The following is a 57,671-nucleotide window of genomic DNA, read 5'->3' on the forward strand; positions in this document are numbered from 1 at the left end:
GCGGCTCCGGATCGTCCGTCTCAGTACTATGCGACCCTTCGTCTTGCCCGTGGCTATCGCTCCTGTCGCTTCGACTCCGCTCACAAGTATGCGCTGGAGGCGGTGGAGCTGGGTCGCCTGTTGGGACCCAGTGAGCTGCGCGCTGCCTCGGTGGACCTGGCCTATTGCTACCTTGCGTCCGGGCTTTTCATGGAGGCGTCTGAGGTGATTCGGCAGATTGATCGCCACGGCCTTAGCACGGATGAGTGGGTGGAGCTGTACCGACTGGAGATGAAAAAAAACTTTGACCTGGCGCAGTACACCGGCCACACCTCCGACCTCTCGGAGCAGTATCGCCGTAGGGGGCTTGCCTATGCCGATTCGGCCCTCCGGCTTTTGCCCGATGGGTCGGCTATGCGACTCTATATACTGGCACACTACCAGCTGGAGCAGGGGCAGGTGGCTCCTGCACTTCGGACACTGGAGAGCTATATTGCGCTGGATGGACTTGCGGACAGCGATAGGGCCATCGCCTATTCCCTCATGGGTCAGGCCTATATGCGGCAGGCCGACCTGACATCAGCCATTGAGTGCTTTGCGGTGTCGGCTGAGTATGATATCCTGTCCGGCACACGTGAGACTACTTCGATCGGGCAGTTGGCCACTCTTTTGTACAAAAAAGGGGAGACGGTGCGAGCCATGCGGTACATAGATGTGGCACTGGAGGATGCCAACTACTACGATGCCAAGCACCGCAAGACGAGTGTGGGCGATATACGCCCTGTGATCGAGGAGAGTCGGTTGCGAGAGACAGAGTTGCGTCGCCGTCAGATGGTGATCTATAGTGTCTCCCTCTCGGTGCTGTGCCTTTTGTTGGGTATCGCTGTTGTGGTGATCGTCGTGCAGATGCGTCGGTTGCGCCAGGCGACCCGTACGATCCTCCTCAAAAATCGGGATCTGAGCCGGACCAATGAGCGTCTCTTGGAGGCCAATACGATCAAGGACGAGTACATTGGTCTTTCCTTTAGCCGCCAAGCGGAGTATATGCGTGAGCAGGAGGAGCTTAGCCTATTTGTTCTTCAAAAGTTGGAGTCTGGTCAGTACGATGCGTTGCGCAAGAGCTTTCGTCGGAGCCATATCGTCCGGGGGCGCAAGGAGATGTATTTGGACTTTGACGAGACTTTTACCCGCCTTTTCCCAACCTTTGTCACGGAGTACAATCAGCTCTTTCCGCCTGAGGAACGTGAGGAGATGCCTGCCGGTAGTGCCATGACCCCCGAGATGAGGATCTTTGCCCTGATACGTGTGGGTATCATAGATACGGAGCAGATTGCACGCTTCCTCAACTACTCCACCAATACGATCAACACCTACAAGACACGTGCCAAAAACCGCTCCTTGGTGGACAACAAGGATTTTGAGAGCACGGTGATGAATATTGGCCGATTGAGGTGAAATTTTTGCCTCCAAAAAGAGCTCTTCTCAACTCATTGGTTGTGAGTGGATTGTAGATGACTGTTTCCTTCACGGATAGAAGCGATCTGTTTCACGGATAGAAGCAAAAGTTTTCACGGATAGAAGCGATCGATTTCACGGATAGAAGCAAAAGCGTCTTCGTATTTATGTCTTTTGGGGCAATAAAACTTCGGTGCGTTTTTCACTCGCTTGCAGGGATCAATTTGCGTCCTATTGGTGTGCGTGTTTTGCTTTTTCTCCCCTCCAAGAGGGATATATTGATTATATTTTTGTGGTGGTCCTATTTTATTAAGTGGCTATGAATTAGGGATATATAATTTTATTTGTCCTTGATTCGTTATATTATTTTAGGGTTATTTGATTAAGTGGATCTTTGGACGCAATTTTGTCCTAAATCCGTATTTGATAGGAGTCGTACAGAGATGCTTTTTGGGCTGTACCTCCGACGACAGAGAGTAAACAAATCACAAAACCACTAAAGTAGTAGTCATGAAACCACGTACACTTCTTTGCCTAATTTTTTCATCGCTCATGGCCTTCGTGTCGGCCGGTGCACAGGAGACGCTTGTGTCGCCCAATGGAAAGTTGAGCATGACTTTTGCCCTAACCTCCGCCGGAGAGCCGACCTACCGGCTCAGCTATGGTGACAAGCCGGTTACGGCGGTCAGCAAGCTTGGTTTTTACCTCCACAACAACCCTGATGGCGATTTGGTCGAGGGCTTTGAGGAGGTGGAGGCTGTTCGCTCCACTTTCGACGAGACTTGGCAGCCCGTTTGGGGTGAGGAGCTGGAGATCCGCAACCACTACAATGAGCTACTGGTATGCCTCAAGCAGACCTCCAATGGTCGGCTGATGAATGTCCGCTTTCACCTCTTTGACGATGGCTTGGGCTTTCGGTACGAGTTTCCGGATCAGGAGCGTCTGACCTACTTTACGGTACGTGAGGAGGCGACGGAGTTTGCGATGGTGGGTGACCCCACAGCGTGGTGGATCACGGGTGACTACGATAGCCAGGAGTACAACTACACCGAGAGCCGTATCTCCCAGATCCGGAGCCTGTACGACCGGGCGAGGATGTACAATGCTTCGCAGCAGGATTTTTCCAAGACGGGCGTCCAGACCCCTCTGCAGCTGAAGGACGACCGTGGCCTCTATATCAATATCCATGAGGCGGCGTTGATCGACTTCCCGGCGATGAATCTCGAGCTGGACGATCGTCGTATGGTCTTTCATGTCCACCTGACTCCGGATGCGATCGGGAACAAGGGGTATGTCCAGACCGAGTTTAATACCCCGTGGCGTACTCTGATCGTGAGCGACGATGCCCGTGACATCCTGGCGAGTCGACTGGTCTACAACCTCAATGAGCCTTGCAAGCTGGAGGATACCTCCTGGATCAAGCCGATGAAGTACATGGGTGTATGGTGGGAGATGATCACCGGTAAGAGCACTTGGGCCTATACGGATGACCTGAGGAGTGTGCACCTAGGTGTGACGGACTACTCCAAGGTGAAGCCCAACGGCAAGCATGCGGCCAACACCAAGCGAGTGAAAGAGTACATCGACTTTGCAAGCAAGCACGGTATCACCGGTATGCTGGTGGAGGGATGGAACGAAGGCTGGGAGGATTGGTTTGGCAAGCAAAAGGACTATGTCTTTGACTTTGTCACGCCGTACCCGGACTTTGATGTCAATGAGATCCAGCGGTATGCCAAGTCCAAGGGTGTGAAGATGATCATGCACCATGAGTCATCCAGCTCTGTGCGCAACTATGAGCGTCATCTGGATCGTGCCTACCAGTTCATGGTCGACCACGGCTATGGTGCGGTGAAGAGTGGCTATGTGGGAGACATCATCCCTCGTGGCGAGTACCACTATGGCCAGTGGATGGTGAACCACTACCTTTTTGCCATCAAGCGTGCCGCCGAGTACCGCATCACGGTCAATGCGCATGAGAGTGTGCACATGACCGGTCTCAGCCGTACGTACCCCAACCTTTTGTCGCAAGAGTCCGCCAAGGGCCAAGAGTTTCAGACGGGAGGCAATCCCTCCAACCACCTGACCATCCTGCCCTTTAGTCGCCTCGTGGGTGGTCCCATGGACTATACGCCGGGTATCCTCAATATGGACCTGAGCCGTCTCAACCCGGACAACCACAACGTAGTGCACTCGACTGTGTGCAACCAGCTCGGTAGCTACCTCACCATGTACACACCGCTGCAGATGGCGGCCGACCTACCCGAGTACTACGAGGAGCGGATGGATGCTTTTGCCTTCATCAAGGCTGTGCCTGTGGAGTGGAGCCAAAGTGTCTACGTGGAGGCCGAGCCCGGACGGTACGTGACTGTGGCTCGCAAAGACAAGTCGAGTGAGGACTGGTACCTGGGAAGTGTCAGCGGTGTCGATCGCAAGACAGTGATCAAGCTGGACTTCCTGACCCCCGGCAAACGCTATACCGCCAAGATCTGGCAGGATGCCGAGGACGCACACTACCTCACGAACCAATATGCCTATACGATAACCGAAAGGACAGTGACTTCAGCGGATACACTCAGCCTCAATGAGGTGGAGGGCGGAGGCTTTGCGGTGATCCTTTCGGCCGAAAAATAATCCTTTTTTCCTAAAAACCACATTTAGCTTATGAGCAAAAATATCTCAAGGTATTTGTTTCTCTCGGCAGCCCTGATCCTGGGACTGTGCGGGATGCCCCTAGCCTCGTTGGCACAATCGGTGCTTGCCACCGGGACCGTCGCAGACGCTCAGGGCGACCCAATGCCCGGCGTGACCGTGCGTGTGACGACCAAGAGTGGCGTGGGTACAATCACCAATATCAATGGCGAATTCAAACTAAAAGTAGACAAGAGCGACAAACTGTTGTTTTCGTACGTCGGCTATGTAGACCAAGAAATAGAGGTGGCTGGCCGGACTTTTCCGCTGCATGTGATCCTCAAGGACGACTCCGAGCTCCTCGATGAGGTGGTAGTGATCGGCTACGGATCGGTGCAGAAAAAGGACCTCACCGGCTCCATCACGACAATCTCCAGCAAGGACTTCCAGAAAGGGGCTATCGCCACTCCGGACCAGCTCATCACCGGTAAGATCGCCGGTGTGCAGATCGTACCAGGCGGTGGAGCTCCCGGCTCCGGTGCTATGATCCGTATCCGTGGCGGTGCCTCACTCAATGCCTCCAACAACCCCCTCATCGTGATTGACGGGGTGCCGATGGAGGGTAGCACACTGCCCGGTGCACCTAGTCCGCTTAGCTCCATCAACCCCGCAGACATTGAGTCGATGAACGTCCTCAAGGACGCATCCGCCACTGCGATCTATGGATCTCGTGCCTCCAATGGTGTGATCATCATCACCACCAAAAAAGGTAGCCTAGGACAGCCGATACGCGTGCAGGCCTCTACTCGATTCTCCGTCTCTACTCCGCGTAAGTATGTCGACGTCTATACAGGCGACGAGATCCGCGCAATCGTGAAGAAGAGTGGCGAGCAAAAGTATATCGACATGCTGGGCAAGGAAAATACCGACTGGCAAAAGGCAATCTACCAGACCGCCCTCGGTACGGACAACAACGTCAGCATCAGCGGGGCCACCTCTTGGCTCCCCTACCGTGTCTCCGTAGGCTACTACGACGAGAAGGGTATCCTCAAGACCGACCACATGCAACGCGTCACCGGTGACCTGAGCCTGACCCCTCACTTCCTCAACGAGGACCTCACCGTGACCCTAAACGTGAAAGGCTCCTACACCCGCAATCGCTACGCTGACAAGGGTGCCATCGATGGCGCTGTCCGGATGGATCCGACTCAGCCTATCATGTCCAAGGAGGCGATCTACAAGCCTTTTGGCGGCTACTGGTTCCTCACCGGCGAAAATGACAAGGGCCAGGTGATCCCCCGAGCCCTAGCCCCTCGCAATCCACTTGCCCTCCTGATGGAGAAGGATGACCGAGGCACCACAGGACGGATCATTGCCAACTCAATGATCACCTACAAGCTCCCTTTCGTCAAGGGACTGAGCATGAACCTCAACCTAGCCTATGACTACGGAGTGGGACAAGGACGAACCTATATCCCCGTGAATGCTCCGCTCAATGAGTACACCAACCAAAATGTCATCGGCAAGGGCGGACTAGACAAAAAGTACCGTCAGGAGAAGACCAATAAACTCCTCGACTTTTATGTCAACTACAAGAAAGAGTCCAAGGCCATCCTGGGCAGCCTCGATCTGATGGCGGGATACTCCTACCAGGACTGGATGACCAAGGACTACAAGTACTCCGAAAAGACAGCCGCAGGCACGGAGTACAACAAGCCGGTCTTCCCCTACGATCTGCCACGGAATACCCTTGTCTCTTTCTATGGTCGTGTCAATTATTCACTGCTCGATCGCTACCTTTTCACCGCCACTGTGCGTACCGATGGCTCCTCTCGCTTTGCGCCCAAGTATCGCTGGGGTGTATTCCCCTCATTGGCACTGGCGTGGAAGGTCAAGGAAGAGTCCTTCCTCAAGGAGGTAGACGCAATCAGCGACCTAAAGCTCCGCCTTGGCTACGGTCTGACCGGACAACAGGACGGTATCGCCAACTATAGCTACCAGTCTGTCTATGCCCTCAGTGGCAACCAGAAGAGGTACCTTTTTGGCGACAAGTGGTACAACATGTACAAGCCGGCCGCCTACGATGCGGAGATCAAGTGGGAGCAGACTGCCACCACCAACATAGGTCTCGACTATGGCTTCCTCAAGGGACGCCTCTACGGCTCTCTCGACCTCTACGTCAAGCACACCAAGGACCTGCTCAATACGATTCCGGTACCGGCGGGAGCCAACTTCTCCAACAAGCTCCTCACCAACATCGGCTCCATGACCAACAAGGGTGCCGAGCTGTCTGTGAACTACATTCCGATCGAGACCAAGGACTGGAACTGGGTGCTCAACTTCAATGCCACCTACAACCAGACCAAGATCACTCAGCTGACTCAGGTCGAGGATCCTACCTATCTAGGTGCAGAAGTGGGCGGTATCAATGGTGCTGTCAGCAACAATGCCCAGATCCACTCCGTGGGCTACGAACCCTATTCCTTCTTTGTCTACAAGCAGGTCTATGATGCGAAAGGAAAGCCCATAGAGGGCGTATTTGCTGACCTCAATGGCGATGGCAAGATCGACAACTACGACAAGTATCACTGTGGCAAGCCGGCACCGGACTTCCTATTCGGCTTTGGCACTTCCCTGCGGTACAAAGGGCTCACCATGTCGACCTCGTTGCGTGCCAATGTCGGCAATAAGATCTACGACAACGTCTCCAGCGACAATGCTACCCTCACATCGATCAAAGATCCTCTGGGATGGATCCGCAATGCGACACACGACTACAGCGCATCCGGGTTTGTCAACAACCACTATCTCTCCGACTACTACGTACGCGATGCATCATTCCTCAAGATGGACAACCTGACCCTGAGCTACGACTTTGGTCGGGTGTTCAACAACACGGTAGGTATCAACCTTGGAGCAACGGTACAGAATGTCTTTACCCTCACTTCGTACAAGGGCATTGACCCCGAGGTGGCAAAGAATGACAACGACCCCGGAAAGGTCTCCACAGGTATAGACTATCAGTTTTACCCCATTCCTCGTACCTACTCCATCAGTCTGGGACTCACCTTTTAAGCCATGCAAAAGATTATGAGAAAAACTACCATACTCGCTTCAGCCCTACTGACCGGGCTTCTCTTTTCGTCCTGCGTCCGTGACCTCAACCGGGTGCCTACCAATGATGTCACCGGACCCAAAGTCTTCACCACAGAACTGGGTACTCGACAGGCTTTGGCCAAGGTCTATGGCGCCTGGTCGCTCACGGAGGATGATGTCGTGGGCATCGATGACGGATTTACAGGCTTTACCAGAGCATTTTTCAACCTACAGGAGCTTCCGACGGACGAGGTCAAGTGTGCCTGGAACGATGAGGCAGTAAAGGGATTGAGTGACTGTACCTGGGATGCCAGTACCGGGTTTGTCGCCGGAGCCTACTATCACTCCATCATTCAGATCAAGTACGCCAATGAGTTTTTGTCCAATGTGGACAAATCCCCCATCAAGTCTGAGGAAAAGGAGCAGATGAAAGCGGAGGCTCGCTTCATCCGTGCCTATCAGTACTGGGTGCTGATGGACCTCTTTGGGGATGTTCCATTTGTCACGGAGAAGACACCGACCGGAAAGACGGCGCCCGAGAAGATCGCCCGCAAGGAGCTCTACGACTACATTGTCTCGGAGCTAAAGGCCATAGAGCCACTACTCAAGCCCGCACGCCGGCAGGAGTACGGTCGTGCCGACCAAGCCGCAGCACAGGCGCTCCTCGCTCGTGTTTACCTCAATGCAGAGGTCTACACCGGCACCAAACACTATGCCGAGGCGGCAGAGTATGCTGAGAAAGTCATTGCCGCAGGATACAAACTGCATGGGAAATACAGCGAGCTTTTTGGGGCGGACAACCACAAGTACACCGATGAGATCATCCTCTCCATCGTGTCTGATGGGCAAAACGCTCAGAGCTACGGTTCTGCCACCTTCCTTGTCGGCGCCTCCTACAACGATGATATGTGCAAACTGCTGAAGGAGAAAGGTCTCCTCCCCATTCTCGGTACCAATAGCAAGTGGGGTGGCAATCGCGCCACACCGACCTTTGCCAAGCTCTTCGGCACGGCAGATAGTCGCAATCTGCTCCTCAAGTCAACCGACACCATCGAGAAGCTCTCCGACTTTGACCAAGGTGTCTATGTCTATAAGTACACCAACGTCACCAGCGATGGCAAGCCCGGCAGTCACGCCGACTTTTGCGATCTGGACTTCCCCCTCTTCCGTCTCGCCGAGATGTACCTCATCTATGCTGAGTGTGCCGCTAGAGGAGAGGCTGACAAGGGCAAGGGGCTAAACTACCTCAACCTCGTCCGCACCCGTGCAGGTGTCGCACCGGAAAACAACCTCGTCCTCGCCAAGATCATCGACGAGCGTGGGCGAGAGCTCTACTGGGAGGGACATCGTCGTACCGACCTAATCCGCTTTGGACTCTTCACCTCCGGTAGCTACCTATGGGAGTGGAAGGGTGGAAGGCCCGGCGGAGCAGCACTGACTGCCGACAGAGTACTCTACCCCATCCCTGCCGCAGATGCGCTTGCCAATCCTAATCTTCGTCCCAAAAGCAAATGACTCAGACTATGAATAAAATACACTACCTGGCATCCGCCACTCTGATCATACTCATCCTCTCCCTCGCAGCAGGATGCAGCAGCAAAGATCCTATGGAGAGCTTTGACGCTGTCCTCTCCACCAAGGTACCTGCCACGCTGGACAAGCCTGCCTCCACTGTGCTGACGATTACGCCGGAGAGTACCGGTACCCTTGACCTCCACTGGAGTGCCGCCAAGTACGGAGACAAGATCTCCGCCACCTACACTCTCGTCCTCACCCGAGCAGGGAGCAAGAAGCGGATTGAGCTCCCGATAGCCACGGGTGTTCGCCGGATCTCTCTGCCCCTCACCGAGCTCAACAAAAAGCTTGTCACCGAGCTGGAAATGGAGTGCGACAAACCCGGAAAGGTCGCTGTCACCGTAGAGGCACTGCCCTTGGCTATCAAAGGCAACCCCGCTACGCTTGAGAGCTACAAGACCACTTCGGCACCACTGGAGCTGACTGTCACCCCCTTCTTTGTCGCTGTTCGCCCCGATCTTTACTTCCTTGTAGGAAACCTCAGTGGTAGAGACGGCGCACCTGTGTGGCAGGAGAAAAACAACGATCACCTCCTCTTTGCCGACGACAACAACGCCTTGAAATACCACTACTACGGCTACCTCAAGGCGGATGCCGCCTTCAAGATCTTCCCCGAAGCCAGCATCGGCGCATGGAATAATATCCTGGGGCTAAAGGACGGCAAGCTCGATATGAGCGGTGGCGATATCAAGCTACCAGCAGGGTCAGCAGCCGGGTACTACCACATTACCTTCACGGTCAATAGGGGTACGCTCGATCCCTCCAAGGCGACCATTGTGTTTGAGCCCTATGATGCATCCGCCAAGGATACATACGACAAGATCGGTATTATCGGTACCGCCGGTATCGACTGGGATCACGACCTCTCCCTCGAGCAGTCCAAGACCGAGCCACACCTCTGGATCGGTAGAGAGATCACGCTCAAGGAGGGTGAGTTCAAGCTACGTGCCAATGCCGCTTGGTCCAAAAGCTGGGGTGGCGAAAAGAAGGATCAGTTCCCCACCGACTTTAGCATTGCCGCCGGGGGTCAAAACTGGAAGGTCACGGCCAAAGAAGCCGGGATCTACACGGTGTACTTCAATGACCTGACCGGCAACCTCTTCTTTCATAAGCACAAAAAGTAAAGTTGCCCCGACTTAGTTAATACACAACAAAAACAACAGGCTTCCGCAGGAGGAGTGGATCGTGATTCACTCCCCTGTCGGAGGCCTTTTTCTTTTTCCCCTTATTATTATGCCCCACCGTTCCGGGCTACTTGCCCTTTTACTCTTTTGAGACTGTTGCACGAAGGCGATCTGCGGCGTTGCTTTCGGAATTCGGCCTAGGTCACGAACGTGAGTACGCTCCCTTCGGCCAGGTAGGCCTTGGTGCCCTACGTGCACCTTGCCCTCATCCTCAGGCCTTGCATCTCATCCTTCGTGCAAAGTCTCAGCACATTTGCTTCAAATGTGCGAGAATGGCACTTCGTGCAACATTCTCTTTTTTTGTGCCAGCCTAAATGTGTCGATAGCGTCTGCACGTCCCACCATACAGCTACACCTCTGGTGGGTCGGTATGCAGGACCCCAAGCTCCAGCTCCTACTGTACGGCAAGGAGGTGAGCGTACTTGCGCAGGTGACCAAGCCCGTGGCCCGAAAAAAACTAAGCCGATCGCCTTCGTGCAACAGCCCTTTTTTTGACCAAAATAGGGGGCAAAAGACTCCGGAGGAGTGGGGTGTCAATTTTTCTTCTATCCGTCTAAGCGATTTCTTCTATCCGTCTAAGCGATTTCTTCTATCCGTGAAACGTTTTGCTTCTATCCGTGAAACGTTTTGCTTCTATCCGTGAAACGTTTTGCTTCTATCCGTGAAACTCGACGTTCACTGTAAGTGTCTGATTGCCAATGCTCCCGAGAGGGGACTTTTTTGACCCCCGAAACGTCGTCTTTTTACCCTTTTTGAGGGGTTGTCCGGAGAGGAAAAGGCATCGAATTTTGCAACCTGTGTCGATGCTCTGTTTTGCGATCTCCGGTGGGTCAACAAGCCTTTGGAGAGGGCGGAGACTTTTTTGCCGAACATGGTTTTTCCAAATCAGACTGAAATGAGTATCTTTACGAGACAAGGATATTTAGAGAGTGTCGCACTGAGTCCGGCTCTACTTTGTCGCTTTTTGTTGTCTTGCGCAGTGCCAAGTCTCTGCCCCAATGATTGTGCCCAAAAGCCACTTCGTGTGATGTGCTCCCTTTACGAACATGCTGTCCAGTGTGATGGCCAAACCTCTTAATAGATATAGACAAGTTATGATCAACCTAGAGCCCAAAATTGTATTCAAGTACTTTGACCAACTGACCAAGATCCCTCGTCCCTCCAAGAAGGAGGAGAAGGTGATCGCCTACTTGGAGGCCTTTGCAAAGGAGCACAACCTGCCGTGCAAAAAGGACAAGGCCGGCAATATCCTGATCTCCAAGCCGGCGACCAAAGGGTACGAAAATCGCAAGAGCATTGTCCTACAGAGTCACATGGACATGGTGTGTGAGAAAAATAAGGATGTGGACTTTGACTTTGAGACCGATGCGATCCAGACCTACATTGAGGATGGTTGGCTAAAGGCCAAAGGGACCACCCTGGGTGCCGACAACGGTATCGGTGTGGCTATCGAGCTGGCGATCCTGGCGTCCGACGATATCGAGCATGGTCCTCTGGAGTGCTTGTTTACGGTGGATGAGGAGACGGGTCTGACCGGTGCGATGGAGCTGGAGCGGAGTTTTTTTGAGAGCGATATCCTGCTCAATCTCGACAGTGAGGACGAGGGGGAGATGTTCATCGGCTGTGCCGGTGGCAAGGGAACTATGGTGGAAATGGAGTACACCAAGACCTATGCCGACCCCGACCTGGTCTATCTGCGGATAGATGTGACCGGGTTGCGTGGCGGACACTCGGGTGGAGATATCCACTTGGGGCTGGGCAGTGCGGTCAAGATCCTGGCTCGGACACTGTATGAGCTGAGTGCCGATGTGGACTATGAGCTGGCCGAGATCGATGCCGGCAACCTGCACAATGCGATCGCACGTGAGGGTCATGCGGTGATCGGGGTAGATCCGAGCGACAAAGAGAGCGTGGTGGCCTGTGTCAACCACTTTTGCGCACAAGTACAGGGTGAGCTAAAGGGGGTAGATGAGGGTGTGAAGATAACGGTGTCGACGACTACCAAGCCGGAGTTTTGTATCGATGAGGAGACATCGGATCGCTTGATTGCCGCTTTGATCGCTTGTCCGCACGGAGTGCTCACGATGAGCCATGCCATCGAGGGCTTGGTGGAGACCTCTACCAACTTGGCCTCGGTGAAGATGCAAAACAAGGAGGGCGATGATGTCCTCTTCGTGGAGACCTCGCAACGTAGCTCCAATGAGTCTCTGCTGGAGATGGCTGGCGATATGGTGACCACTGCATTTTCACTGGCAGAGGGCTATGTCTACGAGCGTGACGGCTATCCCGGGTGGGAGCCCAATATGGACTCAGAGATCCTCAAGGTGGTCGTGGATAGCTACAAGCGCTTGTTTGGAAAGGCTCCGGCTGTGAAGGCAATCCATGCCGGGCTGGAGTGTGGCCTTTTCAAGCAGAAGTATCCGCAGCTGGATATGGTCTCCTTTGGCCCGACGATGCGTGATGTCCACTCGCCAAATGAGCGAATGGAGGTGTCGACCATGCAACAGGTATGGGCGCACCTACTGGATATCCTCAAGCACGCTCCTGTAAAGGCGTAATCACTTGGGATCGGAGTGCTTGCATCTCTTGAGCCAAGGACCCACTCTCACTATGGTGTCACCGACGGGGTGTGGCGCAGAAGCGTCCGCCCGAGTCGGTGGCTCTGTGGCTTGGGGTGGATGCTTGGGGTGGCTCTCTCGCTACTCGTGATGGAGGGCATGGTGCTTGCACAGGAGGGAGGAGCGCGGCTGAGAGTGGTATCGTACAATGTCGAAAACCTCTTTGACACCTCCGATGACCCTCGGTCGGCCGATGAGGCTTTTTTGGCCTCCGGTGCCTACCACTGGACAGAGGGTAAGTACCACACCAAGATCAAGCAGACGGCTCGTGTGCTCTCCGACTTGGGCGAGTGGAGCTATCCGGCTTTGGTAGGGCTGGTGGAGGTGGAGAACCAAGCTGTGGTACGAGACCTCGTCGATCACCGGAGCCTGCGCTCTCAGGACTACCGTATGGCCGTGAGCCGTGGTGCTGACCCGAGAGGGATCGATGTGGCGTTGCTGTGGCACCCGAAGCACTTTAGGCAACTGGAGGCGTACGAGATCCCACACTATGGAGAGCCCCTGTACTACCCTCTCCGGCGTGACCCACGCACTCGACAGGAGCGGTCCGGATCCGGGCGCAACTCCCTATGGGTGGTGCTGGAGGACAAAAAGACGGGAGAGCCACTGGATGTGCTGGTGGTGCATCTCCCCAGTCGCCGAGGAGGGGTGCGTGCCTCTGAGGAGAAGCGGGGCCGAGTCTGTGCCAAGATCCACCGTGTGCTGGACCACATTGTAGATCAGCGTCCGACCCCCAGAATAGTGGTGATGGGAGACTTCAATGATACCCCCGGTGACAGAGCTGTGCTGGATTCGCTCCGGACTTTTTCGGCCAAAGAGGCCCACGGAGACTATCGGAACGATCGGCTGTACAACCTGGCGTTGCCACTCGAGGAGGAGGGAGTGGGCTCCCACTACTTTGAGCAAGGAGCTTGGTTGCCAGACCAGATCATGGTGTCGGGTGCTTTGCTGGATGGTCGACAGAGGTTGCATGTGGACACGATCGGACAGCGGGTCTTTAGCCCCGAGTACATGAGCTTGGAGGGACGGCCCAAGCGTTCTTTTCGCGGAACGCACTACAGCGGAGGTGGATTTTCGGACCATTTCCCGGTATATATAGACTTAATCATCAACTAATCAATACCTTTAGTAGTTTTTTTGTATTTATGAAGCGTTTGATCTCTCTAGCTGTACTTGCTCTCTTTTCGCTGGTATCGGCATCGGCTCGGCAGTCTGAGCCCTCTTGGCTCAGGTATCCTGCGATCAGTCCGGATGGCCGTGACATTGCCTTTTCTTACCGTGGGGATATCTACACGGTGCCTGTGGCCGGCGGAAAGGCTACCCAGATAACCTCCAACCGTGCCTATGAAAAGGCCCCCATCTGGAGTCCGGATGGCTCCAAGATTGCTTTTGCCTCGGACCGAGACGGCTGCAACTTCAACGTATATGTCACCGCCCGAGAGGGAGGAGAGGCACGACGGATCAGCTATGTCAATAGCAAGAACCAGGTGCCGGTGGCTTTTTATGACAACGATCACCTGCTCTATACGGCCAATATCCGACCGGCTGCCAATATGGGGATCTTCCCGTACGGCTCGTTTGAGCAACTGTATGTGCAGTCGGTAGAGGGCGGACGTCCGCGTATCTTTTCTGCCGTCACGATGCAGGAGCCCTCGCTTGGACAGGATGGGCGAATACTCTTCACGGACGTGAAAGGGTACGAGGATCCTTATCGGAAGCACCATACTTCTCCGATCGCACGTGATATATGGATGTGGACCCCGGGCGATGGGGGCGGATCGTACCGAAAGGTGACTACCTTCAAGGGAGAGGACCGTAATGCGGTATGGCTGCCGGGGCAGACGTCCTTTTTGTACACCAGCGAGCAGGATGGGACTTTCAATGTCTACCGTGCCGCTGCGGAGGGTGGTCCGGTAGAGCAACTGACTCACTTCAAGAAGCACCCGGTGCGTTCGCTGAGCGTGGATAGGATGGGCAATGCCACCTTTTCGTGGAATGGCAAGATCTACTACCTCCCACAGGGCGGTACCCCTCGACAAGTACCCGTACAGATAGTGGCTGACTACAACACAGCACCGGTGGAGTACCAGACATACACGGGCGGATTTGGGTCAGCGGACATCTCACCCAACGAGCAGGAGATGGCCTTTGTCGTACGTGGGGAGGTCTTTGTGACCAGTATTGAGTACAATACCACTCGCAGGATCACCAATACTCCCAGTCAGGAGCGTGATGTCTCCTTCGCTCCCGATGGACGCCGGCTGGTCTATGCCGCTGAAAGAGATGGCAGCTGGAACTTGTATATGACCGAATTGGTGCGGAAGGACGAGAAACTCTTTACCTACGCGACCGAACTGAAAGAGCGTCAGCTGACCAATGATGTCGCACCCTCTCAGCAACCTGTCTTCAGCCCGGATGGCAAGAAAATCGCCTTTTTGCGCGATAGGACGGCACTCTATGTCCTGGACTTGGAGAAGGGAACAGAGTATGAGGTGATGAACAAGGTATTCAACTACTCCTACTCGGATGGCGACCAGCACTTCGCCTGGAGCCCGGACTCAAGATGGCTCCTCTCCAACTACATTGGCGTAGGTGGATGGAACAACACCGACGTCGCACTGGTCAAGGCTGATGGGTCCGGCGAGATCATCAACCTGACAGAAAGCGGGTATTCGGATAGCGGAGCCGACTTCGTCCTGGGCGGAAAAGCGGTGGCTTTTTACTCCGATCGTCGGGGCTATCGTAGCCATGGCAGCTGGGGATCACAGTCGGACATCTTTTTGATGTTCCTAGATCAAGAAGCTTACGACCAATACAACCTTGATGCTGAGGAGCGTGAGATCCTGCTGGCAGACAAGGGTGAGGATGAGGCTAAGTCCGGTGATGATAAGACGGAGGACCAGGTCAAACCGCTTACTTTTGAGCTAAAAAATCGCATATATCGCACTCAGCCCGTGACGCGTACGACCGGGTATCAAGGCGGATTTGCCATGGACAAAAAAGGCGAAAAACTCTACTATCTTGCCCTTTTTGATGGCGTGACCAGCCTCTACGCACTCGACCTCGTCAAGGGGGATACAGAGTTGCTCGTCCCTAATACCGGTATGGGTACGCTCAAGCTGGGCAAGGACGACAAAACACTCTACCTCATGAGCTACAATGGCGCAAAAAAGATTGAGGGCAACTCCGTGACACCTATCACCTGCGCCGCTGAGGTGGAGAATAATCGCCCCGAGGAGCGGGCATACATCTACGACCATGTCGTCAAGCAAGTGGCGAATAAGTTTTATGACGAAAACCTCCACGGAGTGGACTGGGAGGGCTATGCCAAAAACTATGCTTCGTTCCTCCCCGAGGTGTCGAATAACTACGACTTTGCCGACTTACTCAGTGAGCTACTCGGCGAACTCAATGCCTCTCATACCGGAGCCAGGTACAGAAAGTCGGCCGAGCGTCCGACCGGTAGCCTCGGACTCTTCTATGATGATGAGTACAGTGGTCCCGGTGTGCGGATCTTGGAGGTGATGACTGCCGGCCCTATGGATCGTGCGCAGAGCATAGCCAAGCCCGGCGTGGTGATCCTCAAGGTCAACGATCGGGAGATTACCCCGGACAAGCCTATCGAGTATTACCTCAACGGCCATGCCGACGAGCGACTCCGGCTGACGATGCGAGACACCGATGGCAAGGTGGTGGAGGAGTCCGTGAGGTCCATCTCCCTTGCTGAGGAGGGAGAGCTACTCTACGAGCGATGGATCGCACAGCGTGCCGAGATGGTGCGTGAGTGGAGTGGCGGTCGTATTGCCTATGTCCACGTGCAGGACATGGACTCCCGCTCCTACCGGACGGTCTTTAGGGATCTGCTGGGTAAGTATCGCAATTGCGATGCTGTCGTCGTGGATACCCGCTTCAATGGTGGCGGGTGGTTGCACAACGACCTGGCTATCCTGCTCAGTGGCCGAGAGTATGCTCGATTTGTGCCACGCGGACAGTACATTGGCAGTGAGCCTTTCATGCAGTGGCACAAGCCATCTGTCATGCTCATCTCCGAGGGAAACTACTCCGATGCTCACGGTAGCCCCTGGACCTACAAGGAGCTGGGGATCGGCAAGCTGGTGGGGGCACCCGTAGCCGGAACCATGACCGCCGTGTGGTGGGAGACACAGGTGGATCCCTCGCTGGTCTTTGGTGTCCCACAAGTGACGGTCAAGGATCTCAGGGGCAATACCTTGGAAAACACCACTCTGCACCCCGATATCGAGGTCTACAATACTCCGGAGCAAAATCTCCAAAACTACGATGCTCAGCTCAAAGCGGCTGTCGACGAGCTACTGCGACAAGTCAAAAGCAACAACGCACAGTGAGCATGAAAGTCAGCGAATTACTTCGTTTCTTTGAGTCCAAAGTCCCCCCTCTCCTCCAAGAAGGGTACGACAACTCCGGACTCCAAGTCGGTGACACCGATCAAGAGCTGACCGGGGTACTGGTGGCGGTGGATGTCTCCGAGGCGGTGCTGAAAGAGGCACTCAGTGTGGGCGCAAACCTTGTGATCACGCACCATCCGATCCTCTTTCATGCGCTCAAAAAGATCACCCCACGGAGCTATGTCGAGCGGTGTGTCGCCTATGCGCTCAAGCACGATCTAGTCCTCTATGCCGCACATACCAACCTCGACAACTCCCCTATCGGGCTCAACCACTATTGGGCGCACAAAATGGGGCTGCAGTCCTGCCGAGCACTCTTGCCACTCTCGGACTACCACTACAAGCTCACCACCTACCTGCCGGTAGGTGATGCAGACCGCTTGCGGACCGCCTTTCGGGACGCACAGCTGGGGCAGCAGGGCGACTACACGGGGTGCTCCTTTAGTACCGATGGGGTGGGGCGCTTCTGCCCCGGAGAGCAGGCGCATCCTCATGTGGGCAAGCCCCACGAGTGGCATGCCGAGCGCGAGGAGATGGTCTCCATACTTCTACGCCGGGATCAGCTGACACTTGCCCGAGAGGTCATCGCTGCCACACACCCCTACGAGGAGCCGGCAGTCGACCTCTACCCACTTCGCTATCGGGATCCGCTCATTGGTGCCGGCATCATCGGCACTTTGCCCACCCCGATTCCCTTTGGAGAGTTCATGGAGCGCCTCAAATCCTGGCAACCCATCCGGAATGTCGCACACAGCAAGATCCTCAGAGATCCTATCCAGAAAGTGGCCTATTGTGGTGGCTCCGGAGCCTTCCTGATCCGCGAAGCAGCCGGACAGGGAGCTGATCTATTCATCACCGGAGAGGCCAAGTACAACGACTTTTGGGATGCACAGGACTTGGTGACACTTGCGACAATCGGCCACTACGAGAGCGAGCAACTCTCCGTACAGCTCCTGACCGACATTTTGTCGGAGAAAAAAGGTACCTTTGTGCTTCACAAGGCAAACTCCTGTGAAAACCCCATTCATTACGTCAAGTGACATATGGCTAAGAAAAAAGAAGAGACACCTAGAGAGGTAAGCGTAGAAGAGCGCCTCAAGGCCCTCTACAAACTCCAGACTGTAGCATCTCAGATCGACCGTATCCGCACTATCCGTGGCGAGCTGCCACTAGAGGTGCAGGAGCTAGAGGATGAGCTGGAGGGACGGCATACTCGCTACACCAAGTACGAGGAGGAGATCAAGCGTCTCGAGGCTAAAAATAAGCAAAACGAAGAGGACGCACGTGTCGCCCAGCAAGCGATTGAGCGATTTTCCGAGCAACTCAACTCCGTGCGAAACAATCGTGAGTACGACCTCCTGACCAAGGAAGTAGAGTTTCAGCACCTGCAAATAGAGGGGTACGAAAAGAGCACTGCCACCAACAAGGAGCGCATCGCCAATATCCAAGAAGAGATGAAGACCCTTGCCGAAGAGACGGCAGAGCGTCAAAAAGACCTCGAGCACAAGCACGAGGAGCTCGATCAGATCATCTCCGAGACCAAGCAGGACGAGGAGCGACTCCGACTGGAGGCACGTGACCTGGAGGCCCTCATTGATGAGCGACTGCTCGCCGCATTCAACCGGACCCGAAAAAGCTCCCGAAACGGACTCGCCGTCGTGTCCATTGACCGTGACGCCTGCATGGGGTGCTTCAACAAGATACCGCCCCAAAGGATGCTCGATGTACAAGCACACAAAAAGATCATCGTATGTGAGTACTGTGGTCGGGTGCTGGTAGATCCGGAGCTCGCTGAGGAGGTCCGTCAGGAGGTAAAAGCAGACTGACACTCCCCGCCCACCCCATACCCTAGGTCCACCGTGGACCATGAAGTGGGGATTGGGAATTGGGTATTGGGTATTGTATCGATGAGTAATAAGGACGACGGAAGGACCGCCTAAATTGGCTGGTACTCCGTCGTCTTTTTTTTTGAACCTATGGCACTTTCCCAACCCGACAAAAACGACAGAATCATACTCGGACTCAGTGGCGGGGCAGACTCTGTGGCCCTCCTCGACAGACTGTGCCGGCAGGGCTACTCAGTCATTGCCGCACATGTCAATTTTCACCTCAGAGGCAGTGAGAGTGATCGAGACGAAGCCTTCGTCCGAGAGCTGATAGCCGATCGCTATCCCACGGTCCAGCTGGAGGTCTACCACGAGGACACCATCCGCTATGCCGAGCGAGAGCACCTATCTATAGAGATGGCCGCACGAGAGATCCGCTACCGCTGGCTGGAGCGACTGCGAGAGCACTACAGAGCTGCATATATAGCTGTCGCACACCACGCTGATGACCAGGTCGAGACGATATTGCTCAACCTCGCACGTGGAACCGGAGGTGAGGGCCTCATCGGCATGCAGGAGTACAACGGGTACATCTGGCGGCCACTCCTCACCACCACACGAGCCGAGATCCTCGACTACCTGCACCGCCATAACCTCCCCTACGTAGAGGACTCCACCAACTCCGACACACGCATCAAGCGCAACTACATCCGACATGATCTGATCCGAGCCTTTGAGAAGCTAAATCCCGCCTTCCGAAAAAGTCTCCTCCGCAGTCGAGAGATCTATGCCGAGGAGCAAGCGGTCATCAGCGACGCTGTACTGGACTTCCGAGACCGCTATCTCGATCCCAAGACACACAGCATAGCCCTCAACGATCTGCCTCCCCACGCCGGGCTCTACCTCTACCGCCTCCTGAGCCCCCATGGCTTCTCGAGACGTCAGATCGACCAACTCATCTCCTCACCGGACGAGAGTGGTGCAAGGTTTCAGGGGCACTTTTTACTCGAGAGGTTCAGACGGAGAGCCTACATCTGTCAGCCCCAGCAATTGTACGAGCGTCCTCTTTCGGAGCGAGAGGTTGACCTCCCCGGGGTCGGCACAGTGAGCGTGGTCCGAGAGGGGCGACTACGGATCTCAGATGCCTATGCCCCCGAGACCCTATTGCTACGCAGTGCCCAACCGGAGGACCACTTTCGGCCACTCGGCATGAAGCAGGGGCGCAAAAATGTCTTTGAGTACCTCAAGGAGCAAGGCATCCCCCCCTACTATCGCCCCTACTGCCCTGTACTGGTGAGCCATTCCGGGAAAATCTTGGCCGTCCCACCACTTCGGGTGTCGGAGGAGGTACGTATCGGGGCGGGCTGTGGTGCTTGGGAGCTCGACTTCCGCCCCGCACCGGGTAGTCCTATCGGTGAGCTCCTCAGCCCCAAAAGCGGTTGTTGAGTACCCCTCCCCCCACTCATCTCCGCGGTTGTAAAAAGGTGTGGCAACTTTCCGTCCATTTTTCCACCTCGAGAGCCCCCCAAAAAAAGCGCAAAAAGAGGCATTTTGGGGGCCAAAAAAGCCACCTTTTGGTGGCGTTGATAATCAAATAGTTATAGCGGACCTCGAGTTTCACGGATAGAAGCGAAAGTTTTCACGGATAGGAGCAAACCTTTTCACGGATAGAAGCGATCGCTTAGACGGATAGAAAAAAATATTGATCCGGGATGTGCCCAAAAACAGGTCTTGGCGTAGCGTGCTTTTTGGACACCCGATGGGTCTCTTTTTGCTTGAGAATAGGGTAGGTGAGACCCCTCTTGCACATTTGTACTAAGTGTGCTGAGAACTTGCATGAGTAGCGACAAACCGGTCGCTACTCGTGTGACAACAGACTCTCCCTTGGGTCAGTGGAGGGAACTGGACACTCCCTCGCAAGTAAATGAGCGTGTGCTCAGTGTTTTTTGCCGGAGAGTGCGTTGTAGATAGCGATGAGGATGACGGCACCGACCGTTGCCACAGTCAGTCGTCCCCACACTCCGCCGTTGGACTCGAGTCCGATGAGCCCAAAGGCCCAGCCTCCAACTGCACTGCCAACCAGTCCCAGTAGAGTATTCCATAGACAACCTTTGGCTCCGCCCGGCATGATTGCGGAGGCTATCAGTCCGGCTATTAGTCCGATGATGAGTGATCCTATTAGTTCTGCCATAGTTGATTTAGTTTGTTTGATTGGTGAAAAATGAAAAGTGAACGGCACCGTAGTGGCGCAGCTCTAAGAATCCGGTTGCCTTGCTTAGGTCAACCGTTTTGGGGTGCTCGACCACCAGCAGGCCCTTTTCGCTCAGTAGCCCTGAGGTGAGGATCAGTCCGGGTAGGAGGGTCAGCTCTGTGGTCATGGCGTAGGGTGGGTCGGCAAATATGAGGTCGTATTTGTCCGTATGTCCGTTGCTTTTGAGCCACTTCATCGCATCCATCTGCGTGACTTTGTAGGCGGGGTCTTGGAGGGTGGTGGCTACTTTTTTGATGAATGCCCAGTGTTGGCGGTCTTTCTCGATGGCGAGGACACTTTTTGCTCCACGAGACAGCATCTCCAGCCCAATGCTCCCTGTCCCGGCAAAGAGGTCCAAGCAGTCGCAGTCGCTCCAGTCCACTTGGTTGTCCAGAATATTGAAGAGGGCTTCCTTGGCGAGATCCGTGGTGGGTCGAGCCTTGAAGTTTTTGGGGACTTGGAAGCGTAGCTTGCCGTACTTTCCTGCGATTATGCGCATATTAGTCTGAACTGTAGGAGTGGGGGTAGCTCCGGTGGTAGAGCCGGTCGTTTGGCACCCAGTGCGGCGTAGTCGTTGAGCGTGAGGTGTGCGATGGAGTCGGTGAGTAGATCTCTGAGACTCTTGAGCATATCGAGATTTTCGCCAAAGAGTGCGAGGTGATCCGATGCCCCTATGAGTCCAAAGTGTCTCCAGGCTGCAGATATGTAGTAGAGTGCGTCGACTTCGTTTTGGATGCGGTAGCGATTGGCGAGCTCCAGCCGATCATCTCGGTAGTGGATGAGGTCTATGGTCGTGGAGTGGAGGACTGCCACAAGTGTGGGCTGTGGGTTGCGTCGGCTATGGGTGGCTACGCAGGAGAGCAGTGGGGCTATAGGGTGTCGGTAGGTCTGGAGCGAAAAGGAACGCTCGCAAAACTCATGGATCATGCGCGGAATGGAGTAGATGATGCCATACTGCTGATCGGGAAGCAGACTCTTTAGGACGTGGGTCTCCTCGTCTTTGTCGCCCAGCCAAACGGAGGAGGGAATCCCCTGGCCCAAAAAACTCTGTGGCACGATGCAGTACTTGCCTCCGTAGTCTATGTACAGAGTGGTGTCGGTGTAGGGTTGCGACAGCTCCGGCCGCTCAAAAAAATGGGTGGATACGGACTGTGGCGTGCCGTCGGTGTCGATGCAGAGAGAGGACACTAGGTGCCCATCGGTCACATCCTCCACGGCGAGATAGATCTTGTCGTTGGTGAAGAGGACGTGTGCTCGACTTGGGGCTGGATGCGCGTTGGACATGTCGGTCAAGAGAGGGGGATGGCGAAGTGGTAAAAAAAGCACCACCCGTGCTTCGTCCCCGAAGGGGCGTGCAGAGGTGGTGCCTAGGTCTGTTTTTGGGGGTGTATCCCCATCGGGAGAGTGCTTACTCCCAGTTGCCTGCGTAGTTGTTGACTTCGGTCAGGGAGCCCACCTTGAGTCCGGGGTAGCGTCCCAGTTGCTCTTGCTTGTCGATCAGGTTGCCCAGCTCACGCTTGTCGAGGTCACCGAGGTAGGCGGTGTAGGGTACTTTGGCCTCAAACACCTTGATGTCGTAGCCGGATCCGGTGATGACACTCGCGGTATCCATCTGGAACTCCACCCCACTCAGCGTGGGTACGTAGCCAAACTTGCTGAGGTCATAGCCTTTTGGGAAGAGGGTCTCGGCAGGGTTGGCCTCAAGCGTGTCGCGACGGAATGAGACACGCACCCCGTTTTCGATACGAGAGAGTCCCTTTTCCTCGGCTTCTTTCCACTTGCCGGTAGCCTCGGCTTTTTTGACGATGTTGACAGCCTCCTTTTCGGTCATGCCGTCCTCGAGTTGCTTCTCGGTCAGCTCCAACTGCTTGCGGACTGTCTTGACCTTACCGTTGGCAAGCCAATCACGGAGAGTGTCGATCGAGGGAGTGTGTACCAGGTACTCCTGCTTGTACGCTATCTGGGCGGTACGTACGTCCATCAGCGCCTGAATGATCTCGGCGTCACGGGCTTCTTTTGTGCGGGCAAAGGAGATCGATCCACGAATGCTGGCGATGCACGCATACCCAAGTCCAATAATGACGAGGACCAAAACAATCTTTAAAACATTCTTCATACGGGGATTATACTTGTTATTTTATGCTTTCAAATCAGGTGAGCAGACCAAAATGTGGTATCTTGGTCCACCGTTGCTACAAAGTTAGTAAACTTTGGCCAAACTACGTATCTTTGGACATCCAAAATCACTGCTAAGGTAAGATAAAAATGCCAATTGAGCAAAAAATCCTCAACTATTTCCCTTTTACGCCTACCGAGTCGCAGTTTCGAGTGATGGCGCAGCTGGAGGAGTTTTTGGGCTACAGTGCGCCACATGCTTTTTTCGTGCTGCGTGGCTATGCCGGTACGGGAAAGAGTACGCTGGTGGGGGCTTTTGCACGGATGGTGGCGACAAGTGGGGTGAAGGTGTGTCTGCTGGCCCCTACCGGTAGGGCGGCAAAGGTGCTACAAGCCTACTGCGGTCTGCCGGCGAGTACGATCCACCGAGCCATATATCGGGAGCGTGTGGTGGGGGGGATGGAGTCGATGTATGAGCTGGGCTACAATAAGGAGCGAGAGGGGATCCTCTACGTCGTGGATGAGGCATCGATGATCAGTAATGTCCCGGATGGGCCGACTACTTTTGGGTCGGGCTGTCTGCTAGATGATTTGCTGGAGTACTGCTGCAACACCCCAAGCTCCAAGGTCCTTTTTGTGGGTGATGATGCCCAGCTGCCACCTATAGGGACGGAGCTCAGTCCTGCGTTGAACGAAGCTTATCTGGGGGGGTATGGGTACCCGGTTTTTTCGGGTGCACTGACGGATATCGTCCGCCAGGAGTCGGCCGGAGATATCGTCCTGACTAGCTATGAGCTGCGCACCGTGATCCTCAATCTCGCCAATCACCACCCTTGGACGGAGCCCCTACTGAGTATGCCGAGAGAGGGTGGCGAGATCACCATCATCAACGGTCGGGACCTGCCGGAGTATGTGGAGGACTCTTTTGCCAAAGTGGGGGAGGAAGAGACGGTGGTGGTGACGCGCTCCAATAGGGATGCAGAGGAGTTCAATCGAGGAATACGGCATCGAACGCTCTACTATGACGAGGAGGTCTTGCCCGGTGAGCAGGTAATGGTAGTGCGCAACAACTACCTACACGTGCCAACCGATGCGGACGGGAAGCCGATCAGTGGCTTCGTGGCCAATGGGGAGCTCCTGCGAGTCATTAGGAGCCGTGGTGAGAAAAAGCTGTATGGCTTTACGTTTCGTGACGTAGAGCTGGAGGACTCGGAGGGGGGCATAGTGGAGGGTAAGGTGATGCTGGACAGCCTCTACTCCGGTACTGCCTCGCTGACCCCGGAGCGGCGTCAAGAGCTATTTGACGCTGTCTCGAAGGACTATCCAGAGTGTACCTCTCGGCAGTCTCTCTTTCGGAAGCTACGGAAGGACCCTTACCTCAATGCCCTCCAGATCAAGTATGGCTACGCTATGACCGTACACAAGGCTCAGGGTGGACAGTGGAAGCATGTTTACCTGAGCTTTGGGTACTTGACACCGGAGATGATCGATCTGTCGTTTTGTCGCTGGCTCTACACCGCCATCACCAGGGCGTCGGAGCATCTGTACATCATCAATCCGCCTACTTTTATTTTTGGAGCTCCGGTTGAGTCCCTCTGAATCGTAAGATCCTAGCCGCATTGAATACCGCCAGCAGTGTCACACCGACGTCTGCGATAATCGCCAAAGTGAGGCTGGCATAGCCGATGGTGGCCAGTACCATGACGACGACCTTGAAACTGAGCGAAAAGACGATGTTTTCGATCACGATCGTATTGGTCTTTTTGGCAATGTCCAGCGCATTGACCAGTGCGTAGGGATCATCGCCTTGGATCACTATGTCGGCGGCCTCTATGGTTGCATCGCTACCGAGCCCTCCCATGGCTATCCCGACCGGGGCCATGTTCATCACCGGTGCGTCATTTAGTCCATCACCGACATATGCCACGGTGTGCTCTTGCATGATGGCACGGGCTTCGCGCACTTTGTCATGGGGGAGTAGTCCACCTTTGGCTTCGTCCAGCCCGAGCTCCTTTGCCACATGGGTCGCTACATCCTCCTTGTCTCCGGACAGCATTACGATGGGCTTGATGCCGCGCTTGTGCAGCTCCGTGACAGTGGCATGGCTGGTAGGCTTGATGGCATCGGAAAGGGTGATCGTGGCGGCAAGCTGACCGGATCGACTAAAGTAGAGGACGGTCTTTCCGGGGTATGAGGTAAGGTCCGGGATGGGTATACCGTTTTCTTCCATCAGGGTTAGGTTGCCTAGGCAGAGCGTCTCATCACCGTACTTGGCGACCATTCCACGTCCGGCCAGCTCTTGCAGGTCACGGAGCTCAACCGTGGAGGCCTGTGCCAAGCTCTTGACGACAGCTTGTGCTACGGGGTGGTTGCTGTGTTGCTCCATGCTCTTGACCAGTCGTGCGGTGTCGTCGTGGTCGTTTGTGCCGCATACTGAGAGCTCTACGTGCTCAAAGGTCCCCTCGGTGAGGGTGCCGGTCTTGTCGAAAATGACACCGGTGATTCGGCGCAGAGCTTCGAGGTAGATGGCGCCTTTGAATAGCAAGCCGTTGCGAGAGGCGGCTCCCAGACCACTAAAGTAGCTGAGAGGTACACTGATCACCAGGGCGCACGGGCAGGAGGTGACCAAAAAGACCAGACCTCTGTACAGCTGTTGGTCAAAGTCGTATGCCGCTCCCTGAAATAGGTAGGGGATAGCTATGATGAGGAGTGCCAGGCTAAACACAATCGGAGTATAAACTCGGGCAAAGCGACGTATGAATAGTTCGGTTTTGGGCTTTTCTTGTGCTGCCTCTTCGCTCATTTTCATGATGCGCGACAGGGTACTCTCGCCATAGGGTTTGGTGACCTCTATTCGGAAGGCTCCCATTCGGCTGACACTGCCGGCCAGGATCTCATCGCCTACGTTTTTGGTCACGGGCATGCTCTCACCGGTAAGTGCCGAGAGGTCTAGCTCGTGAGGTTGATCGCCAAGTAGTTTGCCATCCAGAGGCACGATGTCACCGGTCTGAACCAAAACAATGGAGCCCACCGGCACCTCTTCGGTCTTCATCTCCTTGTAGTCCGTCCCTGTCCATACACGGATGGTGTCGGACCGGCTGTCGATCAGCGAGGTGATACTCTTGCGTGTACTCTCAACGGCTTTGCCCTCAAAGATCTCTCCCAGTGCGTACAAGCACATCAGCATTACGGCCTCCTTGTAGTCTCTAATATAAAAGGCCCCCATGCCGGCTATGAACATCAGGGTACACTCGTTGAAAAAGGTGTCTCCTCGTGTGATCTCGACGGCTTCGACCAGCACCGGCAGTCCGACCGGCAAAAACGAAAGTAGGTACCCGGCCAACCGTATCCATGAATCGTCGGCCCATATACCCTGCATGTCCAGCACAATGCAGACAGCCATGAGTATGAGGGATAGTGCCATCCTCCGCACGGTATGTGTCGATTCACCATGTTCATGTTCATGTTCATGTCCATGTTCATGTTCATGTTCATGTTCATGTCCGTGCTCATGTCCGTGCTCATGATGCTTGTGCTTGTGTTCGTTGTGGTGCTCATGATGCCCGTTTGTACAGGGTTCATTGTGCGAGTTTTCGGTTTGCGTCTTTATTGGTTGGTTGGCTGTCATGGTGTTTTGGGTCCTAAAAGGTTACTTGTGATGGTCGCATCCACAGCCACACTTGTGGTCATGGCAGTGCTGATCATGATTGTGCTCATGCTCATGCTCATGATCGTGGCAGCAACATCCTTCGTGGTGGGGGATCAGTCGCTTGTAGTCTGCTTCGGTGGGCTTGCTCACCTCGGCGACGTGCCCTATGAAGTGGAGTGCCTCACCCGCCAGGTCGTGGTTGAAGTCCATCTCCACATTGTGCTCATTCACCTTCACGACCCTTCCCTCCAGCTTTTGTCCATCGGCTGTGATCATGGGGATCCAAGCGTCCTCTACGACCAGTTCGTCGTCAAAAGCTCCATCCACAAAAAACACGTTTTTGTCCAGCGTGACCAGTAGATCATCGCGGCGAGGACCGTAGGCGTCCTGCGGAGCCAGTGTGAAGTCGAACGCCTCACCGGCACTCTTTCCTACCAGTTGCGCCTCAAATGCCGGCAACATTAGGCCGGCTCCAAAGATGAATTCCAGTGGTGCCTCTTCGGTTGTTTCTTCCACAAAGTCTTCGTCATCCGTGCCGCTTCCACAGTAGAGCTTGTATTGGAGTTTTACTAGTGCGTCGTTATTGATTCTCATGATGTTTACAACTGTTTTTTTTTGAATAATATCTTGTGTGTACAGTCTCCTCTCCCCTCAGAGTGTCGTCAGGACTTCATCTATCGGCTTCCGGACCTTTGGCCCCGGGACCGTATCCGCTGTAGCGTAGCCCAGTGCCAGTATGGATATGGGGGTCTGCTTGCCCATCTCGAGGCCAAAAAGCTCCGCACATCTCGGGCGATCAAAGGCACAAATCCAGACACTGCCCACCCCTAGCTCCCAAGCTTGGAGCTGCATGTAGGCTGTGGCGATAGCCGAGTCGATCAGGAGTGCGGTGTCCTGCCCGTCCTTGAATCTCCAGGCCTCGGCATCTTCACCGACCACGAGGATGAGCTCCGATGCGTTGCGTAGCCACTCCGGCTTGTAGCAGGAGTAGATCTTTTGGCGTGCTTCCTCACTTTTGAGGGCGAAAAAGTGCCATGGCTGAGCATTTTTGGCAGAGGGGGCCAGCCGTCCGGCCTCAAGGATAGTCCGCAGTGTCTCCTCGGGGATAGCTCGAGTGGGGTCAAATGAGCGGACGCTGTGCCGCTCCCGTATCAGCTCAGAGAGTTTGTTGGGCAGTGCGTCGAGAGCTTGCATTGTCAAAAAGGAGGTAAAAAAGAAGGGTGATCACCAGTGCGTAGCCGGCAAAAACAAACCAAGCATTTGGATAGCCAAAATACCGGACGATGTACCCGGCGGCATAGGAGCCGATGAAGGAGCCAAAGCCATTGGTCATCATCAGGAAAAGCCCCTGTGCCGAGCTCCGTAGTCGTGGCTCGACTTGCTTGTCCACGTAGAGTGAGCCGGAGATGTTGAAAAAGTCAAAGGCAACTCCATAAACCAGCATAGAGAGGAGCAGCAGCCAGACCCCGTCGCCCGGGTTGCCCAGCCCCAAAAAACCAAAGCGCAACACCCAAGCGACAAAACTGATGAGCATGACCACCTTGATCCCGTACCGTTTGAGGAAAAAGGGGATCAATAGGATGCAGACAGCCTCGGATATTTGGCTGAGCGATATGAGGGTGCCGGAGTATTGGACCCCAAAAGTATGGGCATACTGCGGGTCGTTCCCAAAGTGGTTGGTCAGGTAGTCGTTGGCAAAGCCGTTAGTGATCTGTAGGCAGATACCGAGTCCCATGCAAAACAAAAAGAAAATGGCCATCTGCCGATCCTTGAAGAGCCCAAAGGCCTCCAGCCCGAGACGTTCCTTGAGGCTCTTTTTGCCGGTAGAGGCTACTCCGGCCTTGGCAGTTGCGGGGAACGTGAACATGTACAGTGCCAGGGCAAACGACAGGCCTGCCGATACGTACAGCTGCTCAGGACCACCCTTGTACCCCATCATGTCCACAAAGATCATGGCGATGATGAAGCCAATCGTCCCAAAAACCCGGATGGGTGGAAAGTGGCGCACCGTGTCCAGTCCACTTTGACCCAGGATGGTGTAGGCGACCGAGTTGGTGAGGCCAAGTGTCGGCATATAGAAGCAGACACTCAGCAGGATACAGCCATAGAGTGCCTCGTATGTAGTCTGCTGTGCCGCCAGGATCATGGAGAGTCCGGCCAGTAGGTGACACAGGCTGGTCAGGCGTACCTCATGGATCCACTTGTCGGCAATGATGCCAAAGAGTGCCGGCGTAAAAAGGCTGGCGATCCCCATCGTCGCAAAGAAGCTACCGATCTGTATTGGGGTAAACTGTAGGGTGTCACTGCCTAGGTAGGCTCCGAGAGAGATCAGCCACGCACCCCAGACGGCGTACTCCAGGAAGTTCATGACCACGAGCCGTAGTTTGGTCAATAGTTTGTCGTTCGTGTTCATATCGTATTGTGTTGTGTTTTTGCAGGTTGGCATTCGGTCGGTCGGGACATTACCTCACACCTCCTTGGCAGAAGTCGCTGTGGTTGATTTCGTCCAATACCTTGCGCAGTCGCTCCTTATTGGTTGCTTGCATCGGCACCAGTGGCAGGCGGAGTACGTCCGGCATTACCCCCAGCTCAGCGAGTGTGCCCTTGATTCCTACCGGATTGCCATCCACAAAGAGGAGAGGGTATAGCTCCTTGAAGAGGTGGTGGAGACGCAGTGCGTCTCTATAGTGCTCCTCCCCTATCAGGTGTACCATTTGACCAAATAGGGTGGGGTAGGCGTTTCCGAGTACGGAGATCACCCCATCCGCTCCCATCGACATGAGCGGGAAGGTAATGGTGTCATCTCCGCTGAGGACAAAGAACCCCTTCGGACGGCGCTTCACGATCAGGTCGATCTGGGAGACGATACCGCTGGCCTCCTTTATCCCGATGATGTTGGGGCAGTCGTTGGCCAGCCTCAGCGTCGTGTCCGGCAACATGTTGACAGAGGTGCGTGCCGGGACGTTGTAGAGCACGATGGGCAGCGGAGAGGCCTCCGAGATTTCACGGAAGTGCCGGTACAGCCCCTCTTGAGAGGGTTTGTTGTAGTAGGGGCATACGACGAGGGCCGCATCCACCCCCTCACAAGGCATTGTCTGCAGTCGCTCGATGGCACGGATGGTGCCGTTGTGGCAGATCCCCACCACGATCGGTACGCGACCGGCGTTTACCCTCACCACAGTCCGGATGATCTCATCTTGCTCGGCGGTGCTGAGCGTAGGTGTCTCCGCAGTTGTGCCCAGTGGTACCAAAAAGTCCACCCCGGCCTCGAGTTGGCGCTCTACCAGGGCCTCGAGGGCTGGATAGTCCACCGACTTGTCTTCGTGAAACGGAGTGATCAGCGCTGTGCCGAGCCCCCGAAGGTATAGTCTGTCGCAGTTCATGATATATTTGGAGAAAAGGGATACTACTTTTTTCTACCACAAACTTAGATATAAATCTCGGTATTTGCACTCAATTATTCAACGCTCTCGCTATTTTCTCTCCTCCTCTACCTCTACTAGAGTAGTGGGCACCGAGTGTGTGGCTATCCGGAGGCAAAATCATCCACGTGTGAGCTACAGCTACAGCACCAAACGGACATCGTCCGCCACTCCATCCCGCACGACAAGGACATACCCACCGTGTTTTTTTGCGGATATACACCGCGAATTATTAGAGTTACTCCCTCACACACTTTTTCCTTCTATCCGTCTAAGCGATTTCTTCTATCCGTGAAAAGTTTTGCTTCTATCCGTGAAACCGATCGCTTCTATCCGTGAAACTCGACGTGCCTTGTAAGTATTTGATTGTCAGCGTCTCCAGAAAGGGGCGTTTTTTGACTCCAAAAATCGCCTTTTTTGTTTTTAGGGAGAGGCTTTTGGTTGGAGGAAAGTTCCGGATTTTGTTGATCAGTTTTTCGATCTCGCCAAGGACTATCCCCTGATCTGTCGGGGGAAGGGGAGAGATATTTGTCTACTGTTTCCGAGCATTCCGAATATTCTTTCTACCTTTGTAGGGTAGGGGGCTGTCAGCTATCCTACGTTGGAATAGTCATTATTAGATCTGTCGTATATGTTGAATGTTGTGACCTGGACAGTGGATCCCATCCTATTGGACTTCAAGGGGATCACCATCGGATGGTATGGCGTTTTTTTCGCTGTGGGCTTGGTGTTGCTTGGTCCGGCCATCATGGACAAGATGTGGCGTCGTGAGCAGCTGCCGGAGCAGTGGCTGACCTCTCTTTTTTACTACGTGGTCATTGCCACCGTGGTGGGTGCTCGGCTGGGTCACTGTCTCTTTTATCAGCCGGAGTACTACCTTGCTCGCCCGGTTGAGATTCTCAAGGTCTGGGAGGGCGGACTGGCCAGCCATGGGGGTGTGCTGGGGATCATTATTGCGGTGTACTTTTACTCTCGTCGTGTGACCCATAGGAGTATGCTTTGGACGTTTGATCGTCTGTGTGTGCCGACCGGGTTGGTGGCGGGTATGATCCGCATGGGCAACCTCATGAATCACGAGATCTATGGGCATACAACCGATCACCCTTGGGCGTTTCGCTTTATTGACAACATTGCTGCCTGGCGTGCCGGTGCCGCTCCGGTCTTTACGGCTCCGTCTCACCCCACTCAGATCTACGAGGGGCTCTGCTACTTTGCGATTTTTGGGCTCTGCATGTGGCTCTACTGGCGCACGAGTGCCCGAAAGCATATTGGACTGATCTTTGGGGTATTCATGACTCTGACCTTTGTGGCAAGGTTTTTGATCGAGTTTCTCAAAAATGCCCAGGTGCCTTTTGAGGAGTCAATGGCACTCAATATGGGGCAGTTGCTCAGTATTCCCTTGATTGTCTTGGGGTTGTTGTCCATAGGGTACAGCTTGGTGAGCACCAAGCCGGCCGATGGGCGAATCCTCTGAGGGGTCACCGTGAGGTGTGGTGGCATGAGTGAGATGAGGCGGTATCTGATTGGTCTCTTGGTTGGGCTCTCGGTCGTTGCCGGACGTGTCGTTTGGGCGACGGAGAGCCGATGCGGGGTAGTCGTCCCCGACTCGCTTCCCCTCCTCGTGCAGGAGGATAGTGTCAATAGGAGATTGCTGGAGGATCTGCAGTGGCGTCTGGATGAGATGAATAGCCGGCGCCTCGACGACTCGATCGCTCGTGTCGCACTGGAGCGACGTCTGGCGGAGCTGCGGACGGTGGACAATATCGAGAAGTCCGAGATCCTGGCGGAGCTACGGCAGATCCACGAGAAGGAGCGACTGGGGCTGCAGGAACGCAAGCAGTACCTCGACTCACTAAAGAATGTGACGCAGGGCTACCCGATCTATGGGGTCCTCAACGACACCATCGCCCTCATCTATACACGCATAGGATCCTATTCGGCGGCCGAGCGCGCCAAGCTAGTCACACGGAGAGTGCAGGCACTGTACGAGCAGGATTTTTCGCACTCAGACAGCCTTACGCTCGACTTTTCCAACGGATATACGGACATCCTCCACGGAGATCAGATCCTGATGACCGTCTCCGACAATGACGCTCTACTCTACGACTACACTGCCCCGGAGTATGCCGAGGTGGTGCGTCGAGCCATCCAGGCATCGCTACTAAAGGCTGCCGAAGAAAATGGACTGAAAAACACCGCCAAGCGTGTGGCGATCGTCCTACTCTACATCGCTATAATGGGAGTGGTGATCAAGCTGATATCCCTTTTCTTCCGCTGGCTGAGGCTAAAGGTGGCGGAGGGTCGTGACCACTGGTTTAGGGACCTCAAGTACAAGGACTACACCTTCATCACCGTGGCTCAGGAGGCGATGCTTGTCACCAAGGTGCTCACCGCACTCCAGTGGCTGATCATTGCCCTGCTATTCGTCTTTGTCGTCCCGACCCTCTTTAGCTTTTTCCCGTTTACTCGAGGGTGGTCGGCGGAGCTGTACGACACACTGTGGCGACCGGTCAAGAATATCCTATTGGCCATGTGGCACTATCTGCCGAACCTGATCAATATCATTGTCATCGTCCTAGTCATCCGCTATGCGGTCAAGCTGGTTCGCTATATTTTTAGTGAGATTGAGCAAAACAAGCTCCAGATCCCCGGCTTTCACCCAGACTTTGCCCGGCCTACCTACGTGATTGTCCGGTCCTTGCTGATCGTCTTTGCGATCATACTGATCTTCCCCTTTTTGCCGGGAGCGGGATCCGAGGCATTCAATGGCGTGTCGGTCTTTTTGGGTCTGCTGGTCTCTATCGGCTCCTCCAGTGCTATTGCCAATATGATCGCAGGTGTGGTGATCACCTATATGAGACCCTTCAAGGTGGGTGATCGGATCAAGATCGATGGCATCGTGGGCGACGTCACGGAGAAGTCCATGCTCGTGACCAAGATCCGCCAAATCACCAATGAGGAGGTAACCATCCCCAACTCCAAGGTGCTCAACAGCAGTACGATCAACTACAGTGCGTTGGTCGAGACTAAGGGACTTATCTTGTCGGTGGAGGCGAGCTTTGGCTTCGAGATTCCGTGGCGCTTGGTGGAGGAGATACTGCTGGAGGCGATCGGACGATGCTCGGATATCCTACCGGCTCCCAAGCCCTTTGTTTTGCAGTGTGAGTTTAGAGACTACGATGTCGTCTACACGGTCAATGGCTATACTGTGGAGGCCAATAGGCAGGCCGGGATCTACTCCCAGATCCGAGCACACATACAGGATGTCTGTCGTGAGCGTCACGTGGAGCTGTTGTCGCCGCACTACCACAGTGTGCGTGACGGTAATCCACTGACCGTGCCACCGGAGTACGTCCAGGCGGAAAAAACAGCAGAGCGTGCCGTCCCCAAAGTGCGTGGCGAGTAAGCCTTGATGCGCTTACAGACCACACTTTAGCTCTCGGTCGATCACTTTGATCACGTTGTAGATGGCGTAGATATCCGACTCGTGTACCGTGAAGTCGGCAAAATCGGGGTTGAGCGAGTGCAGGGTGAAGGTCCGTTGCTCGCAGTCCTGCTTGATCACGCGCTTCACGATGATCCCTTGGTCCCGGGTGACGAATATGAAGTAGAGCCACGTGTGGATATGTAGCCCCTCCCACCAGTAGTCCCGGCTGACCTTGCGCGCCAGTACCTGATCCCCATCGGCCAACCCCATCAGGGTGCCATCGTCCATGGATATGCCGTATACGGTGAATATACGGTACTCCCCACTGTGTATGCGGTCGACGGGTACGTTGAGGATCCTTAGGTCCTCTGCCGGTACCGGGTCGCCATACCCTGTCAGCCTACCGGCCACTGCCGGTGCATCGACCACCGGGATGGACATCATTGCTTCGGGCAAAAAGGGCTTGGCATTGGCTTCGGGGTATTGCTCGCCGGCCAAAGTGGCCATGATCTGATCGGTGTCTGCCTCTTGCCCGATCGGTAGAGGCTCAATCTCGATCGGTTCTTTCCCGAGTAGCAACCACTCCATACGGTATTTCGGAAACGCCTTTTGGAGTTGTTGGAGCGTAGAGGTCTGCGGACGACTAAGTCCTCGGATGATGCGGTGGGTGGCGGAGGGATCCAGGCCGATAGTGACGGCCAAGCTCCGATAGTCGAGCCCCTCCCGCTCCATCACTTGGCGGATACGTTGCCAGCGACAAGCGTGCTCAGGACGTGGACGCCAAGCATCTGCCAGCAACATCTCCCCTGTGCCGTTTAGCAACCATTCTCGGGAAAAAGTCTCGGGGAAAAGCGATGCATACTTCTCGACCAACTCTGTGCTCATATAGGGTGAGGCGGGTGCAAATATGGCCCGAAGGGTCATCGGATTGACCTCCATCAGTAGAGCGAGGTCCGAGTACGACAGATCCGGACTACGCTCTTGGAGGTAGCTCAGACTACTCCGGAGTCGTTGCTTCAACTCCTGCTTGGTGTGTTTGGTGGCTGCCGTCATTTGTGATCGCGCATCGGTGCGTCCGTAAAGATAGTGATATTTCGCACGCTTCACAAACTATACGAGGGCGTACCACAGGCCTAGGCCGAGTACACCCTCGTGTGTTGTTTTTAGTGAGATGCGCTCCTTGTGTGAGAGCGGTGATTAGAGTGCGTTGACTGCTTTCTCGATCCTCTGCATCGCCTCCTCCAGGATGGAGCGGGGCGTACCGACATTCAGTCGCATGAAGAATGCTCCTCCGGTACCAAAGGTGGATCCATCGTTGAGCATTACGCCGGCCTTTTGCACAAAAAAGTTGGCCAGATCATCTGTGGTCTTGAAGCCCAGCTCCCTACAGTCGATGAAGATTAGGAAGGAGGCTTCGGGGCGGATCATCTTGAGCCGTGGGATGCGCTCGGTGATGTATCGCTGTACCAGCTCCACGTTTTCTTCTATGTAACGCATGCAGGCTTTGCTCCACTCTCCACACTCCTTGTAGGCGGCTATAACTGCATAGTAGGTGTAGCAGGAGGCATGTGCCAGTCCGTTTTGGATCATGTAGGGAAAGACTACGTCGCGCAGGCGGGCGTTGGGGATGTAGAGCTGAGAGGCAATCACGCCCGGCATGTTGAATACCTTGGACGGTGCCATCAGAGACATACCCACCTCCTTGGCATCATCGGACACAGAGGGAAAGGGGATGTGACGATATTCTCTGAATGTGAGGTCAGCGTGGATCTCATCGCTGATGACTAGGCATCCGTGTTGCTTGGCCATGGTGGCCACTCTCTGTAGCTCCTCGGCTGTCCACACACGTCCTCCGGGGTTGTGTGGGTGGCACCAGAGTAGGACCTTGGATTGGGCCAGAGCCTTGTCTAGGGCGTCCCAGTCCAGCATGTAGCGCTCGTCTCTGAGGAGCAGTGGAGCCTCCACCAAGCGACGACGGCTACCACGGATGACGTCTGCAAAGGGGTAGTAGACCGGTGGGCAGATCGTGATCCCGTCTCCCTCTCGGGTCCAGCATTGGATCAGCTTGTAGATGCCGGCTACGACTCCGGGGGTGTAGGTGATGTCGTCTTTGGAGATCTTGAGTCCATACTGCTTGGCAAACCACTCTTGCAGAGTAGTGTAGTACTCCTCGGGCGGAATGCCGTACCCTAGGACCGGGTGCTCGAGACGTTTGCGGATGGCATCGCCGATGGGAGCGGGGGTCGCAAAGTCCATGTCGGCGATCCACATGGGGATGATCTCCTTGTACTCACTTGTAAAGTGTCCATAGCCGTCGTACTTGGTACAGCAAGTGTTGTGACGATCGATGATTTTGTCAAAGTCAAACTTATTCATGTCTCTACTCATGTTTGTGCCTATTATGTGGGATCCGGTGTGGGTTTACACCGAGTATAAAGGTACCCATAATTATTCTAAAGGGTAGGTCGATTTTGAGGCTTTGTTTTCGGATGGTGACCTTTTCGGAAAATCTGTGATCGTATTGTCGCCTTCTCCTTATTTTTATGAAATATACGCTCGCTCACCGCCCGATTTCTTTACCGAAAAGCAAGGAGAGCGTGTGCCGTCACTGAGGTGGCACACGCTCTCGCTTTGTGGAGTGAGGGGGAATGTCGTGGGGGTTACTTTTTGGGAACCTTGAGGTGCTCGTAGTTTCCGTTGTGGATCATTCGGTAGTACTCCTCGCTGTAGCCGGGTTGCTCGGGCGGTACGGCCAGTCCGTGCTCGGTCTTGAAGTGTCCGTTTTCTTCCCTCTTTACGTTGCCGTCGATGTACTTCACGAGGAGGTACTCACCGAGTTTTTTCCAGCGTTGAGTGGCGTTATTGGCGCACTGCTCGGAGTAGTCGGTGAGGTAGGCTCGCGCGGCGTCTGTCCCTTTTTCGCGTTGGATGCGTAGGGCCTCTTTTTCGATCAGGGGTTGGTCGGCGAAGTACTTGCTCTCGATCTCCTGCTGTACGGGGCGGATGTCTTGGATCATGTAGCTGTATTTGCTATAGGCCATGTTGGCCACCCAGTTGTGTATCCAAAAGGCGGACGTCCACGAAAACTCCGTTAGGCTGCCATTGTGTGGGCTAAAGGCTTCCGGTACTCGTGTGATGCACCCGTACATGGGGCTAAATACTGTGGTGTTGGCATCATCGACCCCAAACCACAGGATGGGGCCCACCAGGTCGGGCATGGTGGAGCGGAGCTGTGCGACGAGTACGAATCCGGTCTGCTGAGTGGCTATGGCGCGCTCGTTGATGTACTTCTGTCCATCCACTTCAAAGCCCATTGGTCTCCAGCGGTAGGGTACGCAGTAGGGGCCGGCACCCACGTCCTTGGTCATGTCCATGGGGGTTGATTCGTAGTGGTCTCGCATCGCCTCTTGGACGTCTTGGACGGAGAGTTTGTGGTCGGGTATGATGTAGAGGGGCATCGGCTCTGCCTCCGGGTCGTGTCCCATCACCAGGGGCAGGTAGCGGTCCATGCCTTTTTTGTGTCGGTTGAAAAATGCCCACACTCGTGCTTCGCAGCCTCTCAATCCTCCAAAGTCGTAGGGGTTGTAGACCTTTTGGAAGCTAAAGTCTTTGTCACTGCCACTGTAGAGTCCTTTTTGGCGGGCAAAGGTGATGACATCGGGTGAGTAGAGGCAGTTTTCCGGGTCGTCAAAGTCAATCTGCTGGATGCGGGCTTGGTTGGCATGTCCCGAGATGGCGTTGTCGGGGATGCGCTTGGCGACCCACACGGCTCCGGTCTCGCCTTTTCCCTTGCCGATCATCTCCAGCACCCACACCTCGTTTTTGTCGGCTATCGTGAAGGACTCTCCAGAGCTTTTGTAGCCATACTTGGCCACCAGGCCGGTGAGTGTACTGATAGCCTCTCGGGCTGTGGCGGCACGTTGTAGGGTGATGTAGATCAGGCTGCCGTAGTCCATCAGCCCCTCTGTCCCTTGGCACTCCGGTATGCCACCCCAGGTGCTTTCGGTGATGGCCACTTGCTTTTCATTGAGGTTGCCCACGACGTTGTAGGTATTGGCGACCTGTGGGATCTGGGTGGTGAATATCCCGGAGTCCCACTCCACCACGTCCATCATGTAGCCCGGCATCCAGGTGGCTCGGGGCCAAAAGTAGAGCTCGCCGTAGAGGGTGTGTGAGTCGGCGGCATAGCTGATGATCACGCTTCCGTCGGTGGAGGCACCTTTGCCGACGATGAGGTCGGTGCAGGCTTTGGTTTGAGGGGTACTCAGGGCGAGTGCGACGAGTGTGGCCAGCCCGGTGAGTAGTTTGGTTGTTTGTCTATTCATAGGTTTGCTGTGTTTGGTGGGGGTGATTAGTCCGTTCTCCCCCAAAGTTACCGACATCGGGGCTAAAAAACAACTCCTTTTTGGGGGGCACCGGTGGGGGCTATGGTGCCGGGTTGTATCGGGACAAAAAAGTGGGGGCGAAGCCATGCTGTGGCTTCGCCCCCGCTCTATTTGGTCGAATGTGCCGTGTGATTATTGGCGTTTGGCCAGCTCTTGGTCAATGATCAGGTAGCCGGCATTGCCGTTGGCGAGTTTGAGACGATCCACGATGGCTGAGGTCGATGCCTCCTCCTCTACTTGCTCAGCGACAAACTTGCGGAAAAAGTTTTCCGTGGCGTAGTCCTTTTGCTCGATAGCTGCAGTGACGATCTCGTAGATATTTTTGGACACCTGGCACTCGTGCTTGTAGGCGATCTCAAAGAATCCCACGATGTGGTCGGATGTGATATCGTTCATCTTGATATCCTTGAGCTCGGGTTGCTCGCCACGCTCCAGGACGTAGTGGATCATCTCCTCGGCATGTGCCATCTCCTCGTGGTACTGTGCTGTGAACCAGTGTGCAAACCCGGTCCACCCTTGTAGCTCAAGGTCTATGGCGAGTTTTCGGTATATGAAGGCAGACTCAAACTCAAAGTTGATCTGCTCGCTGATAAGCTTCAATAGTTCTTTCTTGATCATAGTGTAGTGTACTTCTTATAAATAATAGATGTCCCTAAACAAAACAAAGATACGACCCTTTTGAGAAGAATGCAAGTGTTAGGGGTTAATAAATCCGTTGACCCCAAAAGGGGCCTCAGTTTGCCCTCCCCAAAAAGGTTGGCACCCGACCTGGTTTTTGTCATCGGAGCTGTCGGGGAAAAAACTCCATTCCGGTGTCCGTTTTTTCCCTTTCTATCCGTCTAAGCGTTTGCTTCTATCCGTGAAAAGTTTTGCTTCTATCCGTGAAACCGATCGCTTCTATCCGTGAAACTTTGGTCTCTCGCAATTGATTGATTTACTGTCGCTTACAAATTGTTGTTTTTGGCGCGAAAAATGGGGTGTTTCGGAATGATTTTTTTGGTATCTTTGCCTAGCAGATATGGGGAATTAGCTCATCTGGCTAGAGCGCTACAATGGCATTGTAGAGGTGACCGGTTCGAGTCCGGTATTCTCCACTCCTCCAAAGCAAAGCGGGGTATCGAAGTGTTTCGATACCCCGCTTTGTTTGTTGGTGCTTTTTGGGTCGACTTACTTGGCGCACTCGTTGAAGCGTTGCTCAACGACTGTCCAGTCGGTGATCTTCCAGATGTTTTTGAGGTAGTCCATCCGGACATTGCGGTAGTCGAGGTAGTAGGAGTGCTCCCACACGTCTATCGCCAAGAGGGGCTCCTGGTCCTTGGTGACGGGGTTGTCGGCGTTTTGGGTCTTTGTGATGACTAGCTTGCCATCCTTGTCACATGCGAGGAAGCACCATCCTGATCCGAATACGGATGCGGCCTCGGCTTGGAAGGTCTCTTGGAACTTTTCGAAGGATCCAAAGGTCTTCTCTATGGCCTGTGCCAGCTTGCCCTCGGGCTTTTGCTTGGCTTTGGTCTGCGGAGCCATCTGTAGGAAAAAGAGGTAGTGGTTGAGGCTCTGTCCGGCTTGGTTGAAGAGCTTGCCCTCGGAGGTCTTGACGATCTCTACGAGTGATTTTTTTTCGTAGTCAGTGCCTTTGATCAGTTCGTTCAGCGTATTGATATAGCCTGCGTAGTGCTTGCCGTAGTGGAGCTCTACTGTTTCTTGGCCCATGACGGGCTCGAGGGCGTTTGTCGCGTAGGGGAGTTGGGGTAGTTCGAACTTCATATTTTTATTGGGGTTTTGATCCATGGTCTTCTTGGCGTTTTGGGAGTTGCCTGTGCCACATGCAATGGTCGACAGAGCCAGCACACCGGCCAAGACCAGGGATAGGTTAGGTAAATAAGTTGTTCTCATGTCGCTTTGTTTTATAGCTTTGGTGAGAGGGAATACATTATGTATTCGCATCTGTATAACATTCGTGCCTGCCAAATGGTTCATGGAGAATGTTGCACGAAGTGCCATTCTCGCACATTTGCTAAAATGTGCTGAGACTTTGAACGAAGGATGAGATGCAAGGCGCTGAGGATGAGGGCGAAGGGAGCGTACTCATGTACGTGACCTAGTCCGAATTCCGAAAGCAACGCAGCATATCGCCTTCGTGCAACAGTCTCTCATGAGGATGTTGCTCCTCAGCTCCATTTGCAGACTTTTGCCTCTTTTTCTCCAAGAAAAAAGGGTGCGTCAGAAGCAATGTTTCTGACGCACCCGGTGCTATGGCCTGTGTCGGCTTTACTTATTGCAGGGTAGAGTGGGGCGTTGCTCCTTGTAGGAGGCAAACTTTCGGTTGAGGATGAGTGCTGCCCACTCTCGTGCCTCGGTGACGGCCTCGGTGTTGTCTTTTTTTAGCCCAAAGATCTTCAGGTCGGGTATCTCGAGGACGGTCCCGGGGGGGATGTTGTTGGCATCGGTGAGGTGGTCGCTGTTTTGGATGTAGATGTACACCCAGTGGATGGTCTTGCCGTAGTGCTTGCGTGCCAGCTGTGCCAGAGATTGGCCACTGCCGAGGGTGTCGGTGGCGAGGATGTGTGTCGTCGTCGGCTGCTCGACTGCCGGCTCGGTGGGGACAATGGTGTCGGCCGGTGCCGGTGGGGTGACACTGTCGGGTGTCGTGACGGGTGTGGCTTTGACCACCGGAGGCAGCGACCGAGGCGCGGCGGGGCTGCCGTGGTCGGATGTGAGTGGGGCTCTCCATAGCCAGAGTGCGATCCCTGCCACAGCACCACACCCAAGCAGTCCGACAAGCAGTCCGACCAGTAGCCGAGAGTGGCTACGCGGCTTGGGAGCCGTAGTGGCCGGTGGTGTGGGGGCTTGGCGAGGTGTGGGGAGTGGGATCTCCTCCACTGCGGGGCGATGTGGCTCCGGAGTGGGGTCCGGGGCTGTGTGTCGTACCGCCACTTGGAGTAGCCCATTGTTGGGCTCGGAGTCGTAGATCTCCGCCTCCGGCAGTGGCTGTCCCGCCGGCAGGGTGATGGGCTTGTAGGGGCGAAATGGGTACGAGAGGGTCTCCAAGATCTGTGGTGTCCACTCAATATTGAGCAACAAATGCCCGGACTCCTCGGTGATGAAAAAGTCTGCTAGGCCGAGGAGCTGCACCCGACGACCTCTGAAGAGTCGGGTGAAGAAAAGGGAGAAGTACTCCGTGAGCTCCTGCTCGACCACGCCACTGTCCAGCGCATGCAGATCGGCTATCGCTGTGATCATCTCCGGTGGTACGGGATGGTCGGGAGCCTCGGTGTCGAGGGTGGTGTAGTTTTTGTCGTTGAGCAAAAATGAATCTGCTCGGTAGTCCAGCCCGATGCTTGGGGGCATAAGGGTGTAGGTGCCGTCTCTATTTGCGAGGAGGTAGTCCGGGATATATACCGGGGCAAAGCTCCCAATATAGGGTAGCTGTACTGCTTGGCGATCGCTGAGGCGAGTGGTGATCCACTCCTCGGCGTAGCGCAATAGGTGATCGTTGGTCGTGCTCATAGTACTTTACCTACTAGGTCATAGCCATCTGCCTCGGTGATGAGTGCCGGATAAAATGTACCCACCCGGAGTGCTTGGCCACGGAGATAGACCTCGGGGTCGACGTCCGGAGAGTCGTACTGTGTGCGTCCGACCGCCATCCCCTCCTCGATGCGGTCGATGATGACCCTCTGGATGGTGCCTACCTTGCTCTCGGCATGTGCGAGTGCGATCTCCTCCTGTAGCTCCATGAGCCGGTCCAGTCGCTCTTGCTTGACTGCCGCCGGCACATCGTCTTGGTAGTGGCGGTAGCCGTAGGTCCCTTCTTCGTGCGAATAGATGAATGCGCCCATGCGCTCAAAGCGTTGTCGCGCGACGAAGTCCAGCAGGTCCCGAAAGTCCTCCTCCGTCTCTCCCGGGTGCCCCACCATGAGGGTGGTGCGTAGGTGGATGCCGGGTACTTCGTGTCTGATGCGTGTCAGGAGTGCCTCTGTCTCTGCGGCCGTGATCCGACGACGCATCATCCTCAGCATATGGTCGCTACTGTGCTGCAGAGCGATATCCAGGTACTTGCAGACCTTGGGTTGCTCCCGCATCACTCGGAGCAGATCGGTAGGGAAGTCGGTGGGGTAGGCGTAGTGCAGGCGGAGCCACTCTATGCCGTCGATGGCACAGATCTCCTCTACCAGCTCGGGTAGGCGGTGACTACCGTACTGGTCCACACCGTAGGAGGTGAGGTCTTGTGCGATGAGCTGGATCTCCACGGTGCCTTTTTTGGCCAATCCTTTTATCTCCGAGAGGATCTCCTCCATGGGGCGTGACTTGTAGCCACCGGTCATGATGGGGATGGAGCAGTAGGCACACCTCTGGTTGCACCCCTCGGCCACCTTGACGTAGGCGTAGTGGCGAGGCGTCGTCAGTACCCGTAGGTCTGCCGGAGTGGAGTGGTAGGCTTTTCCTAGATCAAGGACTAGGTTTTTCCAGTCGAACTTTCCATAAAATCCATCCACCTCGGGGAGCTCACCCTCCAGCTCTTTGCGGTAGCGCTCACTCAGGCAGCCCATCACGAAGACTTTGCCTACATCGCCACGCTTTTTGGCGGATATGACGTTGAGGATCATGTTGATCGACTCTTCCCGGGCACTCTCGATGAACCCACAGGTGTTGATCACCACAATCTCGCCATTGAGCACCTCCGGATCGTGCTCCACCCGATACCCACCGGTCGCAAAAAGCTGCATCAAGACCTCGGAGTCGACGAGGTTCTTGGCACAACCCATGGTGATGACTTCTACTTCGTTTTTCCTCATGCTTTGCCGAATAATGAAGCCACAAACTCCGCTTTGTCGAAGAGCTGAAGGTCGGTTACTTTTTCACCCAAGCCGATGTACTTGACGGGGATCTTGAACTGATCGGATATCCCGAGGACCACTCCCCCCTTGGCCGTGCCGTCCAACTTGGTGATCGCCAGTGCTGTCACCTCGGTGGCCGCTGTAAACTGCTTGGCCTGCTCAAATGCATTTTGCCCCGTACTGCCGTCTAGGACGAGCAGGACCTCTTGTGGTGCCACATCGTGTATTTTTTGGATGACTCTTTTGATCTTGGTGAGCTCGTTCATCAGCCCCACTTTGTTGTGCAGACGTCCGGCGGTGTCGATGATCACCACGTCGGCTCCGGTGGACTTGGCATGCTGTACTGTGTCGTAGGCGACAGATGCCGGGTCGGCTCCCATCTGCTGCTTGATCACCGGTACACCCACACGCTCTCCCCAGATCTCTAGCTGCTCTACTGCGGCTGCCCGGAAGGTATCGGCTGCACCGAGCACGACCTTTAGGCCGCTGCTCTTGAACTGGTGAGCCAGCTTGCCTATCGTTGTGGTCTTGCCTACGCCATTGACGCCGACGACTAGGATCACATAGGGCTTTTGCTCATTTTGGATCGAAAAATCGGTGCCGTCGGTGATGTCGTTTTCGGCGAGTAGTCCGGCGATCTCTTCTTGGAGGATCTTGTTGAGCTCAGAGGTGTTCATGTACTTGTCTCGCTCGACGCGCGCCTCCACTCGGTCAATGATCTTGAGGGTAGTCTCTACACCCACATCACTGCTGATCAGTGTCTCTTCGAGGTCATCGAGGACCTCATCGTCGACTTTGGACTTGCCGGCGATGCTTCGGGTGAGTTTGCCAAAAAACGAGTCTTTCGTCTTTTCCAATCCCTTGTCCAGTGTCTCCTTTTTCTCCTTAGAGAATAATCCAAAAAATGCCATATCAAATAGTGTTTTTAGTCTTGCTCAATCATTAATGTCATTCCGATCAATCCATACGGTGTAGGTAATCCTCATAGCTGTATCGTCGGCACTCCTCCCAGCTCCCGTCCGACCGATGCATCCAGATAGAGGGATGTACGATGCCGTTGAACATCGTGGTCTTTACCGTCGTGTAGTGAATCATGTCCTCAAAGATCAGTCGGTCGCCTACCTTGGGTGAGGTGGAGAAGTACCAGTCTCCCTTGTAGTCACCGCTCAGGCAACTATTTCCCCCCACACGATAGGGAAGTGTGTGGGTGTCGTCGGGTACGACCGATGTCCCACGGATCTCGGGCTGGTAGGGCATCTCGAGGGTATCGGGCATATGGCATGTGAATGAGGAATCCATCATCAGGGTCTTCACTCCGCCACGCTCTACGATATCCTCTATGGTGGCGACCAGTGTGCCCGTCTGCCAGGCAAATGCACTGCCGGGCTCCAGGATCACGTGCAGGTGTGGATGTCGCTCGCCAAAGCCACGCAGTAGACGGATGAGGTGGTCGATATCGTAGCCTTTTTTGGTCATTAGGTGGCCGCCACCCATATTGATCCACTGTACCTGCTCCAGCTGTGAGGCAAACTTTTGCTCCACCACCTCTAGAGTTCGCTCCAAGGCATAGGAGTCGCTCTCGCAGTGGGTGTGAAAGTGGAGCCCCTCTATCCCGGTGGGCAATTGCTCCGGTAGTTGTGCGACCGGCACCCCCAGCCTGGAGGTGGGTGATGCGGGGTTGTAGAGCTCGGTCTCCACCTCACTGTACTCGGGGTTGATCCGCAAGCCACAGCTGATGCGATGGGCTGTGTAGGCCTCCACTTGGGGGTAAAATCGCTCAAACTGGCCAAGGCTGTTGAAGGTCACGTGTCCACTGCAGTCGAGAAAGCTCCCAAAGTCCTCGTCCCGATACACTGGGGCATAGGAGTGGGTCAGGCACTGCATGTACTTGTGTCCCATCCTGGCTTCCCAAGGCGAACTGGCGGTGCACCCAGATATGTACTCTCGTAGGATCGGAAAGGTTTTCCAGAGGGCATAGGCCTTGAAGGCCAGTATGATCTCTACCCCAGCCTCATCTGCGACGTGTCGGATCAGGCGTAGGTTATTGCGGAGGAGATCTTCTTCCAGCACATAGGCCGGAGTGGGGATCGTGTTGAGGGTCTGTGCGGTCATCGCCATAGGTGGGGTCAGTCTTGTAAAAGTTCGGGCGGAAGTGGCTCCATGGATAGTGTCACAAAACACTCTTGGGACACTCCGCTCTCTCTATTTTTTTTCTTGAACATAAAGCCTCGCAGTGCGCACACTTCGCCTACCGCAAGCTCATAGGGTGCGATCTCGGAGGGGAAGCTCCCTTGGAGTCCATCGTCGGTCACGATGTAGATGTTGCTCTCGTATATCTGTGCCACCACTGCTCGGACGATGGGGTAGACGGCCAAGGCCTTGTCACGATCTGCCTTTTCGGCCAGGATCAAGTATTCACGTATGCCACCGGCTGTCTTTTCGAGGAATAGGATGTAGTTCACAAAGTCTCCCACCTTGTAGTCATCGGCATTTCCGGGTAGGTAGTGGTGCCTGCTTTTGGCCGTAATTACATGAAACGCTCTCAGCTCTGTATGGTATCCGGTGATGTAGCCATACTCGGTCGGAAACAGTGCTTTCGGGTCTGCATCGAGGGGCCTGATGAGGACGGCACGTAGAGGTTGGCCTGTGCGCTCCACCAGCTTTACTTGGTAGAGCCGTCCCCTATTGTCTCCGGGCAGGACTCCGGTCTCACGAGTGCCGGCAAGTGCATAGCGACCGTCCGTACCGCGTAGTTTGATCATAGGTTGGATCATCTTTTGGGGATGACGTACCTTTATCGCCATCACGTCCATTACCACCATTGGGGTCCACTCCAGCGTGGCATAGATATGCTCATCTATCTCTCGGGATGCAGGGTAGTAAAAGTCCTTGTTGTTTTCGTCCGGTTTTGTCTCAGGAGGTATTTGCCTCAGTAGGTCGTCGTAGAGAGGTGCTTTGTCCTGTCCTTTTTCGCCGGATAGTTGAGCGTAGATATTGAGTTCCCTCAGTGCATGAGTACTCAGCCCCTCCTCTATGAGTAGGGAGGCAAAGGCCAGCCTTAGGTCCAGTAGGTAGTCTTGGTAGTCGTCGGCCTCTGTCTTGAGTGCCTTGGCGTAGGCCGACCGCTTGAGGATCTTGTCATCTAGTAGCTCTCCATACTCGTACCAGCTCCGTGCTTCGTGGGTCACATATACCAGAGCTTTTTGGTACAGCGTCATTGCCTCCTCTCGCTTTTTCTCCAGAGTCAGTACACGAGCTTTGGTCAGCTCTAGACTGAGGTCCTCCTCGAGCCTCCGCTCCGCCTCGTTGAGCAAAAAGTAGGCTTCCGGAGATACTTTGTCTCGTCCCAGGTCTAGGTCCTCCAGTACCAGCTCGTGGAGTGTCTCTTCGGCCGTGGATTGGGCATGCTTCCGATCGGAGCGTTTCCAGAGCCGATCGGTCATGCAGTGTCGTACATCCCACTTTTGGACAAAGTCCAGTAGCGACAGCCGTCGCCGATGCATCCGCTTCCCCTCCAGTGCCAGCTGTAGAGCGCGGATATGCAGGTCGGATCTCTGCGGTCGCTCCAGACCGGCATACAGTGCCAGTGCCGCACTGTACTCATCAGCCGAGAGGACCCCCTTTTTTTGCTCCAGATACTGTACAATGACCTCCGTCACCTGCTCGTGCAGGCGATGGTCCAGGTTTGCCTCCTCTTGCCACGACAGGATCTGCTCATAGGCTTGGTTCAGGAGTTCTCGACGCTTGTACTTGTTTTTCTCTTTCCGGAGCGATTGGGTGAGCTCTGTCAGTTCGGCATAGTGAGGGATGATCTCCTGCTCTATCTTTTGGAGTGCCTCTTCGGCCATGCCGGCTGTGGGACCCATGTGTGGGATCATTTCTCTCATTTTGGGGACGCAGCTCTCCGCCGCTTTGCTCTCTCCGTTTTCGATGCGGGCGGTCGCCAGATCCCTCAGTACCCAAAAGAGTGCCGCCGCAGACCATTGGTCCAGCTTCTCATCTACATCTTTGAGTGCCACTTCCAGGGCTTTTTCTATTTCTCCATTTTGCCTAAAGGCCATCACTTCCTTGAATCCCATGATGTCTGCGCACTGTGCGCCAAGTTGTAGGTTGTGTTTTTATAAAAGTAGCTCCGGTCAAAATACCCACCGCACTTTGTCTCTTTGTCGGGGTGTCGTGTCTCTGTTTTTCCCCTTTTGTCCCATTGTGGGTGGGGAGATTTGGGTGGCTTTTCCCAAAGCCACAGTCCCTCCTCCGCTATCGGTTTCCCTCCGTCCTCTCCGATATGCCCTTCACTCTCCCGGACCCTCCGGATGGCACCTCAGGGGTACCATCCGGAGTCCTTGGAGTGGATCATTGGCCCCGGGGTCGACTGTCCTTGTCACCCTTCTCCCTCAGGGAAGGGGTGCCGATGCCGACCGGCTGCCGGGTCGGGTGTCAGAACGGCAGATCATCGTTGGCGTCCTGCCCACCAAAGTTGTTGTTGGTGCTTGGCATTCCACCCATGGGAGCGGCCGGCTGCTGTGGCATCCCGACGCCTTGCCCCTGCATCATGCCGGCAGGCTCACCCTTGGTCACAAATTTGCCACGCACACTGGTGTACCAGCGACCGTTGTACTCGCGACTCTGTAGGCTAAAGCTCACCGTGATATAGTCACCCATCTGGATATTGGCCTGCTTGATGCGGTCCTCGCCCCATAGCTCAAAGCAAACCTGCTTGGGGTACTCCTCCTGGGTCTCGAGTACGTACTCTTGGCGGTGCCACTTCTCTCCGGGGCGTCTCTTGCTGTCTCCCGAGATTGGCTCCATGATGTGGATCACCCGTCCGCTGATCATGTTTTCGTTCATTACTCCGTTCATTGTCTGTCTGTGTATAAAAATAGGTAGGTTGTTGATTTTTTTCTGCTTTTATCTCCCCTCGTGGCTCATCGTTGTGGCTGAAAACCGACGATCTCACGCACCTTTTTCACGGTCTCCGATGCACGCTCTCGCGCTTTTTCGGCTCCCTGCTTAGCCACTTTTTCCAAAAAGTCCACATCCGCCGAATACTCCAGGATTCGCTCCCGTATAGGTGCACAGAGGGCCACAATATCCTCGGCCAGCTGTTTCTTTAGGTCACCGTAGCGGATTGTGCAGTTGTTGTAGGCCTCGTTGAAGTAATTGTAGGTCTCCTCCGATGAGGCAATCCGCAAGAATGTGAAGAGGTTCTCGATCGGCTCCGGCTTCACACTGTTGGGCTCTGTAGGGCCGCTGTCTGTGACTGCACGCATGACCTTTTTGCGGATCTCCTTGGGGTCATCGACCAGGTAGAGGGCATTGCCCTCACTCTTGCCCATCTTGCCTGAGCCGTCCAAGCCGGGAATCTTGAGTGCCTCCGGCCCGAAGCTGAATGACGCCGGCTCCGGAAAAAAGTCCACCTCGTAGATCTGGTTGAATCGACGTGCAAACTTGCGCGCCATCTCCATATTTTGCTCCTGATCCTTGCCCACCGGTACCTTGTTGGCCTTGAACATCAGGATGTCTGCGGCCATCAGGGTAGGGTAGGTGAGGAGACCGGCGTTGACGTTGTTGGGTTGCTTGCGTGCCTTGTCCTTGAAGCTCGTCGTGCGCTCTAGCTCCCCTAGGTACGCATTCATATTGAGGTAGAGGTAGAGCTCCAGCACCTCACGGACATCACTCTGCACGTAGAGTGTTGCCTTTTCGGGATCCAGTCCGCACGCCAGATACTCTGCCAGTATCGTGCGAGTACTCTTGACGATATTGGCGGGGTGGGGGTGTGTTGTCAGAGAGTGCCAATCTGCGATAAAGAAGAAGCAATCGTACTCATCTTGCATCTTTAGGAAGCTCTTCACAGCTCCAAAGTAGTTACCCAAGTGCAGGTTACCCGTCGGGCGGATCCCACTCAGTACTGTTTCCATGTGTTGTGGTGCCTAAATACTATATCTGTCTAATCGTTAGGAATACAAATGTACGCAAAAAAACGCACACCCCTCCCTGCCGCATCCCCGTCGCTCCCTCTATATAGTAGCAGGCAAAAACGCTGGACAACGAGACTCATCTCTCCCTGACGTAAAAGTTCTTCCTTTGCAGGTTAAAGTACTAGCCTTTGATTCGATCTCCTTGCCCCTTACCACTTATTGTGGCAAATATATAATGAAAGTACTTGCCTATGGTTAGTGAAGCGAGCATTTCAGCATCAGTCTTGGCTAAGAGTTCTGGCGTGGACATATCAATTCCTTGGATCTGTGCTAATCCCGTGATACCAGGTACATGATCATAAACGCCTCTTTTCTGCCTTTCTTCTATAAGGTCTAACTGATTGAATAGATTAGGTCTCGGTCCCACTAAACTCATCTCACCCTTGCATACATTCCAAAGCTGAGGAAGCTCATCTAACTTTGTTCGTCTAAGAAACGCTCCATACTTTGTCACCTCACTCTTACTTGCTAAATGTGTTGCCACTTGGACAGCATCTTTATGCATAGTGCGAAATTTAACTAAAGTGAATGGCTTCTTTCCTTTTCCTACACGTGCCTGCTTAAATAGAGGAGAGCCTGTATCGAACAATCCAATGATAAATAACACAAGCAAAAGTGGGGAGAGAATTATTAATCCAATAAAAGAGAAAACAAAATCAAAGAAACGTACCATGATTATTCTATTTTTAAATTATCAAGTGCATCCATAGGTTCCCAGCCAAGTTCCTTTTTTGCCTTACAATTAGAAAAAGTCAATGTACTTGTTATTTTCTCTAATTTCATAGAGTTAATAGGAGCACGACCACCAAATAAATCGCCTACTGAGGCGAGAACCTTTGCAGCCCAAAGCGGTATAGATACTGGAGACTTTTTTTTAAGTTGTTTAGCGATTAGAACCTCAAGTTCTCTAAAGGTTGGGTTATGATCATCACATATGTTATATACTCCGCCTTTTCCAAGAGCTAAAGTAATAACAATTGGAATATCTTTTACGGAGACAACGCTTTTCTTTGCATCAGCTGCGCCAATTGAAAGGTATTGTGACTTCTTAATCCCATTGATCATTGCTTTCAAATTTCCTTTTGGCTGATCACCTACAATCAAAGATGGACGAATTATCGTTAGGATAACGCCATTCTTAGCACACCAAGAGCGTAAGTATTCTTCGGCTTTAATTTTGCTTATTGCATATGGAGTTAAACCATTTAAAGGAATCTGCTCTGAAATATTCTCTCCTTTCTCAATCCCATAAACAGCTACACTGCTGATATAAACAAAGTCTGTTGGGAGGTCATGAAGCATTTCAAGTGCCTTTGTTAGATTTATAGTTCCTTGGAAATTTGTAGCCATAAAATCAGAGTGCTTTGCCTTTGGAGCATGGGCTAAGCCTGCAGCATGGATTACAACATTATAGGAATTTGATAAATCTGGGACTTCAGAAACAAGGTCACAAATAATAGTATTTTTTGAAGACCTTCCAAGTGAAATGACTTGATAAGAGTCTCTAAATGAAAGCTCTATATAATGGCCTAGAAAACCAGAAGCGCCAGTTAATAATAAATTCTTCATCTCTCTTCTATCTGAGATCATCCTCAACATAATAATCTTCAAATGCTCTCTTATACTTGCTTAAAATCACCTGCATAGAATACATTCTCTCATATGTTTTCATTGCCTTTTCTTTTTTTACCTCAATTCCAACCAAAGGATTTAAGTACCCTTAGAATACCTTCTCATTCTTCATACTCATGTTTTGTCTTATCTGATTGTTCCTCCACTTCCCATTTGTTTTATCTTCCTTTTCCTTCTACAAAAGCCGACTGCCAGACGTCCAAAAGTTTCCTACTGGAAACCGTTCGATTTTACCCGTGAAACATTTCTCTTTCCTACTGGAAACATTCTGCTTCTATCCGTCAAATTTTTTACTCGACTCCAAAGTTCAAAAATCCAATTGCATCAACCCTCCCTCCTACTAATACTACCCTTCTGTTATTTACCCATTCCTGCCTCAAGGCTTATATCTCCTTTGAGAACATTCCAGAGCTGAGGTAGTTCATCAATGGAGGTTTTCCGAACAAACCGCCCTACCTTGGTTAGGCGCCGGACATCAGGAAGTAAGTTTCCCTCCGTATCCCGCTCATCAGTCATGCTCTTGAACTTATAGAGCTTAAATATCTTCTCGTCCTTACCCGGGCGTTCTTGGGTAAAGATAGCCCCGGCTCCCTTATTCGCAATCGTTAGCCAGATATACACCACCAATAGCAAGGGCGATAAAACAATCAAGCCCAGCAGTGCCATGGTGAAATCCAGCACCCTTTTTATCCACCTCCTATACATATCGCATCACAATTCTCTATCCGAACTCATTCCGTCATCTCTCTATCTAATAGATCCACCCCCTTAGTGGTTGACCTATACGCCTGTAAGGGGTGGTTGATCTCTTCAAATTTACGGGTCATCAAGCCATCCTCAATCAAACCATTGATATAATTTTGGCGAATGTATTGAGGAACCCTATTCGCCAAATTTGCAATAGTAGACAAGGACATATAATTTCTCTCACAGATAGCGAGAATAGTCATAGCCATCATATGGGAGTTTGTACGCTTCCCCAGTCTTTCCAATAATTTTATTGCTCGACTGCTAAGCTCATTTTCTTGGACGTCCGAGTTTTCCGTCATATCTTTGGAGTTCTCTGTCTTATCTTTGGAGTTCTCCGTCATATCTTTGGAGTTCTCCGTCATATCTTTGGAGTTCTCCGTCATATCTTTGGAGTTCTCCGTCATATCTTTGGAGTTGTGTTCAACTTCTCCACCAAAGCCAACCATATCTTCTCGTGAATAAAGTACAGTCAGAAAATAGTCTAGGTCATGGTTGGTCTCAAATAAGGGCTCGGGCGAACCATTTTTCTCCAAAGCTTCATAGATTGTGGGTATACCTGTGCCTCTACCTTCGGTTAGCTTCAACTCTTTCAGGAAGTCTCCCACTCTTCTATTTCGATACTCCCTGGCAGTTATTCTCTTGTGTTTGAATAGATTACTCAGAGTGTCATAGTTGACGGGTGGAACCGGTCCGGGAAAGCTTAATATCTCGATTTTATTAGGCCATATCTGAACCTCTATTGGCTCTCTCTTTTCATAGCTTTTATGATAGACTGCATTGACCAGCGCCTCTTCAATAGCAGCAAACGGGTAATTATAAAACCTCTTTGATTCGGCTTGGTTAGGTAATTTTACAATACGTTCTCTTACTACTTGAGCTTTAATAAAGGATAGTGCACGTCTCAATTGATAATGCAGAGGTCCTGCAAAGGTCTTTTCATCAAATTGCTTCGTGTCATAGTTGGGGTGTAGAACAACTTCTATCTGAGCCTTTGGATAAAACATTTCAGGGTGCTCTGTAAAAAATAGCAGTCCGACATTTAGTGGCTTGACCTCCGACTCATAGTCCTTTGCTATCAGCATGCTCGTACTTAGTGCTTTCATGGACATGGTAGCACTAGGCTGGTACAAGTCACTTTTGATCTCTTGTAGGTACTCTCTTATAAGCCCCAAGTCAAAATTATCTATAGAGGCAAGATGGTTGATCCGGTCATCGAAGGGAATCCTTTGAGCCAGCTCATAAAGCTTCACTCTTTGTTCCTGTGAGACTTGCTTGGTCACAGATCCCAAGCGAATATACTCAGTTCTTGACTTTTTTTTAGATGAAATAGTGGTAGGGGCAGAATAAGGGCGATTATCCCCAGCCGGACACCAAATAATGAAGACGGTCTTACCCTCAAATTCGTAAATGTCAGTCACTGGGTAATAATTAGGCGAGATCCTATAGCCTATGTTCACCAGCTCCTTTTGTATGGTATCAATTTTTGCCTTAGGTACTCCCTTAGGGGGAAATTCAGGTTGACCGCTATTCTCCTCAATGCCGACTATAATATATCCTCCGCCCCAGTTATTATAGTCATTTGCAAACGCACAAATTGTGTGCATGATAGGCTCTGGATTCCAACTTGCCTTATACTCAATGCGGTCGCTCTCAATAATTTCACCGCGTATCAAAGCCTCTTTATTTATTGGTAGTGCCATACAATCCTTGCATTATTACTTCTTGCGTAAAGATAAAGAACTTATTGATATTTAGATTTAGGTTATCGGACTAGTGGGGCTAGCCTATACTATTGATCGCTGCAATACTATCTATTTCTAACAATTTCCGCTCTCTATGTGGTTGCACTTTAGTCTGTCGTACATTTCCAGCGTGGCATTCCATACATCCTCTTGTCGATAGCGAGAAGCAATCAGTGGACGACACTGAGCGGATTGCTTAGATAGACTTCCTCTCTCTACTAGTGCATTGACCATTTCTTTGTAGAGAGATTCAGTATCCATCTTGGGGATTATGGTCCCGTTTTGTCCTTCTATGATGATTTCATTGCTACCATTGATGTCGGTCACGATAGAAGGGATGCCAAGTGCACCGGCTTGCATTACTACATTGGGAAACCCCTCGCGGTAACTCGGAAAAGTGAAAAGGTCAGAGGCTACAAACCAGGGCCGTACATCCTTTTGCCAACCTGTCTCTGTTATACTCTCATTTGTTGCAATTAATTGAAGTGTGCGCTCTGGTAATGGATCCAACTCTGGTTCTTGGGTACCCACAAGGAGAAGTCGTGTCTCTGGATACTCGGTGTTTACCTTTGTGAATGCATCTACAAGCTCGGTGATACCCTTGTCCCTAACTATCCGGCCTACATAGAGATAGGTGAAAGATCCGCCGATTTTCTCACGTATTTGGTTCGCTCGCTCCACTACTTCAGGAGTGCGGTCGAAGTGCTTTAGGTCAATGCCATTCGTACTACCAGTATGAATTACTTGGATCTTACGTCTTGAAGTATAATTGTTCTCTATGATATATTGAGCTAAGACTTTGGAATTTGGGAGAACTATGGTAGCCGCTAGATAAGTTGCTTTTTCAATTAGATCAAGTATCCATCTAAAGACCCCCGTTTCCGCTATAAGGCGAAGCCCACCGACTGTATGTACACGAACAGGCACTCTACAAAGCCATGCGGCAAACATTCCAATCATTCCGGCCTTTGGCGTTTGGGTATGTACAATATCTGGTTTGAGTCTTCTAATGAGACGAATAGTCTCAATTAGAGCCATTATATCGGAGGCAATGTCTATAGGGCGAACAAGATGTGGAATGTGAAAAATCTTCACTTTTTCTTGTCGTTCGATTTTATCAAGATCTTCAAAAGGCCCCCCCGATGCCGCATAGAAGTCATATCCATGTTGGGCGATATATTGCATCTGCCCTTTGATAAGATTGAAGGATACGGAAGAAGTAAGTATTCGTAATATTTTGGGTGTGGTTTTTGGGTTAATCACGATTTCTTAGAGGTATTGAGTTAGGAAACAAATGGGTGTAATGATACTTGAAGGAATCACGGAAAGTGTGAATCATAGGGTTCTAATCAACGCTGTTAATTTTAGAAAAAAAAAGGAACTGGATCGCTGTTTTAGCTCTCGGTCATATAGCTCTCGATTTCCCGTGGCATCTTGCATTTGTAACGCTTCTTTTATGACTTGGTAGAGAGTTGAGGCTTGGTTGGGCAGGCAGGTCATAAGGCCCTCAATTGTGTCAATGCCTCCTGCACATAGTGTAGAGACAACACGATCGCACTGGCTCATCATTTGCAATAAGACATTGGGAAAACCTTCAAGACGAGAAGAGACCACACATAGATCTGCTTGTCGGAAATAGGGATATACGTTTTGAACATTACCTCTTAACTCTACAAATCCCTCTAGATTTAGCTCTTGGATCAGCGTTTCAAGTGAGTGTCGACTCGTACCTTCTCCTAATATAATAAGCTTGGTGTTTTGGAATGAAATGTCCTTGTGTAGCTTTGCAAACGCTTGAATCAGTAGATCAAAGCCCTTGATGGGGATAAGTCTGCCGGCAGCTACTATGTGACGGTAGGCGGGTGAAAAGTTTGTTGGAACTGCCTCTAGTGCATTTTTTTTGATTTGCTCTAGGTCAATAGGGTTGGGTAATATCTCAATAGCCCCAATCCGTTTAGCCAATCTAGGGGCACCTTGCACAAATTGATTTTTCATTTGCTGTGTCTGGCAGATTAATAAATCTATGGCCGGGTATCCAAAGATGTGATGTAATTTAAAACGAAATGGGATCTTTTCGTATCTTAAAAATACGGAGCAACTTTCTCTGGCTACAAATTTACCTACATTGAATAAATGTAGATTCCTTAAGAGACCTACGATACCAGTCATGTCCGTATGTGACGTAATACAAACATCCAGTCCTTGCTTTCCAAGTCGTATTAGATTGAAGATAAACTCAGGGATGCCCAACCAAACACTCCTAGAATTAGTAAAGTGAAACGATATGTTTGAGAAGATCTTCAAGTCATCCCAATCATGGTGCAAATTATCAGTCAAAAAAGCGATATGAACATTTGTATTATGGTCCTTTATAAGCTCTTTTGCTATCGAATGTAAAATGTTCTCTGCACCTCCTTTGCAAGAATCTGTAGGAAGTATGAGTAGTACTTGTTTCATGAGAGAATGTATTGTTACTTCACTGAGCTTTCCACTTGATCCACGAAGTTGGATATAGACCTAGAGTTTAGCTCTTTGTCAAATAGCAACCTATTTTGAGAGGGATCCTCAATTTCTAAGGCTTCGATCATCGCATTATATAGGGCATTCGCATCATCGGCTTTGCAAGTTATCAGTCCGTTAATAAGATCAATGTCACCAGCACAGAGAGTAGAGACTACTCTGTCGCATTGACTTATCATTTGTAAAAGCACATTTGGAAAGCCCTCTATCCTTGAAGGCACGACGCAAATTTTGGCATGCTTAAAAAATGGATATACGTTCTTAACTATCCCTGTGAAAGTGACGTTGTCTTTTATACCTAGTCTAATCGTTAACTCTTCTAAGTTTTGTCGTAAGATCCCATCTCCTAGTATAATCAATTGATAATTAGAAAATCGATAGCGGTTTATCAGTTTTGCAAATGAATGTATTAGAATGTCAAACCCTTTCTCGTGAATAAAACGCCCTGCTGATACGATGTATATTGTGGTCGGCTTGAAGCGAAAATCGATATTTAACTCTGAGCGGTGCTTCATATGAAATCTGTTAACCGGATTGGGTACAACCACTAGATTAATCTGCTTGGCTAAGTTTGGATTCCCTTCTTCGAATTGCCTTTTCATGAGCTCAGTTTGGCAAATTACGCAGTCGGTTTGTGGGTATCCTATTCGTTGTAGTTTTTCGTACTTAGATAGGTCCCGTCCTTGATATCTAAGATATATTGAAGTCATTTCTCTGCCTATAAGATAGCGAGTTTTTAGTAATCCAATATACCTCATCATCCCCATAAACGCTGTTATATGAGGATTGGACGAGTAAACATAATCAAATCTAATTTTCCTCAGCCTGAAGACGTTGATTAGTGTCGGGAGTAGACCATAGAGTTCTCTTAGAGACCTATTACTATAAAAATGTATGTTGGCATGTTCTTTTAATACGTTCCAGTCACCAAAACGAGCTTTGGTTAGAAATAACACACACACATTTGCTTTTTTTTGAACATAGTAATTAGCTATTTGGAATAGAACCTCATCAGATCCTCCGGCTAGAGAGTCATTCGGTACACATATTAGTACCTTTTTTTTGCGTGTTCTATGTTGTAGACTTTTTGGTTTCATGGTCTGTTGTTGGTCACTTTGCTGTCAGATGATAGGGTTTTGTGGCATTTTCTTGACTTCTTATATAGAAAAGCAATAAATATGAGGAGAGATACATTGAGAGGATGATATATATATAGCCTAGGACTGCCAGTCCTTATCCATGACAGGCAGCCCAATATCGTAAATGCATAAAGAAGCGACGTTCCATATGGATGACGATTGAAAAAATTATCTAATTTTGCAAACAGCCATCCGGTTAGTGCGGAAATAAAAATTACACCAATGAACCTAATTGCATAGTATCCTTCGGCAAATATGCCGGGCGGAACGGTATTTTCAGACATACCTAACGCAATGGAATTATAGTATGCTATGTCAGGTATTTTGGGACTCCAAGAGAAGGGTAAAAACGAGCCAAAGATTCCAGTGTAAAAGTCACTAAACCAATTTAAAGGGGCGTCATAATTACAAGCTGCTTGAAGACTGAAAAATGGGAACCCTAATTCATTAATAATGGTGCTTAGTAAGCTATTTTGTTGGCTACTGCTCCATTCTCTTGTTGTAAAGAAAGTGTCAATTAATGGGGAAATAATAATTGCCAAAATTAGTATGAGAAACATCCAGTTTAATTTTAGCTCCTTCTTGCTTATTAAATGAGCAAGTATAGGCACTAATAACATTGTTATTAGTGCTTGTCTGCTGTTATCTAAAAAGAAATATAGTATAAATAGGTTGATACATGGAATAAGAATATATAAGATTCGGGTGATTCTGTTTTTAGGGCGTGTTAACGGATAAATGAGCAAAGGAATATAAGACAACTGGATAAATCTCTTAAAGAATAAGAATCCTACATTCTCATTTTCTGTCTTATATTGTCCAGATCTGACCAGATCTGCGGCAATGGTCGCATTTTGAAATGAGCCAAATCCTTTTATGTAAAGGTAGCAAGAGATGGTAGAAAGTGCGATGATTCCGTATGCAACAATGAGTGGGAGGTTGACCTTGCCAACTTTCTTCTCTGCGAGTAGTATATAATTTGCATTACTTCTTTTAGGCTTGAAGGTATATGAGTATATAGAGATGTAGGTCAAAACT

43 protein-coding genes, 1 tRNA gene and 1 pseudogene (2 of these 45 only partly in view) are annotated in these 57,671 nt (G+C 52.5%); 16 read left to right on the plus strand and 29 right to left on the minus strand.

All coding sequences use genetic code 11. The features are described 5' to 3' along the window. The 12 genes from AC1EK1_RS03660 to tilS form a co-directional block, all read left to right on the plus strand. Nucleotides 1-1,434 carry the 3' portion of a DUF6377 domain-containing protein gene (locus AC1EK1_RS03660; RefSeq protein WP_480305781.1) on the plus strand. Its footprint begins 318 nt before the window's first position, so only the last 1,434 of its 1,752 coding nucleotides appear in the window; its start codon lies beyond the left edge, outside the window; the stop codon is at nucleotides 1,432-1,434. Nucleotides 1,435-1,944: 510 nt separating this feature from the next. Beyond that, entirely contained in the window at nucleotides 1,945-4,065 is a 2,121-nt protein-coding gene (locus tag AC1EK1_RS03665) for a glycoside hydrolase family 97 protein (protein WP_480305783.1), read from the plus strand. A 30-nt stretch (nucleotides 4,066-4,095) separates the two neighbouring features. Further along, nucleotides 4,096-7,137, plus strand: a complete 3,042-nt coding sequence (locus tag AC1EK1_RS03670) for a SusC/RagA family TonB-linked outer membrane protein (protein WP_480305785.1) — start codon at nucleotides 4,096-4,098, stop codon at nucleotides 7,135-7,137. A 15-nt stretch (nucleotides 7,138-7,152) separates the two neighbouring features. Further along, entirely contained in the window at nucleotides 7,153-8,673 is a 1,521-nt protein-coding gene (locus AC1EK1_RS03675; RefSeq protein ID WP_480305786.1) for a RagB/SusD family nutrient uptake outer membrane protein, read from the plus strand. Nucleotides 8,674-8,681: 8 nt separating this feature from the next. Beyond that, the gene (locus tag AC1EK1_RS03680) at nucleotides 8,682-9,857 is read left to right on the plus strand and encodes a SusE domain-containing protein (RefSeq protein ID WP_480305787.1); all 1,176 of its coding nucleotides are present in this window, start codon (nucleotides 8,682-8,684) and stop codon (nucleotides 9,855-9,857) included. A 322-nt stretch (nucleotides 9,858-10,179) separates the two neighbouring features. After that, complete coding sequence (locus tag AC1EK1_RS03685; protein ID WP_480305789.1) at nucleotides 10,180-10,560, plus strand: cyclomaltodextrinase N-terminal domain-containing protein; 381 nt, start codon at nucleotides 10,180-10,182, stop codon at nucleotides 10,558-10,560. Between the two features lie 451 nt (nucleotides 10,561-11,011). Continuing rightward, nucleotides 11,012-12,475 (plus strand): aminoacyl-histidine dipeptidase, encoded by a 1,464-nt coding sequence (locus AC1EK1_RS03690; RefSeq protein ID WP_480305790.1) that lies wholly within the window; start codon nucleotides 11,012-11,014, stop codon nucleotides 12,473-12,475. Between the two features lie 15 nt (nucleotides 12,476-12,490). Then, complete coding sequence (locus AC1EK1_RS03695) at nucleotides 12,491-13,651, plus strand: endonuclease/exonuclease/phosphatase family protein (RefSeq protein WP_480305791.1); 1,161 nt, start codon at nucleotides 12,491-12,493, stop codon at nucleotides 13,649-13,651. A gap of 29 nt (nucleotides 13,652-13,680) precedes the next feature. Continuing rightward, nucleotides 13,681-16,899 carry a S41 family peptidase gene (locus AC1EK1_RS03700; protein ID WP_480305792.1) on the plus strand — a complete coding sequence of 1,073 codons (3,219 nt, stop codon included), beginning with the start codon at nucleotides 13,681-13,683 and terminating at the stop codon, nucleotides 16,897-16,899. 2 nt (nucleotides 16,900-16,901) lie between these two features. Further along, the gene (locus AC1EK1_RS03705; RefSeq protein WP_480305793.1) at nucleotides 16,902-17,999 is read left to right on the plus strand and encodes a Nif3-like dinuclear metal center hexameric protein; all 1,098 of its coding nucleotides are present in this window, start codon (nucleotides 16,902-16,904) and stop codon (nucleotides 17,997-17,999) included. A 3-nt stretch (nucleotides 18,000-18,002) separates the two neighbouring features. Continuing rightward, nucleotides 18,003-18,785: a zinc ribbon domain-containing protein gene (locus tag AC1EK1_RS03710; protein WP_480305795.1), complete on the plus strand. Its 783-nt coding sequence runs from the start codon at nucleotides 18,003-18,005 to the stop codon at nucleotides 18,783-18,785. A gap of 150 nt (nucleotides 18,786-18,935) precedes the next feature. After that, a complete protein-coding gene (gene tilS / locus AC1EK1_RS03715; protein WP_480305797.1) occupies nucleotides 18,936-20,231 on the plus strand; it encodes a tRNA lysidine(34) synthetase TilS in 1,296 nt (431 codons plus the stop codon). A gap of 490 nt (nucleotides 20,232-20,721) precedes the next feature. On the opposite strand, the gene AC1EK1_RS03720 is transcribed toward tilS, so the two are convergent. The 4 genes from AC1EK1_RS03720 to AC1EK1_RS03735 all read right to left on the minus strand — a co-directional run bounded on the left by AC1EK1_RS03720 (nucleotide 20,722) and on the right by AC1EK1_RS03735 (nucleotide 23,152). Then, the gene (locus AC1EK1_RS03720) at nucleotides 20,722-20,976 is read right to left on the minus strand and encodes a GlsB/YeaQ/YmgE family stress response membrane protein (RefSeq protein ID WP_480305798.1); all 255 of its coding nucleotides are present in this window, start codon (nucleotides 20,974-20,976) and stop codon (nucleotides 20,722-20,724) included. A gap of 7 nt (nucleotides 20,977-20,983) precedes the next feature. Continuing rightward, a complete protein-coding gene (gene rsmD, locus AC1EK1_RS03725; protein WP_480305800.1) occupies nucleotides 20,984-21,535 on the minus strand; it encodes a 16S rRNA (guanine(966)-N(2))-methyltransferase RsmD in 552 nt (183 codons plus the stop codon). Then, nucleotides 21,526-22,320, minus strand: coding sequence for a DUF3822 family protein (locus AC1EK1_RS03730; protein WP_480305801.1), 795 nt, complete (start codon nucleotides 22,318-22,320; stop codon nucleotides 21,526-21,528). The genes rsmD and AC1EK1_RS03730 overlap by 10 nt, the downstream gene beginning before the upstream one ends. Before the next feature lie 124 nt (nucleotides 22,321-22,444). After that, nucleotides 22,445-23,152 carry a hypothetical protein gene (locus tag AC1EK1_RS03735; RefSeq protein WP_480305802.1) on the minus strand — a complete coding sequence of 236 codons (708 nt, stop codon included), beginning with the start codon at nucleotides 23,150-23,152 and terminating at the stop codon, nucleotides 22,445-22,447. A 149-nt stretch (nucleotides 23,153-23,301) separates the two neighbouring features. Here AC1EK1_RS03735 and AC1EK1_RS03740 point away from each other — a divergent pair, with 149 nt between their 5' ends. Continuing rightward, entirely contained in the window at nucleotides 23,302-24,750 is a 1,449-nt protein-coding gene (locus AC1EK1_RS03740; protein WP_480305803.1) for an ATP-dependent DNA helicase, read from the plus strand. Here the strand turns inward: AC1EK1_RS03740 and AC1EK1_RS03745 are convergent. The 5 genes from AC1EK1_RS03745 to dapA all read right to left on the minus strand — a co-directional run bounded on the left by AC1EK1_RS03745 (nucleotide 24,719) and on the right by dapA (nucleotide 30,183). After that, a complete protein-coding gene (locus AC1EK1_RS03745; protein ID WP_480305804.1) occupies nucleotides 24,719-26,575 on the minus strand; it encodes a heavy metal translocating P-type ATPase in 1,857 nt (618 codons plus the stop codon). The genes AC1EK1_RS03740 and AC1EK1_RS03745 overlap by 32 nt on opposite strands. Before the next feature lie 225 nt (nucleotides 26,576-26,800). After that, nucleotides 26,801-27,394, minus strand: coding sequence for an FKBP-type peptidyl-prolyl cis-trans isomerase (locus tag AC1EK1_RS03750; RefSeq protein ID WP_480305805.1), 594 nt, complete (start codon nucleotides 27,392-27,394; stop codon nucleotides 26,801-26,803). 57 nt (nucleotides 27,395-27,451) lie between these two features. Beyond that, the gene (locus AC1EK1_RS03755) at nucleotides 27,452-27,994 is read right to left on the minus strand and encodes a nitroreductase family protein (RefSeq protein WP_480305807.1); all 543 of its coding nucleotides are present in this window, start codon (nucleotides 27,992-27,994) and stop codon (nucleotides 27,452-27,454) included. Next, nucleotides 27,957-29,213 (minus strand): MFS transporter, encoded by a 1,257-nt coding sequence (locus AC1EK1_RS03760; RefSeq protein WP_480305809.1) that lies wholly within the window; start codon nucleotides 29,211-29,213, stop codon nucleotides 27,957-27,959. The genes AC1EK1_RS03755 and AC1EK1_RS03760 overlap by 38 nt, the downstream gene beginning before the upstream one ends. A 49-nt stretch (nucleotides 29,214-29,262) precedes the next feature. Further along, the gene (gene dapA, locus AC1EK1_RS03765; protein ID WP_480305811.1) at nucleotides 29,263-30,183 is read right to left on the minus strand and encodes a 4-hydroxy-tetrahydrodipicolinate synthase; all 921 of its coding nucleotides are present in this window, start codon (nucleotides 30,181-30,183) and stop codon (nucleotides 29,263-29,265) included. Between the two features lie 670 nt (nucleotides 30,184-30,853). Between dapA and lgt the strand changes: the two genes are divergently transcribed. Further along, nucleotides 30,854-31,696, plus strand: coding sequence for a prolipoprotein diacylglyceryl transferase (gene lgt, locus AC1EK1_RS03770; protein ID WP_480305812.1), 843 nt, complete (start codon nucleotides 30,854-30,856; stop codon nucleotides 31,694-31,696). Nucleotides 31,697-31,729: 33 nt separating this feature from the next. Then, nucleotides 31,730-33,628, plus strand: a complete 1,899-nt coding sequence (locus tag AC1EK1_RS03775) for a mechanosensitive ion channel family protein (RefSeq protein ID WP_480307240.1) — start codon at nucleotides 31,730-31,732, stop codon at nucleotides 33,626-33,628. 12 nt (nucleotides 33,629-33,640) lie between these two features. Here the strand turns inward: AC1EK1_RS03775 and AC1EK1_RS03780 are convergent, their stop codons facing one another. The 4 genes from AC1EK1_RS03780 to AC1EK1_RS03795 all read right to left on the minus strand — a co-directional run bounded on the left by AC1EK1_RS03780 (nucleotide 33,641) and on the right by AC1EK1_RS03795 (nucleotide 38,652). Continuing rightward, a complete protein-coding gene (locus tag AC1EK1_RS03780) occupies nucleotides 33,641-34,702 on the minus strand; it encodes a LexA family transcriptional regulator (RefSeq protein WP_480307241.1) in 1,062 nt (353 codons plus the stop codon). 144 nt (nucleotides 34,703-34,846) lie between these two features. Next, nucleotides 34,847-36,037: a MalY/PatB family protein gene (locus AC1EK1_RS03785; protein WP_480305816.1), complete on the minus strand. Its 1,191-nt coding sequence runs from the start codon at nucleotides 36,035-36,037 to the stop codon at nucleotides 34,847-34,849. 272 nt (nucleotides 36,038-36,309) lie between these two features. After that, nucleotides 36,310-37,974 carry a dipeptidase gene (locus AC1EK1_RS03790; RefSeq protein WP_480305817.1) on the minus strand — a complete coding sequence of 555 codons (1,665 nt, stop codon included), beginning with the start codon at nucleotides 37,972-37,974 and terminating at the stop codon, nucleotides 36,310-36,312. A 192-nt stretch (nucleotides 37,975-38,166) separates the two neighbouring features. Next, nucleotides 38,167-38,652 carry a ferritin gene (locus tag AC1EK1_RS03795; RefSeq protein WP_480305818.1) on the minus strand — a complete coding sequence of 162 codons (486 nt, stop codon included), beginning with the start codon at nucleotides 38,650-38,652 and terminating at the stop codon, nucleotides 38,167-38,169. 402 nt (nucleotides 38,653-39,054) lie between these two features. Between AC1EK1_RS03795 and AC1EK1_RS03800 the strand changes: the two genes are divergently transcribed. Further along, a tRNA-Ala gene (locus AC1EK1_RS03800) sits at nucleotides 39,055-39,128 on the plus strand. A gap of 73 nt (nucleotides 39,129-39,201) precedes the next feature. Here AC1EK1_RS03800 and AC1EK1_RS03805 read toward each other — a convergent pair. From AC1EK1_RS03805 to AC1EK1_RS03880, 16 genes and pseudogenes are all read right to left on the minus strand, one after another. Beyond that, the gene (locus AC1EK1_RS03805) at nucleotides 39,202-39,927 is read right to left on the minus strand and encodes a superoxide dismutase (RefSeq protein ID WP_480305820.1); all 726 of its coding nucleotides are present in this window, start codon (nucleotides 39,925-39,927) and stop codon (nucleotides 39,202-39,204) included. Nucleotides 39,928-40,302: 375 nt separating this feature from the next. After that, nucleotides 40,303-41,541: a LysM peptidoglycan-binding domain-containing protein gene (locus AC1EK1_RS03810; protein WP_480305821.1), complete on the minus strand. Its 1,239-nt coding sequence runs from the start codon at nucleotides 41,539-41,541 to the stop codon at nucleotides 40,303-40,305. After that, complete coding sequence (gene rimO, locus AC1EK1_RS03815; protein WP_480305823.1) at nucleotides 41,538-42,830, minus strand: 30S ribosomal protein S12 methylthiotransferase RimO; 1,293 nt, start codon at nucleotides 42,828-42,830, stop codon at nucleotides 41,538-41,540. The genes AC1EK1_RS03810 and rimO overlap by 4 nt, the downstream gene beginning before the upstream one ends. Beyond that, on the minus strand, nucleotides 42,827-43,783 hold the full coding sequence (ftsY, locus tag AC1EK1_RS03820; RefSeq protein ID WP_480305824.1) for a signal recognition particle-docking protein FtsY: 957 nt from the start codon (nucleotides 43,781-43,783) through the stop codon (nucleotides 42,827-42,829). The genes rimO and ftsY overlap by 4 nt, the downstream gene beginning before the upstream one ends. A 46-nt stretch (nucleotides 43,784-43,829) precedes the next feature. After that, complete coding sequence (nspC, locus tag AC1EK1_RS03825; RefSeq protein WP_480305909.1) at nucleotides 43,830-44,984, minus strand: carboxynorspermidine decarboxylase; 1,155 nt, start codon at nucleotides 44,982-44,984, stop codon at nucleotides 43,830-43,832. Between the two features lie 14 nt (nucleotides 44,985-44,998). After that, complete coding sequence (locus AC1EK1_RS03830) at nucleotides 44,999-46,951, minus strand: DUF7017 domain-containing protein (RefSeq protein WP_480305825.1); 1,953 nt, start codon at nucleotides 46,949-46,951, stop codon at nucleotides 44,999-45,001. A gap of 358 nt (nucleotides 46,952-47,309) precedes the next feature. After that, complete coding sequence (locus tag AC1EK1_RS03835) at nucleotides 47,310-47,732, minus strand: DUF3127 domain-containing protein (RefSeq protein WP_480305826.1); 423 nt, start codon at nucleotides 47,730-47,732, stop codon at nucleotides 47,310-47,312. Between the two features lie 65 nt (nucleotides 47,733-47,797). After that, nucleotides 47,798-48,790 carry a tryptophan--tRNA ligase gene (gene trpS, locus AC1EK1_RS03840; RefSeq protein WP_480305828.1) on the minus strand — a complete coding sequence of 331 codons (993 nt, stop codon included), beginning with the start codon at nucleotides 48,788-48,790 and terminating at the stop codon, nucleotides 47,798-47,800. 181 nt (nucleotides 48,791-48,971) lie between these two features. Beyond that, nucleotides 48,972-49,523, minus strand: coding sequence for a sugar transferase (locus AC1EK1_RS03845; protein ID WP_480305830.1), 552 nt, complete (start codon nucleotides 49,521-49,523; stop codon nucleotides 48,972-48,974). Between the two features lie 2 nt (nucleotides 49,524-49,525). Then, nucleotides 49,526-50,419, minus strand: a complete 894-nt coding sequence (locus AC1EK1_RS03850; RefSeq protein WP_480305832.1) for an NAD-dependent epimerase/dehydratase family protein — start codon at nucleotides 50,417-50,419, stop codon at nucleotides 49,526-49,528. 441 nt (nucleotides 50,420-50,860) lie between these two features. Next, nucleotides 50,861-51,187: pseudogene (locus AC1EK1_RS03855) on the minus strand (sugar transferase); the annotation flags it as partial. A gap of 26 nt (nucleotides 51,188-51,213) precedes the next feature. Then, on the minus strand, nucleotides 51,214-52,932 hold the full coding sequence (locus AC1EK1_RS03860; protein WP_480305833.1) for an RNA-binding domain-containing protein: 1,719 nt from the start codon (nucleotides 52,930-52,932) through the stop codon (nucleotides 51,214-51,216). A gap of 117 nt (nucleotides 52,933-53,049) precedes the next feature. Beyond that, entirely contained in the window at nucleotides 53,050-54,237 is a 1,188-nt protein-coding gene (locus AC1EK1_RS03865; protein ID WP_480307244.1) for a glycosyltransferase family 4 protein, read from the minus strand. Between the two features lie 72 nt (nucleotides 54,238-54,309). Next, on the minus strand, nucleotides 54,310-55,431 hold the full coding sequence (locus AC1EK1_RS03870; protein ID WP_480305836.1) for a glycosyltransferase: 1,122 nt from the start codon (nucleotides 55,429-55,431) through the stop codon (nucleotides 54,310-54,312). 14 nt (nucleotides 55,432-55,445) lie between these two features. Then, nucleotides 55,446-56,591, minus strand: a complete 1,146-nt coding sequence (locus tag AC1EK1_RS03875; protein WP_480307245.1) for a glycosyltransferase — start codon at nucleotides 56,589-56,591, stop codon at nucleotides 55,446-55,448. Beyond that, nucleotides 56,588-57,671 carry the 3' portion of an oligosaccharide repeat unit polymerase gene (locus tag AC1EK1_RS03880; protein ID WP_480305840.1) on the minus strand. Its footprint extends 248 nt past the window's final position, so only the last 1,084 of its 1,332 coding nucleotides appear in the window; the start codon falls outside the window, past its right edge; it ends in the stop codon at nucleotides 56,588-56,590. Before AC1EK1_RS03880 ends, AC1EK1_RS03875 begins: the two co-directional genes overlap by 4 nt.

This window comes from Porphyromonas sp. C0026D3 (assembly GCF_056590775.1).

Coding starts and splice junctions, on each gene's coding strand:
- AC1EK1_RS03665 (WP_480305783.1), top strand. CDS start 1,945: ATGAAACCACGTACACTTCTTTGCCTAATTTTTTCATCGCTCATGGCC.
- AC1EK1_RS03670 (WP_480305785.1), top strand. CDS start 4,096: ATGAGCAAAAATATCTCAAGGTATTTGTTTCTCTCGGCAGCCCTGATC.
- AC1EK1_RS03675 (WP_480305786.1), top strand. CDS start 7,153: ATGAGAAAAACTACCATACTCGCTTCAGCCCTACTGACCGGGCTTCTC.
- AC1EK1_RS03680 (WP_480305787.1), top strand. CDS start 8,682: ATGAATAAAATACACTACCTGGCATCCGCCACTCTGATCATACTCATC.
- AC1EK1_RS03685 (WP_480305789.1), top strand. CDS start 10,180: ATGTGCGAGAATGGCACTTCGTGCAACATTCTCTTTTTTTGTGCCAGC.
- AC1EK1_RS03690 (WP_480305790.1), top strand. CDS start 11,012: ATGATCAACCTAGAGCCCAAAATTGTATTCAAGTACTTTGACCAACTG.
- AC1EK1_RS03700 (WP_480305792.1), top strand. CDS start 13,681: ATGAAGCGTTTGATCTCTCTAGCTGTACTTGCTCTCTTTTCGCTGGTA.
- AC1EK1_RS03705 (WP_480305793.1), top strand. CDS start 16,902: ATGAAAGTCAGCGAATTACTTCGTTTCTTTGAGTCCAAAGTCCCCCCT.
- AC1EK1_RS03710 (WP_480305795.1), top strand. CDS start 18,003: ATGGCTAAGAAAAAAGAAGAGACACCTAGAGAGGTAAGCGTAGAAGAG.
- tilS (WP_480305797.1), top strand. CDS start 18,936: ATGGCACTTTCCCAACCCGACAAAAACGACAGAATCATACTCGGACTC.
- AC1EK1_RS03720 (WP_480305798.1), bottom strand. CDS start 20,976: ATGGCAGAACTAATAGGATCACTCATCATCGGACTAATAGCCGGACTG.
- rsmD (WP_480305800.1), bottom strand. CDS start 21,535: ATGCGCATAATCGCAGGAAAGTACGGCAAGCTACGCTTCCAAGTCCCC.
- AC1EK1_RS03730 (WP_480305801.1), bottom strand. CDS start 22,320: ATGTCCAACGCGCATCCAGCCCCAAGTCGAGCACACGTCCTCTTCACC.
- AC1EK1_RS03735 (WP_480305802.1), bottom strand. CDS start 23,152: ATGAAGAATGTTTTAAAGATTGTTTTGGTCCTCGTCATTATTGGACTT.
- AC1EK1_RS03740 (WP_480305803.1), top strand. CDS start 23,302: ATGCCAATTGAGCAAAAAATCCTCAACTATTTCCCTTTTACGCCTACC.
- AC1EK1_RS03745 (WP_480305804.1), bottom strand. CDS start 26,575: ATGGCACTATCCCTCATACTCATGGCTGTCTGCATTGTGCTGGACATG.
- AC1EK1_RS03750 (WP_480305805.1), bottom strand. CDS start 27,394: ATGAGAATCAATAACGACGCACTAGTAAAACTCCAATACAAGCTCTAC.
- AC1EK1_RS03755 (WP_480305807.1), bottom strand. CDS start 27,994: ATGCAAGCTCTCGACGCACTGCCCAACAAACTCTCTGAGCTGATACGG.
- AC1EK1_RS03760 (WP_480305809.1), bottom strand. CDS start 29,213: ATGAACACGAACGACAAACTATTGACCAAACTACGGCTCGTGGTCATG.
- dapA (WP_480305811.1), bottom strand. CDS start 30,183: ATGAACTGCGACAGACTATACCTTCGGGGGCTCGGCACAGCGCTGATC.
- lgt (WP_480305812.1), top strand. CDS start 30,854: ATGTTGAATGTTGTGACCTGGACAGTGGATCCCATCCTATTGGACTTC.
- AC1EK1_RS03775 (WP_480307240.1), top strand. CDS start 31,730: ATGAGGCGGTATCTGATTGGTCTCTTGGTTGGGCTCTCGGTCGTTGCC.
- AC1EK1_RS03780 (WP_480307241.1), bottom strand. CDS start 34,702: ATGACGGCAGCCACCAAACACACCAAGCAGGAGTTGAAGCAACGACTC.
- AC1EK1_RS03785 (WP_480305816.1), bottom strand. CDS start 36,037: ATGAGTAGAGACATGAATAAGTTTGACTTTGACAAAATCATCGATCGT.
- AC1EK1_RS03790 (WP_480305817.1), bottom strand. CDS start 37,974: ATGAATAGACAAACAACCAAACTACTCACCGGGCTGGCCACACTCGTC.
- AC1EK1_RS03795 (WP_480305818.1), bottom strand. CDS start 38,652: ATGATCAAGAAAGAACTATTGAAGCTTATCAGCGAGCAGATCAACTTT.
- AC1EK1_RS03805 (WP_480305820.1), bottom strand. CDS start 39,927: ATGAGAACAACTTATTTACCTAACCTATCCCTGGTCTTGGCCGGTGTG.
- AC1EK1_RS03810 (WP_480305821.1), bottom strand. CDS start 41,541: ATGAGCACGACCAACGATCACCTATTGCGCTACGCCGAGGAGTGGATC.
- rimO (WP_480305823.1), bottom strand. CDS start 42,830: ATGAGGAAAAACGAAGTAGAAGTCATCACCATGGGTTGTGCCAAGAAC.
- ftsY (WP_480305824.1), bottom strand. CDS start 43,783: ATGGCATTTTTTGGATTATTCTCTAAGGAGAAAAAGGAGACACTGGAC.
- nspC (WP_480305909.1), bottom strand. CDS start 44,984: ATGACCGCACAGACCCTCAACACGATCCCCACTCCGGCCTATGTGCTG.
- AC1EK1_RS03830 (WP_480305825.1), bottom strand. CDS start 46,951: ATGGGATTCAAGGAAGTGATGGCCTTTAGGCAAAATGGAGAAATAGAA.
- AC1EK1_RS03835 (WP_480305826.1), bottom strand. CDS start 47,732: ATGAACGGAGTAATGAACGAAAACATGATCAGCGGACGGGTGATCCAC.
- trpS (WP_480305828.1), bottom strand. CDS start 48,790: ATGGAAACAGTACTGAGTGGGATCCGCCCGACGGGTAACCTGCACTTG.
- AC1EK1_RS03845 (WP_480305830.1), bottom strand. CDS start 49,523: ATGGTACGTTTCTTTGATTTTGTTTTCTCTTTTATTGGATTAATAATT.
- AC1EK1_RS03850 (WP_480305832.1), bottom strand. CDS start 50,419: ATGAAGAATTTATTATTAACTGGCGCTTCTGGTTTTCTAGGCCATTAT.
- AC1EK1_RS03860 (WP_480305833.1), bottom strand. CDS start 52,932: ATGGCACTACCAATAAATAAAGAGGCTTTGATACGCGGTGAAATTATT.
- AC1EK1_RS03870 (WP_480305836.1), bottom strand. CDS start 55,431: ATGAAACAAGTACTACTCATACTTCCTACAGATTCTTGCAAAGGAGGT.
- AC1EK1_RS03875 (WP_480307245.1), bottom strand. CDS start 56,591: ATGAAACCAAAAAGTCTACAACATAGAACACGCAAAAAAAAGGTACTA.